Source organism: Corynebacterium riegelii (genome assembly GCF_016728505.1).
Classification (GTDB): domain Bacteria; phylum Actinomycetota; class Actinomycetes; order Mycobacteriales; family Mycobacteriaceae; genus Corynebacterium; species Corynebacterium riegelii.
The window spans coordinates 2,453,304-2,510,974 of sequence record NZ_CP068159.1; the positions used below are offsets into that span (position 1 = coordinate 2,453,304).

General features: G+C 55.4%; 48 protein-coding genes, 1 tRNA gene and 5 pseudogenes (3 of these 54 running past the window's edge). 23 read left to right on the forward strand and 31 right to left on the reverse strand.

Features of this window, described 5'->3' with window-relative positions; genetic code table 11:
* On the forward strand, window positions 1-6 hold the 3' end of the coding sequence (locus tag I6I71_RS11685; protein WP_201821258.1) for a hypothetical protein. It extends 579 nt beyond the left edge of the window; the window shows 6 of its 585 coding nt (coding positions 580-585); its start codon lies beyond the left edge, outside the window; it ends in the stop codon at window positions 4-6.
* Window positions 1-398, forward strand: the 3' portion of a protein-coding gene (locus tag I6I71_RS11690) for a helix-turn-helix domain-containing protein (RefSeq protein ID WP_201821260.1). Its footprint begins 10 nt before the window's first position; only the last 398 of its 408 coding nucleotides appear in the window; the start codon falls outside the window, past its left edge; its stop codon occupies window positions 396-398. Before I6I71_RS11685 ends, I6I71_RS11690 begins: the two co-directional genes overlap by 16 nt.
* Window positions 377-892, forward strand: a complete 516-nt coding sequence (locus tag I6I71_RS11695) for a hypothetical protein (protein ID WP_201821262.1) — start codon at window positions 377-379, stop codon at window positions 890-892. Before I6I71_RS11690 ends, I6I71_RS11695 begins: the two co-directional genes overlap by 22 nt.
* Before the next feature lie 132 nt (window positions 893-1,024).
* Here the strand turns inward: I6I71_RS11695 and I6I71_RS12280 are convergent, their stop codons facing one another.
* Both I6I71_RS12280 and I6I71_RS11705 read right to left on the reverse strand, forming a co-directional pair.
* Entirely contained in the window at window positions 1,025-1,120 is a 96-nt protein-coding gene (locus tag I6I71_RS12280; protein ID WP_101735243.1) for an excalibur calcium-binding domain-containing protein, read from the reverse strand.
* A gap of 99 nt (window positions 1,121-1,219) precedes the next feature.
* Window positions 1,220-1,585, reverse strand: a pseudogene (locus I6I71_RS11705) (ATP-binding protein); the annotation flags it as partial.
* A gap of 115 nt (window positions 1,586-1,700) precedes the next feature.
* Between I6I71_RS11705 and I6I71_RS11710 the strand changes: the two are divergent.
* A protein-coding gene (locus tag I6I71_RS11710) for an IS3 family transposase (RefSeq protein WP_101733890.1) occupies window positions 1,701-2,917 on the forward strand; the annotation gives its coding sequence in 2 pieces (ribosomal slippage) (window positions 1,701-1,962 and window positions 1,962-2,917; 1,218 coding nt in all).
* Between the two features lie 293 nt (window positions 2,918-3,210).
* On the opposite strand, the gene I6I71_RS11715 is transcribed toward I6I71_RS11710, so the two are convergent.
* Window positions 3,211-4,437 carry an IS1249 family transposase gene (locus I6I71_RS11715; RefSeq protein WP_269090332.1) on the reverse strand — a complete coding sequence of 409 codons (1,227 nt, stop codon included), beginning with the start codon at window positions 4,435-4,437 and terminating at the stop codon, window positions 3,211-3,213.
* 289 nt (window positions 4,438-4,726) lie between these two features.
* Between I6I71_RS11715 and I6I71_RS12125 the strand changes: the two genes are divergently transcribed.
* The gene (locus I6I71_RS12125) at window positions 4,727-5,227 is read left to right on the forward strand and encodes an excalibur calcium-binding domain-containing protein (protein WP_168156348.1); all 501 of its coding nucleotides are present in this window, start codon (window positions 4,727-4,729) and stop codon (window positions 5,225-5,227) included.
* An 87-nt stretch (window positions 5,228-5,314) separates the two neighbouring features.
* Here I6I71_RS12125 and I6I71_RS12130 read toward each other — a convergent pair whose 3' ends face one another.
* From I6I71_RS12130 to I6I71_RS11735, 3 genes are all read right to left on the reverse strand, one after another.
* Window positions 5,315-6,175: an excalibur calcium-binding domain-containing protein gene (locus I6I71_RS12130; protein WP_236587324.1), complete on the reverse strand. Its 861-nt coding sequence runs from the start codon at window positions 6,173-6,175 to the stop codon at window positions 5,315-5,317.
* A gap of 131 nt (window positions 6,176-6,306) precedes the next feature.
* Window positions 6,307-6,738: a hypothetical protein gene (locus I6I71_RS11730; protein ID WP_070462827.1), complete on the reverse strand. Its 432-nt coding sequence runs from the start codon at window positions 6,736-6,738 to the stop codon at window positions 6,307-6,309.
* A 223-nt stretch (window positions 6,739-6,961) separates the two neighbouring features.
* Complete coding sequence (locus I6I71_RS11735; RefSeq protein ID WP_201821264.1) at window positions 6,962-7,447, reverse strand: hypothetical protein; 486 nt, start codon at window positions 7,445-7,447, stop codon at window positions 6,962-6,964.
* 135 nt (window positions 7,448-7,582) lie between these two features.
* On the opposite strand from I6I71_RS11735, the gene I6I71_RS11740 reads away from it, so the two are divergent.
* Together I6I71_RS11740 and I6I71_RS11745 are read left to right on the forward strand one after the other, a co-directional pair.
* The gene (locus I6I71_RS11740) at window positions 7,583-9,907 is read left to right on the forward strand and encodes a DEAD/DEAH box helicase (protein ID WP_201821266.1); all 2,325 of its coding nucleotides are present in this window, start codon (window positions 7,583-7,585) and stop codon (window positions 9,905-9,907) included.
* A 276-nt stretch (window positions 9,908-10,183) separates the two neighbouring features.
* Window positions 10,184-10,315, forward strand: a pseudogene (locus I6I71_RS11745) (IS256-like element ISCau1 family transposase); the annotation flags it as partial.
* 109 nt (window positions 10,316-10,424) lie between these two features.
* Here I6I71_RS11745 and I6I71_RS11750 read toward each other — a convergent pair.
* Window positions 10,425-10,498 (reverse strand) — tRNA-Ile (locus tag I6I71_RS11750).
* 96 nt (window positions 10,499-10,594) lie between these two features.
* Here I6I71_RS11750 and I6I71_RS11755 point away from each other — a divergent pair.
* Window positions 10,595-10,834 (forward strand): hypothetical protein, encoded by a 240-nt coding sequence (locus I6I71_RS11755; protein WP_052203459.1) that lies wholly within the window; start codon window positions 10,595-10,597, stop codon window positions 10,832-10,834.
* A gap of 19 nt (window positions 10,835-10,853) precedes the next feature.
* Here the strand turns inward: I6I71_RS11755 and I6I71_RS11760 are convergent, their stop codons facing one another.
* Window positions 10,854-11,789, reverse strand: a complete 936-nt coding sequence (locus I6I71_RS11760) for a Ppx/GppA phosphatase family protein (protein ID WP_201821268.1) — start codon at window positions 11,787-11,789, stop codon at window positions 10,854-10,856.
* Complete coding sequence (locus I6I71_RS11765) at window positions 11,786-12,343, reverse strand: DUF501 domain-containing protein (protein WP_201821269.1); 558 nt, start codon at window positions 12,341-12,343, stop codon at window positions 11,786-11,788. The genes I6I71_RS11760 and I6I71_RS11765 overlap by 4 nt, the downstream gene beginning before the upstream one ends.
* A gap of 529 nt (window positions 12,344-12,872) precedes the next feature.
* On the opposite strand from I6I71_RS11765, the gene I6I71_RS11770 reads away from it, so the two are divergent.
* Window positions 12,873-15,278, forward strand: coding sequence for a DUF262 domain-containing protein (locus I6I71_RS11770; protein ID WP_201821271.1), 2,406 nt, complete (start codon window positions 12,873-12,875; stop codon window positions 15,276-15,278).
* A 75-nt stretch (window positions 15,279-15,353) separates the two neighbouring features.
* On the opposite strand, the gene I6I71_RS11775 is transcribed toward I6I71_RS11770, so the two are convergent.
* The 3 genes and pseudogenes from I6I71_RS11775 to I6I71_RS11785 form a co-directional block, all read right to left on the reverse strand.
* Window positions 15,354-15,560 carry a hypothetical protein gene (locus tag I6I71_RS11775; protein ID WP_201821273.1) on the reverse strand — a complete coding sequence of 69 codons (207 nt, stop codon included), beginning with the start codon at window positions 15,558-15,560 and terminating at the stop codon, window positions 15,354-15,356.
* A gap of 198 nt (window positions 15,561-15,758) precedes the next feature.
* A protein-coding gene (locus I6I71_RS11780; RefSeq protein ID WP_201821274.1) for an IS3 family transposase occupies window positions 15,759-16,993 on the reverse strand; the annotation gives its coding sequence in 2 pieces (ribosomal slippage) (window positions 15,759-16,705 and window positions 16,705-16,993; 1,236 coding nt in all).
* 48 nt (window positions 16,994-17,041) lie between these two features.
* A pseudogene (locus tag I6I71_RS11785) lies at window positions 17,042-18,037 on the reverse strand (IS1249 family transposase); the annotation flags it as partial.
* A gap of 208 nt (window positions 18,038-18,245) precedes the next feature.
* On the opposite strand from I6I71_RS11785, the gene istA reads away from it, so the two are divergent.
* The 3 genes from istA (at window position 18,246) to I6I71_RS11800 (ending at window position 23,396) form a co-directional block, all read left to right on the forward strand.
* Window positions 18,246-19,880: an IS21 family transposase gene (istA, locus tag I6I71_RS11790; RefSeq protein WP_201821275.1), complete on the forward strand. Its 1,635-nt coding sequence runs from the start codon at window positions 18,246-18,248 to the stop codon at window positions 19,878-19,880.
* 4 nt (window positions 19,881-19,884) lie between these two features.
* Window positions 19,885-20,652 (forward strand): ATP-binding protein, encoded by a 768-nt coding sequence (locus tag I6I71_RS11795; protein ID WP_201821276.1) that lies wholly within the window; start codon window positions 19,885-19,887, stop codon window positions 20,650-20,652.
* A 518-nt stretch (window positions 20,653-21,170) separates the two neighbouring features.
* Window positions 21,171-23,396, forward strand: a complete 2,226-nt coding sequence (locus I6I71_RS11800) for an AAA family ATPase (protein WP_201821277.1) — start codon at window positions 21,171-21,173, stop codon at window positions 23,394-23,396.
* Between the two features lie 431 nt (window positions 23,397-23,827).
* On the opposite strand, the gene I6I71_RS11805 is transcribed toward I6I71_RS11800, so the two are convergent.
* A complete protein-coding gene (locus I6I71_RS11805) occupies window positions 23,828-24,244 on the reverse strand; it encodes an ATP-binding protein (protein ID WP_201823729.1) in 417 nt (138 codons plus the stop codon).
* Between the two features lie 38 nt (window positions 24,245-24,282).
* Between I6I71_RS11805 and I6I71_RS11810 the strand changes: the two are divergent.
* The 6 genes and pseudogenes from I6I71_RS11810 to I6I71_RS11830 all read left to right on the forward strand — a co-directional run.
* Window positions 24,283-24,423, forward strand: a pseudogene (locus I6I71_RS11810) (transposase); the annotation flags it as partial.
* A 59-nt stretch (window positions 24,424-24,482) separates the two neighbouring features.
* Window positions 24,483-24,878 carry a glycerol-3-phosphate cytidylyltransferase gene (tagD, locus tag I6I71_RS11815; RefSeq protein ID WP_201821278.1) on the forward strand — a complete coding sequence of 132 codons (396 nt, stop codon included), beginning with the start codon at window positions 24,483-24,485 and terminating at the stop codon, window positions 24,876-24,878.
* A gap of 10 nt (window positions 24,879-24,888) precedes the next feature.
* The gene (locus I6I71_RS11820; protein WP_201821280.1) at window positions 24,889-28,644 is read left to right on the forward strand and encodes a glycosyltransferase; all 3,756 of its coding nucleotides are present in this window, start codon (window positions 24,889-24,891) and stop codon (window positions 28,642-28,644) included.
* Between the two features lie 204 nt (window positions 28,645-28,848).
* Window positions 28,849-29,160, forward strand: a complete 312-nt coding sequence (locus tag I6I71_RS12135; protein ID WP_236587282.1) for a transposase — start codon at window positions 28,849-28,851, stop codon at window positions 29,158-29,160.
* Window positions 29,133-30,041 (forward strand): IS3 family transposase, encoded by a 909-nt coding sequence (locus I6I71_RS11825; protein ID WP_236587445.1) that lies wholly within the window; start codon window positions 29,133-29,135, stop codon window positions 30,039-30,041. The genes I6I71_RS12135 and I6I71_RS11825 overlap by 28 nt, the downstream gene beginning before the upstream one ends.
* 100 nt (window positions 30,042-30,141) lie before the next feature.
* Entirely contained in the window at window positions 30,142-31,590 is a 1,449-nt protein-coding gene (locus I6I71_RS11830) for a glycosyltransferase (RefSeq protein ID WP_201821282.1), read from the forward strand.
* 493 nt (window positions 31,591-32,083) lie between these two features.
* On the opposite strand, the gene wecC is transcribed toward I6I71_RS11830, so the two are convergent.
* The 3 genes from wecC to I6I71_RS11845 all read right to left on the reverse strand — a co-directional run bounded on the left by wecC (window position 32,084) and on the right by I6I71_RS11845 (window position 36,018).
* Window positions 32,084-33,367 (reverse strand): UDP-N-acetyl-D-mannosamine dehydrogenase, encoded by a 1,284-nt coding sequence (gene wecC / locus I6I71_RS11835; RefSeq protein ID WP_236587325.1) that lies wholly within the window; start codon window positions 33,365-33,367, stop codon window positions 32,084-32,086.
* A gap of 92 nt (window positions 33,368-33,459) precedes the next feature.
* Window positions 33,460-34,620 carry a non-hydrolyzing UDP-N-acetylglucosamine 2-epimerase gene (gene wecB / locus I6I71_RS11840; protein ID WP_236587326.1) on the reverse strand — a complete coding sequence of 387 codons (1,161 nt, stop codon included), beginning with the start codon at window positions 34,618-34,620 and terminating at the stop codon, window positions 33,460-33,462.
* 142 nt (window positions 34,621-34,762) lie between these two features.
* Window positions 34,763-36,018 (reverse strand): IS3 family transposase gene (locus I6I71_RS11845; RefSeq protein ID WP_414017452.1). Its coding sequence is split into 2 segments (ribosomal slippage): window positions 34,763-35,733 and window positions 35,733-36,018, totalling 1,257 coding nucleotides; the frame shifts between segments, so codons are not numbered across the junction.
* Between the two features lie 368 nt (window positions 36,019-36,386).
* On the opposite strand from I6I71_RS11845, the gene I6I71_RS11850 reads away from it, so the two are divergent.
* Window positions 36,387-38,138, forward strand: coding sequence for a glycosyltransferase family protein (locus I6I71_RS11850; protein ID WP_201821286.1), 1,752 nt, complete (start codon window positions 36,387-36,389; stop codon window positions 38,136-38,138).
* A gap of 17 nt (window positions 38,139-38,155) precedes the next feature.
* Here I6I71_RS11850 and I6I71_RS11855 read toward each other — a convergent pair whose 3' ends face one another.
* The 12 genes and pseudogenes from I6I71_RS11855 to I6I71_RS11910 form a co-directional block, all read right to left on the reverse strand.
* Window positions 38,156-41,515 carry a bifunctional glycosyltransferase/CDP-glycerol:glycerophosphate glycerophosphotransferase gene (locus tag I6I71_RS11855; protein ID WP_201821288.1) on the reverse strand — a complete coding sequence of 1,120 codons (3,360 nt, stop codon included), beginning with the start codon at window positions 41,513-41,515 and terminating at the stop codon, window positions 38,156-38,158.
* Window positions 41,516-41,574: 59 nt separating this feature from the next.
* Window positions 41,575-42,315 carry an ABC transporter ATP-binding protein gene (locus I6I71_RS11860; protein WP_201821290.1) on the reverse strand — a complete coding sequence of 247 codons (741 nt, stop codon included), beginning with the start codon at window positions 42,313-42,315 and terminating at the stop codon, window positions 41,575-41,577.
* A gap of 58 nt (window positions 42,316-42,373) precedes the next feature.
* Window positions 42,374-43,297 carry an ABC transporter permease gene (locus I6I71_RS11865; RefSeq protein WP_201821291.1) on the reverse strand — a complete coding sequence of 308 codons (924 nt, stop codon included), beginning with the start codon at window positions 43,295-43,297 and terminating at the stop codon, window positions 42,374-42,376.
* A gap of 80 nt (window positions 43,298-43,377) precedes the next feature.
* Window positions 43,378-44,889: a glycosyltransferase gene (locus tag I6I71_RS11870; protein ID WP_201821293.1), complete on the reverse strand. Its 1,512-nt coding sequence runs from the start codon at window positions 44,887-44,889 to the stop codon at window positions 43,378-43,380.
* Between the two features lie 15 nt (window positions 44,890-44,904).
* The gene (locus I6I71_RS11875; RefSeq protein ID WP_201821296.1) at window positions 44,905-46,260 is read right to left on the reverse strand and encodes a glycosyltransferase family 4 protein; all 1,356 of its coding nucleotides are present in this window, start codon (window positions 46,258-46,260) and stop codon (window positions 44,905-44,907) included.
* Between the two features lie 115 nt (window positions 46,261-46,375).
* On the reverse strand, window positions 46,376-47,029 hold the full coding sequence (locus I6I71_RS11880) for a Ppx/GppA phosphatase family protein (protein WP_201821298.1): 654 nt from the start codon (window positions 47,027-47,029) through the stop codon (window positions 46,376-46,378).
* A pseudogene (locus tag I6I71_RS11885) lies at window positions 46,978-47,319 on the reverse strand (DUF501 domain-containing protein); the annotation flags it as partial. The gene I6I71_RS11880 and the pseudogene I6I71_RS11885, both read right to left, overlap by 52 nt.
* Before the next feature lie 581 nt (window positions 47,320-47,900).
* Window positions 47,901-48,548, reverse strand: coding sequence for an FtsB family cell division protein (locus I6I71_RS11890; RefSeq protein WP_201821300.1), 648 nt, complete (start codon window positions 48,546-48,548; stop codon window positions 47,901-47,903).
* 77 nt (window positions 48,549-48,625) lie between these two features.
* Window positions 48,626-49,111, reverse strand: a complete 486-nt coding sequence (locus I6I71_RS11895; RefSeq protein WP_201821302.1) for a DUF4411 family protein — start codon at window positions 49,109-49,111, stop codon at window positions 48,626-48,628.
* Between the two features lie 3 nt (window positions 49,112-49,114).
* Window positions 49,115-50,260 (reverse strand): ImmA/IrrE family metallo-endopeptidase, encoded by a 1,146-nt coding sequence (locus I6I71_RS11900; RefSeq protein ID WP_201821309.1) that lies wholly within the window; start codon window positions 50,258-50,260, stop codon window positions 49,115-49,117.
* A gap of 140 nt (window positions 50,261-50,400) precedes the next feature.
* On the reverse strand, window positions 50,401-51,675 hold the full coding sequence (gene eno, locus I6I71_RS11905) for a phosphopyruvate hydratase (protein ID WP_201821311.1): 1,275 nt from the start codon (window positions 51,673-51,675) through the stop codon (window positions 50,401-50,403).
* A gap of 105 nt (window positions 51,676-51,780) precedes the next feature.
* The gene (locus I6I71_RS11910; protein WP_201821313.1) at window positions 51,781-52,590 is read right to left on the reverse strand and encodes a lytic transglycosylase domain-containing protein; all 810 of its coding nucleotides are present in this window, start codon (window positions 52,588-52,590) and stop codon (window positions 51,781-51,783) included.
* Between the two features lie 58 nt (window positions 52,591-52,648).
* Here I6I71_RS11910 and I6I71_RS11915 point away from each other — a divergent pair, with 58 nt between their 5' ends.
* Window positions 52,649-53,047, forward strand: coding sequence for a hypothetical protein (locus I6I71_RS11915; protein ID WP_201821315.1), 399 nt, complete (start codon window positions 52,649-52,651; stop codon window positions 53,045-53,047).
* 9 nt (window positions 53,048-53,056) lie between these two features.
* Here the strand turns inward: I6I71_RS11915 and I6I71_RS11920 are convergent, their stop codons facing one another.
* Window positions 53,057-53,611 (reverse strand): MazG nucleotide pyrophosphohydrolase domain-containing protein, encoded by a 555-nt coding sequence (locus I6I71_RS11920; RefSeq protein WP_201821317.1) that lies wholly within the window; start codon window positions 53,609-53,611, stop codon window positions 53,057-53,059.
* A 19-nt stretch (window positions 53,612-53,630) separates the two neighbouring features.
* On the opposite strand from I6I71_RS11920, the gene I6I71_RS11925 reads away from it, so the two are divergent.
* A complete protein-coding gene (locus I6I71_RS11925; protein WP_236587327.1) occupies window positions 53,631-54,278 on the forward strand; it encodes an 8-oxoguanine DNA glycosylase OGG fold protein in 648 nt (215 codons plus the stop codon).
* A gap of 66 nt (window positions 54,279-54,344) precedes the next feature.
* On the opposite strand, the gene dnaG is transcribed toward I6I71_RS11925, so the two are convergent.
* Window positions 54,345-56,273, reverse strand: coding sequence for a DNA primase (dnaG, locus tag I6I71_RS11930; protein WP_201821318.1), 1,929 nt, complete (start codon window positions 56,271-56,273; stop codon window positions 54,345-54,347).
* A 34-nt stretch (window positions 56,274-56,307) separates the two neighbouring features.
* On the opposite strand from dnaG, the gene I6I71_RS11935 reads away from it, so the two are divergent.
* Together I6I71_RS11935 and I6I71_RS11940 are read left to right on the forward strand one after the other, a co-directional pair.
* Complete coding sequence (locus tag I6I71_RS11935) at window positions 56,308-56,700, forward strand: guanyl-specific ribonuclease (protein ID WP_052203423.1); 393 nt, start codon at window positions 56,308-56,310, stop codon at window positions 56,698-56,700.
* Entirely contained in the window at window positions 56,700-56,954 is a 255-nt protein-coding gene (locus I6I71_RS11940) for a barstar family protein (RefSeq protein WP_201821320.1), read from the forward strand. Before I6I71_RS11935 ends, I6I71_RS11940 begins: the two co-directional genes overlap by 1 nt.
* 316 nt (window positions 56,955-57,270) lie before the next feature.
* Here the strand turns inward: I6I71_RS11940 and I6I71_RS11945 are convergent, their stop codons facing one another.
* Window positions 57,271-57,671, reverse strand: partial view of a prevent-host-death protein gene (locus I6I71_RS11945; protein ID WP_052203411.1) — the 3' portion only. The gene runs 58 nt beyond the window's last position; 401 of the gene's 459 nt are visible here — the last part of the coding sequence; its start codon lies beyond the right edge, outside the window — the gene reads right to left on this strand; it ends in the stop codon at window positions 57,271-57,273.

Below are 57,671 nucleotides of genomic sequence, written 5' to 3' on the forward strand. Positions count from 1 at the left end.
GCGTAAGGGTTTCACCCAACAAGTCCTTTAAAGCGCACTCTGACGATCTCTACTCCAAGTTCGCGGACCTCATGGACTCGCTCCAAGAACTTGCGAGGGAGAAGGGGCTTTCGGCTTCTGACATTGCTGAGATCATGCATGCCAGCACGGCCCAGATTGAAGAATTTGAGCATTACGATTCCGACCCCACGTTGCGGATGGTGAGGCTCTACGCGCTAGCTATCGGCGCAGACATCAGTTTCACGGTTTCAGACAGGGATGCAAAAAGCGGCATCTCTCAAGACGCCAAAACGTCTTACTCAACGACAACGGTCTCCAAGAAGAAGTTTCGCAAGGACAGAGTTCTCTTGGTGGCGAAATCGGAAACTAGTAGGCAATGGCAAACGAGGACAACATGAACGCAAAATTTGCTCTTGATGATGTTCAGGTCAACGAACTCTACGCGAAGCGAAAGCCTGTCGACCAGGGAGATACCGAAGAGAGTGACCTGACAAGTGCCAGTGATAGTTCCGCAAGCCCCGTTGAGGTGACAGCGGAACAGGAAGCACAGCTTCAGACGCTTATCCCTGGCCCTCATACTGACTTGCCAGCCGACCTGGCCATGGCAGCACTAAAAATTCGCTTAGACTTCCCATTTGGCGAGCTTTTCGCAGAAGTAGAAGGAAAATATACTTTCGCCGGGGAAAGTGGAGAGCTAGTTACTGAAAAAGAGTTTTTAGAGTTCCTCAATGCAGAAGGTCTCGTAGAGCTGACCGCCTATGTGCGAGCTTCTTTTACTGATTTGGCTGCACGGGTCTTTCGTGGCGTCGTGGTGTTACCGAGTTTTAAGGAGTTGGGGCTGAGTTTCTCCCCCGACGATAAAGTCGATCACGTAGACGACGGAACCCGGTAGGAAGCAACGCTCGGACCAAGAACTCAAACTACTTCGCTCAAGCGAAAGGTCTCTAACCTTTTGCGCATCGCGAACCGCTCAGGTTCGATTCAGACTAGATAGACAGTCACCTCATTGCAGCGCGCCTGATCCCTACCGCGGGTCCTTCTCGCAACCGACCCCGTCACCATCACGGTCTAGGTGACTGTTTGGCCTAAAACATGTTTGGCCTAAAACATGGAATGTCAGACGCGGGTTTTTAGTACCGGTGTTCCGGGAACCCGGTACTGCCGTGTTCCGGGTAGTTGGTACCGGGCCGGGCCGAAGGAGTCGGCCCGGCTGTTTGCTTTATTCGTCCGGCTCCATTGAGGCGGTGGCTTTGCGCATGTCGAAGTCTCCTATGCGGATTCGATGCCCGTTGTTGAGGCGGCTCACTAGGGAGTCAGCTCCGATTCTGTCGGGAAGTGCTTCGATCCAGTAAGCGGCAGCTGATTGGGAGGAGATAAGTGTTGGGAGGCGTCCGTCGCGGTCGAATATGATCTTGCTTAGGTCTTCTTGCCCGCGCTGGTTGATGCTCATGGTCATAAAATCGTCGATGATAAGGACATCGACATTGATCAGTTTCCGCATCTTATCGAGGTAGTTTTGGTCAGTCGGTGAGAAGACGGCCAACATGTCTACGAGTTGGCCTAGCCGGTAGTAGGCCACGAAGTATCTGTTATCCTAGACGTGCAAATGGAAATCACGCGGTGAATAACCGCCTGTCCTTTGAGGTTACCCTCGTTTAGTGGACACCCGACTTGTACGGATGTTGTGTCCGTAGGAGAGGATGTTCATTGTGAGTCAACAACGCAAGAAGTACACGCCGGAGTACCGGCGTGAAGCTGCGAATCTCGTGATTGAATCGCAGCGCCCGATCGCTCATGTGGCCCGGGAGATCGGTGTCGCTCCGGGGCTTTTGGGCAGGTGGGTCAAAGATGAAAAACAGCGCCGAGGCGCCAGCGATGGGATGAGCGAGACAGATCTTCGCGCTGAGATTGCTCGTCTGCGTCGTGAGCTGGCAGAGGCCAGGCTAGACAATGAGTTCTTGTCAAAAGCGACAGCCTTCTTCGCCGCGAAGCAACGCGAACAGAAAAGTTCGAACTAATGCGGCAGGAGAAGGCGAACTACAGCATCAAACGCATGGCACGTCTGTTGAAAGTGTCCCGGTCCGGCTACTACAAATGGGCCAATAAGCAGGAACAACGGCTATCTGGAAACGATGATCGGGCAGCATTCTACGACGATGTTGACCGCAAGATCCATCAGATCTGGTCAGATTCTGATCACGTCTACGGTGCCCCACGGATCACTGCGGAACTTGCCGAGCGCTACGGCATTGCACTAAACCGCAAGACTGTGGCCAAGCGGATGCGTCTGATGGGCATTGAAGGGATTTCACCGCGGGCCTTCGTCCCGGTGACAACGATTCAATCTAAGCGTAAGTCCACGCTTCCGGACCTGGTCAAGCGTATGTTTGATGCCGGTGAGCTTAATCGGGTGTGGATGTCGGATATTACCTACCTGCGCACCGGTGAGGGCTGGTTGTACTTGTGTGTTATCCGCGACGGCCATTCCCGCCGTGTGCTGGGCTGGGCGATGGATAGCGTTCAAGATACTTCTCTGGTTGAACGGGCCTTGCGCATGGCCTATACGCTGCGTGGTGAGGTTGCTGATGGTCTGGTGTTTCACGCTGATCGTGGATCACAGTTTACAAGCGATCAGATCTGGGACGTGTGCCGTGACCTGGGTATCGCCCAGTCCGTTGGGCGTACCGGAGTGTGCTTCGATAATGCGATGGCTGAGTCGTTTTGGTCAACACTTAAAACCGAGTTCTATGACCGGCAGCGCTGGCCTACCCGTGACGCTGCACGTAGGGCTGTCGCGCGCTGGATTGAGGTGGTCTACAACCGTCGACGCCGGCACTCCGCACTCGGGATGATCAGCCCCGTCGACTTCGAGTACCACATCACCCAAGCCACCAACAAAAAAGAAACAGCTGCCTAACCATCAGGCAGCTCCACTACGTGTCCACGATTTGCGGGCAACCCCACCTTCCATTCCTTCTTCAAGAGGCGCTCCCCGACTATCGGGTTGAGCGCCTCTTCCCATTCCCAGTTGAAAGGGTTAAAGCGTTCAGGCCAGTTAGACTTTTGCCACTTAACCCTCTTATGGGTTAAACCCTCTGAAACGCGGGTTAAGCGACAAAATGTGTGCTTTTCTCGGCGTGTCGATTTAAGTGACAAAATGTGTGCTTTTCGGGGGTTGGAATGGGCCGGGCCCGGGGTGCTGTGCTGGGGTTATGAGCGTCCTGCCCAGCCGTGTCGGATGGCCCAGGAGGGGTTGAAGTCGGTGTCGATGCCGGTGTCGTAGACTTTCGGCCGGCCGTCGGGTGAGTTGGCTTGGTCGCGTTCACGCATGTGTGCCTGGCGGGCGTGTGCGTAGCCTTTGCGGCCGAAGTCTTGCTCGATTGCTAGCGCCAGCGGGTCATCGTGGTGTTGGGTGTGCAGGTAGAGCCACCAGTCCATGATGATTCGTTGATGTTCGTCAAATGCGCCGCGGTGGGCTCGGGCAAGGTGTTTCAGCTGTGCGTTCACGCCGCCTTCCAGGCTGTTTGTGGTGGTCTTCAGCTCGGTTGTGGTGCGGTGTGGTGGGTTGAGCCAGACGAAGAGGTGGCCTTGTTGGTAGAGACGCTCGAACCGGCGGTAGGCTCTGCGGGCTCTGGGGTGGGTGTACCACCATTGCTGGTTGTCGCGGATGCGTTTTGGGATCTCTTCTGGGGCGACTTGGTTGCGGTAGGTGCGGTCTTTGAGCCAGTCACCGTAGAGGTCATGGAAGCGGTTGAGGCGAAGTACCCAGGTAATTGCCTGGTCACGGGTGGTGATGTGGGTTAGCTGGTTGCCGAGGCGAAGGAGTGCTTTGTGCGCGGTGATTGTTGGTTGGCGTGTGGTGTCTTTGATGGTGTCGCGGCGTACGTGGACGAGGCAGCGTTGGATGGAGGCGTTTGGCCAGCATTGTTTGATGGCCTTGTTTGCGCCACCGGAGCCGTCTGTGGTCACGACTAGGGGTTCGGCGATCAGGTCGAAGAGTTTGGCGTAGTCGTAGGCGGTTTCTCGTGTGCACCAGTGCCAGGCAACGACGTGTTCGCTGGTTGCAGCGACAAGCAGGCATTTTTTGTGGAAGTAGGTGCCGTCAATAAACAGCTGGTCGTAGACGCGGTACGGGTCTGGTTTGCATGGGACGATGATGAACCAGAAGTAGGTGAACCAGCGGATCAATGTGCGCCTGGAGACGTTGTGTGCAGCAGCCACAGCGTCGAGGGGACGCTGGCCGGTGATCCAGTCGATGAAGATGGCAAACCGATATGCGCTGGTCTTAGCCGTGTTCGGGTTGGTGAAGGTGTGCCCGCAGTGTGTACAGCGCCATCGCTGTTTTCCGCTGGAGGTGGTGCCCATTTTCGTGGCGGTGTGCTCGCATGCCGGGCATAGGGGCCTGTTGTGTTTTCTCTTCCTGTGTTGAGTTGGCATGCAGCTGGTTTAACAGCTTGCTGTCGTAGCACATCCAACGCCTGAAGTGGTGGACCTTCCGGTCTATGGTCGGGAATCCCGATTCAACGAGCACTCTCCCGCCGTAGGCCCAGGCAGGCCCGGGAATCCATATCCAAAAAAGCACACATTTTGTCGCTTAACCCTGAAACGCTGGCTGGGAGAGCTCTCCCATGCTTGCCGTTCATCCCGGAACCATTGGGGTACTACGCCTCTCAAGACAGTTCCTAATTGGCTACTCCCGGAAGGAATCTGTGAGATAGTAATCCCCGTGAAGAAACCTGTCATTTGCATTGCCACTGCCGTAGCAGTAGCTGTCAGCCCAGTTGTCACTATTACGCCCGCTCATGCGGCCCCAGCCTCGCCAATCAACCAGCAGGATGAAGACAAGACTGAGGCCATTGTCAGTGGCGTCATCGGAACCCTCGTTCTTTTGGCCGCAGGCGCGGGTGGCGCTTGCTGGGCAATGCAGCAAGGCATCATTGCGAATCCTGCACCGCAGTTCATTCCGTGCCACCCGGCGCCAGCCCCTGCTCCGGCACCGGCACCTGCGCCAGCACCTGTTCCTGCACCACCTGCTCCACATGTCGAGGCGGCCCCGGCGCCGGCTCCTGCGCCTGCTCCCCGTCCGGCACCGCGCACCAAGATGTACCCGAACTGCCGAGCTGTCTGGAACGATCTCGGTCGCCCGATCTACCGCAATGACCCCGGCTTTGGCAGCCACCTTGATCGCGACGGCGATGGCAAGGGCTGCGAACGCCGCCCACGCTAGCGCCAGCAGCTGAAAGCAGCCGAGCTAACACACCTAGTCAAAAGAAGAATCCAGCCCGCCTCGCAAGAGTCTGGGCTGGATTTCTATCTATCGCGGGTCCTTTTCACAACCGACCCCGTCACCGTCACGGTCTAGGTGACTGTCGTATCCCGGTTGTCCCGCATGGATTGGCCCGCCGATGGCGTCCCACACCGCCCTGCAGTTCCTGTAATACGCGGAAGGTTGCTGCGGCGCCTGCGCAGGTGCGACGAACTGCTGCGGGACTGCTTCCTGTTCAGCGCGTTCCCGCTCAATCCGCTCCTGCTCCAGGCGCTGCTCCTCGGCCACACGCGCACGCTCAGCAGCTTCCCGCTCCTCCGCCAAGCGCGCCTCCTCCGCCCGGCTCGCTTCAGCTTCAGCAGCCTCCCGCTCACGCTCAGCAGCTCCCTCATCAGCTGACGTAGTCACGAACGCCGCAGACGTACTCGCGGCCGGCGAGACAGAGGAAGACACAGTCGTCGGCGGAGTACTCGACGACCCCGAATCACCGTCTTCCTCCAGCGGCGTGATCACCGTGCCAACAACGAGAGCGACGATGCTGCCAATAGTCACCACCGGCCAGTGACGGTTCACTTTCCGAGGCGGCTGCACACCACTCATCCCCTGCAGCACCACCCGGTCAGCATCAGTGAGAAACTGCGCGAGGTTCTCGTTGGTCTGCAGTGTCTCCCGATACTGGCGAAAAGCCTTTTCATCCTTCGCCGTGCAGTACATCCACCATGCACTGGGGGCAAAGAATGCAAGGCCAAACAGGATGAATCCCGCGGCCTCTGCGAAAGATCCCCCATCAACAACTCCAACAAGGATGCTAAGGAAGCCCCAGAGGAACCCGCCCCACGCCAGAATTCTCTTCCAGGTTTTCGGCTTCTCGCCGACAACCGGATCGTCCACGTTAGGCAAAGCGGTCACGCTACAGCTACCTCCTAGCGCTCATGGCGGGGGTGGTTCCGCCAGCTCTAACTAGGAATCAGTTAACCACGAATCACATCCCAAAGCACCCCACACAACACCCCAAAGCACCCCGCAAACCCCCCACACCACTAAGGCAAGATCAACCCGGAAATAATCCCCGCCGCGAACGCACCGGCGACGACAAAAATCCACCAAGGCTTAATCACACTGGGCAGTTCCACACCGCGCGTTCCTTGGGTCTCCTCGTAATCTGCAGCCGCCACCAACGGATTGTGATACCCGTTTCGGTGCAACGTCTCCAGGTATTCACGAACTGTCTTTCTGTCCTTAAACGACGCGTAATACCACCACACCCCCGGCAGAAAGAACGCCAGCCCAAACAGCAGCATGCCTACAAATACCCGCCATACAAACGCCTGTGGGGCGTAATCGGTTGCAAAGATGTCCAGCACAATGATCATGAACCCAAACAACGTCGCCGCCGTGGCCCAGAATCCTTCCCACAGGCTGATCTTGAGATACTCGTCAGCCCAATCCTCTGTATTTGCTGGTGTGCTCACGTTGGACTACCTCCTCGTGCGTCTCGGCCGAAGTGCCCCACCTGCCGTGCTTAGGGTGCAGTAAACCACGGTTCGCCCCACCAGACCCGGGTGCTCTACCAAGTCCCAGAAGCTTCACACCGCATGTACGGGAAATCTCAACCCACCCCCCACAGCCACTCACCGAGTCTCTGCACACCAGCATTTTTCACTGAGAGCCCAGCTCATTTCTTCCGTTTAGCTTTCACAAGCCAGCAAGATACGCATCAATTTCCTGAACCAACTGTGGAGACGGCAGCTCAAGACCGAGTTTGATTTTCTTTTCCTCGGACAACCACTCGTTGACGGAGTACAGGTTCCAAGGTTTCTGGGGATTCTCCCCACCACCAACACTCCACGTCAGTGAGACCTGCGCGTTCTCGCTCCATTTCTTTGCTTCTCGACGCTCCACGCCAACCAACCGCGCTATATCGGCAATATCCACCGGTAGCGGTTCAACCCGTTTGATTTCCAAAGCACATTGATCCTTCAAGCGGCGAATGACACGTATTGCTTGTTCGTATTGACGCCCGGCTGCAGCCCCCAAGTCGACCTCAGCCATAACTACACCGTTCTGAAGAACAAATGACGATTCAGGCATTCGCTCTTCGATAGCGCTAATACGCTCTTCATCGCTGAAATCTATCCCATCTACTTCCAGTCTCAGCACCGTCGCCAACTCTGATCCCATAACCACAACCTACAGCTCCACAGCCACTCACCCTCAGAGCCAGTTTGCTTATCGACGCCACCGTCCACCACCACAACTACCCACCCCAACTACACTGACCTCGTATAACCCCCACCCCGATCCCGTGGAGCGCTCATGTCAGATGTGCACGATCTTGAGGTCCGCGTGCAGCGTCTAGAGCGCGCGCTTGCGAAACTGCTCGGCACCGACGACTTCGAGGCCTTCCTCGCACCACCAGCGCCAGCAGCACCACCAACACCAACACCAGCGCCCACACCAACCAACCTCAACCCCAGCACTACCCACACCGAAACTAACAACACCGCCACAGTCTCCAACGCCTCCTCCCCAGACGCAAAGCTCCGCCTGTTCGTCGACTACTTCCGTGGCCGCGAGGACGTGTACGCAACCGCTTGGCAAAACGGCGAGAAGAAAGGCTGGTCGCCGGCCTCCTACGGCCGTTACAACCGGGACAACCCGAACCTTAAGCCGCTTACCCCGCAGGTCCTCGAGCAGCACCTTCGCCGCGATAACACCCTCCACGTCGGCCTGTACCCGCTGCGCCAGGGCGATACTTGTTTCCTCCTGGCGTGCGATTTCGACGACGCTGATTTCCGCACCGCCGCCCGCACTTACGCTGACACGTGCCGCGAGTTCGGTCTCGACCCGCTCATCGAGATCTCGCGCTCCGGCACTGGCGCCCACGTGTGGCTCTTCTTCAGCGAGCCCGTCCCGGCCTCCCTCGCCCGAACCGTAGGTATCGGCCTCCTCGCCAAGGCCAGCCCGAAGCAGTACTTCGCCAGCTTTGACCGATTCTTTCCCTCCCAGGACACCCTGCCGGGCAAGCGCCGCGGCTTCGGCAACCTCATCGCGCTCCCGCTCGCCGGTCAGCATCGCGCCGAGCAGCGCACTGTCTTCGTCAACCAGGACTTCGAGCCCGCCGAAGACCAGTTCGCCGCCCTTGCCAACACGACCAAAGCCTCCAAACGCCAGCTCAAAGAGATCGCCGCACAACTCCAACCGGATCCGGAAACCCAGCTGCCCCAACCACCAACCAAGGCAGAACTCAAAGCCCTCAAACGCTCCGGCAAGGTCCAAGTAACGCACGATTCCCGCGTCCACATCAACCTCGAAGGTGTAGATGCCACCACCGCCAACGCACTTCGCCACCTCGGTGCGATCCCCAATCCGCAGTTCTACATCCGCCAGGCCCAGCGCCTGTCCACGTACCAGACTCCCCGCCTGATCATTCGTTTCGACGAGCACGAAAACACCCTCACACTCGACCGCGGCACTCTCGACGACGCCATCAGCATCCTCAAAACTGCCGGTTACACCGTTACTCGTCGGAGCAAAACCCCAAAGCCGCGAACTATGCCAGCCAAGTTCACCGGCGAGCTCTACCCCGCACAGCAAAAGGCGGTAGACGAGATGCGCAAACACCGCACCGGCGTTCTCGTCGCCCCACCCGGCGCCGGCAAAACGGTCATGGCCTGCGCACTAATCGCACACCGCCAAGTCCCTACCGCCATCATTGTCCCCAACGTAGAGCTCGCCGCCCAGTGGCGCGACGCGCTCTCCACTTTCCTTAAAAGCCACGAAGACACGCCCGCCATCGGCCAACTCGGAGGCAAGTCAAAGAAACTCAGCGGCGACATAGACATCATCACCGCCCAATCCATCAGCCGCGCCGACTCCCGCACGCAGTTCCTTGCCGACTACGGCTACATCATCATTGATGAATGCCACCGCGTCGGCGCCGCCGGCCTTACCCGCGTACTCGCAGACCTCAACGTCCGCTTCGTCACTGGGCTCACGGCCACCCCGTTTCGCTCCGACGGTCTCGACGAACTCCTGCCACTTATCTGCGGCCCCATCCGCCACACCATGGAGATCGAGCGCCCCGGCCCGAAGCACTACGTGGTACAGACCACCGAGTTCACCTTTGATGAGCCCCACCTCTACTGGCCCGACCTCGACAACGCGCTTGCCGCCGACCAAACCCGCAACACCCTAATTGCCGAGACAATCACCCGCGCCGCCACCAGCGGCATGAACGTCCTCGTGCTGGTCAAGCGCCGCGAGCACATCACCGCACTCGAAACACTCCTCGCCCGCAACCACCCGGATCTCCCTGTCACCGTCTTCACCCTCCACGGCGCGCAGCACGCGAAAGACCGCAGCGCCACCCGCAAAAAGCTCAACACCACACCCCGTTTCGTGCTCATCGCCATGACGCAGATCGCCGGCGAGGGCGTAGATCTGCCAGCGCTCGACGCGCTCGTTCTCGCCGCCCCAGTCGCATTCAAAGGCAACGTCATCCAGCAAATCGGCCGCGTCACCCGCGGCACCGAGACCTCCGCCACAGTTTTCGACTTCAACGACCACCACGTCCCCGCGCTTACCGCCGCATTCCGCAAGCGCCGCTCCGTCATCCGCGCCCAAGGCTTCACCGAATAGCCAGAGCTTTTGCCTATCGACGCCCACCAGCTCCCCACCCACCGCCACTCTAGGTGAGGTGAGCAGTCCAAAGGTGTAACGCTTCTGGCGTGGGATGATCGGCGTACCGGCCTATCCGTGCGGATGGAAACCATTGCGATAGCGGTACGGGGGTCGATTTTGGATTACTCATTGTGGAGTGGCTAGTCTTTATCTCGAAAGCCTCGGAACGATCCCTGCACTACGAAAGTGGGAGTAAATCGCCGAGGTTATTGATTTTTCCGGACAACTAATGAAGCGTCCTGGGCGAAAGAACAACTCAAACGACGCGGCCACCCAGACGGGCGACCAGCCACATACGACACCCACATCGACAACGAATGGAACCCCAGCTTAGGCATCAGAAAAGGCTGGGCAGGACGCCCCTAAATCCACACGAAATGTCCCTTAACCCGGCTTTTGCTTATCGACGCCCACCGGACCCCCAAAACACAAAACGCCGCTGGACAGGACCCTTCCCTCATCCAGCGGCGGTGTGTGGGGCCAGCGGGGCTCGAACCCGCGACCAGCGGATTATGAGTCCGCGGCTCTAACCGACTGAGCTATAGCCCCTTGAGCACTAAATGCGCAGCGATAACTATAGCTTGCTTCATCCGCCTTTCTTTCATTGGTGGTTGAACTTTTCTCAGAGCCGGTAAGGTAAGCGCCATGTATCAATTCATCGTCGGAGCTGCAGCTGGTTACGTTTTGGGGACAAAAGCAGGGCGTAAGCGCTATCACCAGATTGTTAACGCAAGCCAGGCGGTGATGAACTCACCAATCACAAAGTCGGTGACCAACTCCGCCCGCAGGGCCATTGCGAACAAGATCGACCCGGAGCCGCGCATGAAAGAGGTTCGCGGCCGCAAGCGTGGCGGAGATCAGATCCTCGAACCGGATCACGACTAGACCCCCACCAGAACGAGGCCTACTTCGCCACAAGCTTTGCGACGATGCCGTCCAGGATGTCCTTCTCACTAATGATGAAACTAGAGGCACCAGCGGCATCCGCAAAGGCAACCATCAGCTCCTCAACAACCGTGGAGCCTGAACCAATCACATCGGCACGACCCGGGTGCATCACCGGGTCCTCAAGACGTTGAGCAGCAGTCTTCAACCGCAAGTCAGTAGTGACCTCACGCATGCGATCAAACGAGATCTCTGACATGTGGATCCGCTCAGGATCATAAGTGGGCAGGTGCTGAGCAATCGCTGCGACCGTTGTAAACGTACCCGCACACCCCACAAACGTCCGGGCCTGATCAAAAGGCACTTCAGCTGCCGCCTCAGCAATACGCTCACGAATGTACGCACGGGCGGCTGCAGTCTCTTCCTCCGTCGGAGGATCCGTACACATAAAACGCTCAGTCACGCGCACGCAACCCATACGGGTGGACACAGCGTGGCCCTCCATGACGAACTCAGTAGAGCCACCACCAAGGTCAATCACACAGAAGGGACCGCGAGCCGGATCAATATCAGCAGTCGCGCCGGCAAAGGACAGTGCAGCCTCCTCCTCGCCAGTGATCACCTCCGCCTGTGCACCAGGCTGAATACGGCCGAGCAGATCACGGGTCATCGCGAAGAAATCCTCGCGGTTAGAAGCGTCACGGGTCGCGGAGGTAGCAACCATCCGGACCCTGGATACGCCCTCACGCTCCATAGTGTCTACATACGCCGCGAGTGCCTTGGAAGTCCGCTCAAGAGCATCCGGATGAAATTGCCCCGTCTCATCCACACCCTGCCCCAAGCGAACGATGGTGTTTTCACGGGTCACTTCACCAGTAGCAGTATCATGAATCAGCAGGCGAATGGAGTTCGTACCGCAATCTACAGCAGCGACACGAGTTGCAGTGGCACTCATGCCAGCCCCTCCCCTGCTTGCTCAAGCGTGATGCCAAGGTCTGCAAGCGTGGGCCAATCCGCTGGGATAGCGCTCCCACGCAAATCACCATGCTCCGCAGCAAGAGCAACAGCCTCTGTACCGAACCGGAAATGCTCAGGGCCTTCTGCAAGCGCATATGCAATAAGCACGTGCAAGCACTTCACACGATCTGGCATACCACCACCGGAGAAGTCCGTACCCAGATCATGCAAAGCGTTGCGCTTAGCTAGGAAGTAATCGTGCGCCGCCTTGTAATCAGCGCGAAGCGCCTCACCCTCATCAGAGTCAGCGTTGAGACGAGCCTCCATCCACTTCATCACCTGAGCAACCTCCAAGCGCGACGCTTCAGCAGTCAAACGCGGATCAGTCAGGTAGTAAAGCGTGGGAAACGGTGTGCCGTCGTCAAGCTTGGGCTCCGTTTTGACCACCGCCGGCTGACCATCAGGGGTGCGGTAAGAAACCTCCAAAACGCCACGGGGTGTGCGGCCGAGCTGGGTGGTGATGGTATCGATATCTTGCTGGGTGACAGACATGCAATCGATGCTACTGGGCAGGCCCTACGGGGCGCAGTTTTGGTCTCGCGCCACCACGCCTTGAACGCTGTCCCGGTCGCGAGATCAGCGCAACTTGATCCGATTCTCCGCATTCCTAGAGCAAACGCATAGCACCAATCAACCCTTAACTGGCTCCTCATCAAGACTAAATCCCATCGTTTTCAACGGGTCCACCATCTAAGTGCTTTAACTGGGAGAGAAGACGTCAAGCTGGACTTGCTTGCAACGGGGCTGCACCCTGATGAAGTTGCGGCTACGGGGTGGATAGGGAAACGGTGGGGCTAGCCCCGTTTGGCTATGCCCGCCGTCTCCCCTCGGCGAACTCGTTCGATATCGCCAATACGTCAGGTGCTCGCTAGGCGCGGGTCCGCTTATCCAGCTGCGCCCCGGCAACGTTGCCGACTCGTTCTCGCGTTTCCAAGGTGTTTCCCGCTGAGACCGATGATGGCGCCTGGTCGCCCCAACTACACTGATGCCGACCGCACCTACAACGAACAAGGTGGTTTCCATGCAAGGCGCACGCCCGATCATCCAAGTGTTTGATGGACAGTACCGCGAGCTCATCATTCCTGTCTACCAACGAAATTATGACTGGCAGCGGAAGCAGTGCGAGCAGCTTTTCGATGATTTGGAGGCAATCATTCGCGAGGGCCGAGAGGCTCACTTCTTTGGTGCGATTGTGGGCGGAGGAACGTCCTTTGAGTGGTTAGTTATCGACGGTCAGCAGCGCCTCACCACCGTCAGCATATTGATGCTCGCGTTGGCGAAGGCGATCGAGAACGGAGACATCCAGGCTGATGACGAATCCTTGGGTGTGAAGATTGTCGATTCCTTCCTCATGATCGGTGATCAACGGCAGGAGGTCCGGTTCAAGCTCAAGCCAGTCAAGGATGACAAGAAGGCGTATGACGCACTGTTTGGGGAGCCATCGGGGTACGTGGCGGCGTCGAATATTACGGCGAACTTCAAGTACTTCCAGGACAGGTTGCGGGCGACAGCATATACGGCGGATGAAGTTTGGGGAGCTGTAGAAAAGCTGCAGGTAATGCTGCTTGAACTGGATAAGGATGATGACCCTCAGCGGATCTTTGAGTCGTTGAACTCGACGGGCTTGGATCTGACTGAGGCCGATAAGGTGCGTAACTTCATTCTGATGGGGCATGCGCCGAAGGTGCAGGAGAAGCTCTACGAGAACTTGTGGAACCCCATTGAGGCGAATGCGAAGTTCCGCACGTCGGCGTTTATTCGCAGGTACCTCACGACAAAGTACGCGCGCACGCCGCGCGAGAAGGATGTGTACGAGGAGTTCAAGAAGTATGTGAAGCGCTCCGGCGAGAGTACCGAGCAGGTGTTGGAGGAGCTCCACGAGTTTTCGCGGTACTACAACGAGATTCAGGAGCTGAACACGGGGCTTGCGAAGGCCGACCGGATTCTGCGGCGCATGCAGCCAATCCTCGGCGATGTGACACTGCCGTTTCTCATGCCCGTGCTACGCGACGTCCACGCTGGCCACATCACCGAAGACGATTTTTGCAATGTGCTCAGCATCATTGAGTCGTTCATCGCGCGTCGATTCATCATCGAGATGCCAACGAATGCGCTGAACAAGATCTTTGCAACGGTCTACTCCGAAGTTACGAAGCTGCGCAAGGACAACGACACTTTTGCTGACGTGTTCGCATGGGTCATCCGCCGCCGCACCAGCAGCGGCCGCGTCCCGTCCGACAGCGAAGTACGCGCTGCACTGGAGACGCGCAATATGTACAACATCAAGTCCTCCTGGAGGAACTACATTTACGACGTCCTCGAAAACGGCAATTCGCGTGATACCCGCGACATCGCCCAAAGCCTCGAAAGCGGCGACATTTCCATCGAGCACATCATGCCGCAAACGCTGACCGAGGAATGGAAAACGGCGCTTGGGCCCGACGCTGAACGCATACATAGCGAGTGGTTGCACCGCATCGGCAACCTAACCGTGACCGGCTACAACTCCAGCTACTCGAACAAGCCGTTCTCCGTGAAGAAGTCCACGGACAAGGGATTCGACTCGTCCCCGTACCGCCTCAACCGCAGACTCAAAGAGACCACGACCTGGGGCGAAGCCGAGATGCAGCAACGCACGGAAGATATCGTCACCGCGGCTCTGGAATACTGGCGCATGCCAACGACGACGTTCACCCCGCCTCAAACCGTGCTCCCCACCGAAGCGATGGGCGACTCAGGCGAGTTCACTGGACGGTGGATCGTTGGGGTCCAATACCACGACTTCTCCAAAACGGTATCAACCTGGGCAGACATGGTTGTTGCTCTACTGCAGCACCTCCTTCGCGACCACCGCTCTGAGCTCCTCGCCCTCTCCAACGATGCCGCGCTACTACACACCGAGTTCGATCCGGAGCATCTACCGCGCGGCCGCCGAGTTGTTGACGACGCCCTCGCCGTCGACGTCGGCAACAGCACCTCAGTAAAAATGGGGCTACTGCGCTTCATCTTCAGCCGACTCGACCTGGACGCCGACGAGCTCGAGTTCCGGTTCAGAGCTACCGACCAAGATGATGCGGACGAGCCGGAGCAGCCTGCGGCGAAATACGACGGACTGCTGAAGTTCATCGCCGAACTTGATGAAGCCGCCGAGTTGCAGTCACCGCTGGAGGACACGGACGCGCTGCGGGCCCAGTTCATGGAAGAGTTTGCGAAATATGCGCCGGAGGCACCGGACGCGAGTGTCGCGAATCTGACGCTGCTGCAGATCACCGAGCAGGTGTCGCCTGAGTCGGCCACAGAGCTGCAGGCGATTTCGGTGATTCAGAAGGTCATTCAGGCAGCCCAGCTCGTTGGCCCTAGCGTGATCCACGACGCGATTATCGACGGTACCCTCACCCAGTGGGTGCGGAGACTGGAGGCGTTCTGAGGTGGCTGCAAAACGCGGCATCGAATGCATCCTTTCAAGCCTTGCAGTTGTAGTTGGCGGTGCCCACAGCCATACCTACCCCTCCCCGGCGCTAAGCTTCGCCACCGCCAGGTCCTCCCACGGCATCCCGACGGTCTTAAACACCACCCGCCGCGCCGGATCCAGCGCCACCTCCCCACGCACAACCCCAGCCATCATCGCCTCGTCCTCCCACGCAAGCGCCTCCTTCTCCACCGCGATCGCCACATCGCCGGCCTCCCGCCGCGCAGCCCCCAACATCATCCACAATCACCTGCGCGCCTCGCAGCACATCCTCATGCAACTCCCGCGTGTCCACCGTGTGCGCGCCACAGCAAGCACGGTCGCATCAGAGCGCAATTGCTTATCGACGACCCCCGGCTCCCCCGCACTCGTCGCCACCACAACCAACCCGGCACACCCCATCACCTCATCAGCCTTGAAGTGCCCCGAGTTTTGTTCCTAGGCATTTGCCTTGATTTCTATTTTTGCTTGGGGCGGGTTCTGCTTCCAAAATTCGGTTTCCACCTCGACCGGGGTTCGGTATCCCAAGCTTTGGTGAAGCCTTGTCTCGTTCCACCATGACACCCACTCGAACGTCGCGATTTCTACCTCGACAACGTCATTCCACCTGCGGGTATGGATCAGCTCGTTCTTGTAGGATCCGTTGACGTTTTCAGCAAGAGCATTGTCGTAGGAGTCACCGACAGTTCCGGTGGAAGCTGTAATGCCGTGTTGGGTAAGTCGCTCGTTGTAGACCACGCTGACGTACTGTGAGCCGTGATCCGACTGGTGAATGAGACCTGTTGTTTCCTCAGCACACACGATCGCCTGGTTGAGAGCTTGCAACGGCAGTGCTTCGGTGCGCATGGAATCTGATAACGCCCACCCAACGATCCGTCGAGAGTAAACGTCGGTGACAAACGCGGCGTACACAAAGCCTTTCTTCGTGCACACATACGTAATGTCGGCCACCCACAGTTTATTCGGGCCCTGAGCTTTGAATTCACGCTCGACTAAGTCCGGGCGCAGATCAGCCACGTTAGCTTTTCGGGTTGTGAGAGGTGATCCGCCTTTGCCTTTGCCAGAAACACCGGCCAAGCGCATCAACCGGGCGGTTTGTTCACGACCGATATCAATTCCGTCGCGGCGGAGAGCATGCCACATTTTCCGCACGCCGTAGACGCCGTAATTATCCCGATGAACAGTTCTAATGCGGTCGACCAGCACAGCATCGCGAAGGCGACGAGCACTTAACCCACGGGCCTTGGACTGGCGATAACCACGCGAGGTGATAAACCCACCAGCCCGGTTATTCTTCAACGTCTTACAAATGAACTCGACAGAGAAACGATTCCGGTATTTATCGATGAACCGGATCATTTCCGACGTTTCGGGTCGAGTTCCGACGCGAAAAAAGCCGAGGCAGCCTTCAGCAGCTCGTTAGTGTCGCGTAGCTCTTGATTTTCACGGCGTAACCTCGCGTTTTCGGCGGCCAAGTCTTCAGGCACAGGTTCTGGAATGTTTCCCGCACGGCGGGCCTGCTGGGTCCATTGGCGAGCCGTGTGCCATGAAACCCCCAGCTTTGGGGCTACTGCCTGGCATGCGGCTTGCATCGACATATTTTCCGCCAAGATGCGATCTTCCACGAGACGGACCACGCGGTCCTTGGCATCCTGGTCAAATTTTCTTGGCATATTCCAGATTTTCCCATCTACTCAAACGGAACAAAACCTGGGACACTTCAGTTCCGGTTTCAGATACAGCCACCAATCCAGCATTTTGCGTTGGTGCTCACCTGATCTGCCGCGATGAGTTCTCGCAAGGAGCTTCAATTGGGCGTTGATGCCACCTTCAAGACTGTTAGTAGTGGATTTGATCCGATGCGGCTCGAGCACACCTTTCGGTGGCTTCAGGTAGACAAACAGCAGGTCATTGCGCCACAGGTGATTCAGGCTGTTGTAGGCCTTGCGCACGTTGACATGGGTCCACACGAGTGTGTTTTCCCTATTTTCGGGTCTTTGACCTGTGTCTTTTCGTTGAGCCAATCCTTGTAGAGCGTGTGAAACTCTTGCAGTTGCGCGCCCCATTGCGCAGCCTCGTCCAAGGTGGTGATGCGGGTGAGTTTCAGCGCGAGTCGGTAGATTATGCGGCCAGCATCAGTGCGTGGTCGTGAGGTGGTGTAGCAGCGTACTCTGCGTTGGGCGTGCACGAGGCAGCGTTGAATTTTGGTGTTTGGCCAGCATGTTTTAATTGCGCTTGTGGCTCCTCGGCCACCGTCGATCACAGCGATCAACGGTGCTTCGATGCGCTCAAGCAGACATTTGTAGTCGTGCGTGGTTTCTTGTTTGCACCAGTGCCAGGCGATGACGTGGTCTAACGTTGCCGCCACGATCAGACAGCCACCTGCGGTGTAGGTGGCTGTCGATAAAGATCTGGTCGTAGACCCTGCCTGTGTGTCCCAAGGTCGAGTCAGGCACATCAACTAGCCAAAAGGCATTGAATTTGCGCTGCAGCGTACGTGTCGAGCAGCTCATGCTGGCGGCGATCGCAGCAAGACTGATCCTGGTGGTCAGGTGCTGGATGAACGCTCGAAAGAGGGCTGCGTTGGTGATGTCGCTGCGCTGCTTGGTCAGTGAAGCGCCGCAGATTTTGCACCGCCACCGGGTAGTCCCGTTGCTGGTAGTGCCGTTTCGTTTCATATCGCCACCACAATGGCAGCGTGGTCGGTTCTTTGGCATTGGGCAACCGAACCACCGCTGCGTAGCACACCATAGCAGCCACACCGGGGATTTTCGCAAGAGAGTGTTGCGACCGGCTATTTGGTAGCAGTGTCGTGACTATCTGGTAGCACTTCAGTGAGTATCTGGTAGCAGCTCAGGGGGCTCGGGGTGATACTTCCGGTAGCCGCACCACTCGGGTGCGGCGCGTACTGGAAGGAGTCCGCTTATGACGGATTACCGTGCGGTGATGACGCTGCTGATTAGGAAGCGTTCTTACCGCCAGATTGAAGACCAGCTTGGGTGCTCGCACCGCGCAATTTCCCGAGCGAACCAAGCGCTGCGAAGCCTTGGCCTGACCACTGCCCAGCAGGTCGCGGCGTTGACCGATGACGAGTTGGCCGAGATATTCGTTGACAAACGCACCAGCGGGCAAGGCGAGTTCGTCCCGATTGACTTTGACGCGGTCGTCAAAGCACGCACAGGGCGTACGAAGCAAACACTGCAAGTATTGTGGGCTCGCTACACCACCACCCCAGCCCAGCCGGGTCAGCGTCACTACAGCTACGACCGGTTCCGCCAGCTAGTTGCCTCCCATGTCGATGCTGCCGGGCTTAGCGCGCGGATCACCCATGCACCAGGCCATACGATGCAGGTGGATTGGGCAGGTACCAAGATGCGCCTGTACGACCCTGCGGGCACGCCGGGTGCGAAAGTCAATATTTTCGTCGCTTCGCTGCCGTATTCAGGGATGTTGTTTGCGTGTGCGTGTGTTGACCAGCGTCAACAGTCCTGGCTTGATGCCCATCGTCAAGCGTTTGACTACTTCGGTGGAGTCTGTCAGGTTGTTGTCCCCGATAACGCGTCAACAGCATCAAACGCGATTAGTACTGCCGATAGGAATCGGAAGGTCAACGACACCTACCAGCAGTTCTTGGAGCACTACAACACAGCAGCACTTCCCACACGCGCGCGCCGACCGAAGGATAAAGCAAATGTGGAAGCTGCGGTAAAGATCGTCACCCACAAAGTCATCCACACCCTTGAAGGCCACCAGTGCGTTGACGTAGACGAGCTCAACGAAAAGATTGTGGACTTAGTCGACGCGATCAACACCTCCGTGCCATTTCGCAGTCAACAGTCAAGCCGCAGGGATCTCTTTGAACAACACGAGCAGCATCTCCTTGCTGATCTGCCGCAAACCCCGTGGCAGCACACCGAGTGGAAGCGTGCGAAAGTAGCCCCAGATTTCCATATCACGGTTGCAACGGTGCGCTACTCCGTCCCGCACCAGCTTGTTGGCCGCACTGTCGATGTGCGCATCACCGGGCAAGTCTTGACCGTCTTTGACCAGGGGACAACCGTAGCGACCCACCGGGTTTCGCATAAGCGTGGGGCCTATGTCACTGACTATGAGCACATTCCATCTGGCATGGACTCCACCCGTGGACTGTGGACAAGCGACTACTTTTATCGCGAAGCCAGCAAAATCGGCCCGGCAACACGCAAGGTCATCGAAGAACTCATCGCGGCGAAAGCCATCCCAGCCCAGGCGTACCAGTCCTGTAGAAACGTGCTGTCGATGGGCAAACACGGCAACAAACCAATCCTGGAAGAGGCATGCCAGCGCCTGATGGCCAACGACGGCAGCCGACGTGCAGTGTCATATACCGCAGTCAAAAACATGATGGCCGCCATACGCAAAGAACACGCCACCCGGCCCCGCGGGTTAGACCAGGCCCCGCGCAGCACCACAACCAACCAGCCCACCGCCCCTGCAGTCACCGACCGGGATACCACCGGCGCGTTTCTCGGCGGTGCAGACCAGTTCAGCATGGACAACCTCGCTCAGAAAGGACACTAAGCCCATGTCATCACCAACCCCACCAACAGATCGCTTCCTTGACGAGTCCGTCCTGCCCGACTTCACCGCGCTGCGGATGACTGCCTTTGGACAAAGCGTCATCGAGATTGCCAACGATCCCGCATTCGACACATGGACGTTTTCCCAAAAGGTGCTCTACGCACTCGATAAAGAAGTCGCAGCCAGGCGTGAACGACGCATCAACAAACTGCTGAAAGCATCCCGATCGCCAAACCTTGATGCTTGCCTTGAAAACGTGGTCTGCACGCCTGACCGCAACATCAACCCCGAGCAAGTCAGCAGACTCGCTCACGGACAATGGTGCCACCTGGGCCAAAACATTGTCATCCTGGGCAAATCCTCAGTCGGCAAAACCTACCTCGCCCAAGCCCTGATCACAGCTGCATGCCGCAACGACTACTCCGCACGGTTCTACCGCACCGACATGCTTGCCGCCGAACTGGCAGTCCTCCAACTCGATGACCCCGCACGGCTGAAGTTCATCCAACACCTCCACGACGTCGACGTCCTGGTCTTAGATGACTTCCTGACCACACCTGTAGATGCCGCAACCGCGCACCAACTTCTCAACATCCTCGCCGGACGAGAAGGCAAAGTCTCAACGATAGTGACCTCACAATTCACCCCACTGGAATGGTACAAATCCATCCCCGATGCCGTGATCTCCGAGTCAATCCTCAACCGACTCGTCTCCGGCGCCGAGATCATCACACTCGAAGGACCAAACATGCGCCTGACCACCAACACATAACCACCAACAACGCCTGAGTAAGACACCGCTACCGGATACTCACTCAGGCGCTACCAGATACTCACCACACCGCTACCATTTCAGTCTTCTGAACAAGAGAGGGCCAATATATGCATTAGGAGCATATATTTTCCGCAAACGCGGAGTTCAGAGCATGAAAATCAACGATTCCGGACACACATTTTGTCGCTTAACCCCCTATCGGCGTGTCGCGGCGTTAGATGTGGCCCTTTTGGATGCCGATTGAGTATGTGTAGTCGGTGTAAACGGACGGAAGCTCGAACCATCAAGGGTAATTGAGCTTGGCCGCCCACGGTGGAGAATTACCGCACACCCAGCAACGTCGATTCAATCCGTTCTCGCTCACTGCCGTACTCGACCGGATTGCGCGCAGTACAGCTCCTTTTTCCGGATCCAGGAAGCCCGTCGACGAGATCTCGAAAAGCGATTGACTTTTCTGACTAAACTGAACTCGCTCCGGAGCGCGATGCCTCCGAAAACACTGAAGGAAAGTTTTAATGTTTGAAGTTAAGTCAAATGCGCCATTCAGGAACGTACATGCAGACGCCCTCAAATCCTTAAAACTCTTAAAACACTCGGTATTCTTTGGCGTCAACGGCGCAGGAAAATCTACAGTTTGCCAAATTTTACAAGAGCATACTAAGTATCAGAATCCAACTGAGATCCAGCCTCTAGTTTACGCATTCGACGAAAGATGGCGGGAAACTAACGTGGGCGATTTTGTCAAGGGGGGCTCAGCCCGTGAAGTTACGACCGTTAACCTAGCCGAGAACGCCGGCGACATAGAAGATTCCATCCGGGGCAAAAAGAAGCTCCTCGATCAGGCACTTGCGGATGTCGAAGTTGAGAAGACAAAGATAGCGAACATCACAAAGGAATTATCGCGAATCAAGGACACCGTATTCAACGGTGAACGAAAAACCTTGGAATCAAAATGCGATGAGTTGACAAGTAGAAAATTTAATCGAAATCAGATTGAAAAAGTATTAGCCCGCGGGAACCTCACGCTCCTAAGCAGCACCGAACTCGAAGAACATTTAACAATAGCTGCCGCTTCAACTCCAGAGATGCCCCCGCTACTGCCGCCTGAACCTCAGCGTTGGACTTTTTCTGATGAGGTATGGGCCGAAGTAAACAATGGCCTTCCAGCGTTAGATATGGCTGTCGAGACAATTACCGCTTGGGCCCGAAAAGGCTTCGAACGACACAAAGCAGGCGATTTCTGCGAGTTTTGTGCTGGTGAAGTTACCCAAGCGCGCCTCGACGAGATAAAGAATGCTATTGATTTTGCGGAGCAGGGTATCTCCGAGCAAACTTCAGCTGCGTTAGCTGAGTGCAGCGAGTGTCTAACTTCGTTAGAACAATACAAGGCTCTCGTCGAACACCTGACTTTATCTTCAGATACTTATGATAATGACCTGTCCGATAAAAAGACTCAGTTTCTCTTGGCAATCGAGCAACTTCTAAAAAATTTGCGAACTGCTGAAACACAACTCACCATGCGGATTGACGCACCGTGGGATCAGTTTGACTTCGAGAAACCCAACACCAGTTTTTCTGAGTTCGACAAGAAGTTAAAATCACTTGAAACCGAGTTAGATCTACTGCGCGGCAAGATCAGCGACCATGCGGCGAACAAACATAACGCGATTACTAAGTTGCGGGAGCACTGCTGCGCGAAAGATGGCGCCAACTGGGAAGCCACCAATACAAGACTGTCCGAGGCCGAGAACTCGCTTAATGGAAAACGTTCGAAGGTCGCCAAACTTGAGCAAGAATTGAAGGAGCTCGAATCATCCATTTCCACCACCGCTAGAACCGCAGAGTTCCTCGACGAAAACCTGTCTCTAATTCTCGGAGATAAGGTGTTACGCGTTAAGCAAGGCAATCCCGGAGAGGGCTACGTAATTACCCGTGACGGGGACCCCGCGACCGACATGTCAGAGGGTGAGAAGAAGCTAGTTTCGCTCCTGTATTTTTGCGCTGAGTTCGAGACCGAAGAACGTAAGTCATCGATGAGTAACTCCATTATTCTTCTGGACGATCTCGGGTCGGAGTTAGACGATACCCGACTTCTCGCGACCGACCGATTCGTATCGGATCACTTCTCCAAGCTAAATCCTGCGGCCTTGGTGTACTTCACTCACAGCCATTCCCACTTGAGAATTCTTCAAAATCGTTTGGCATCCAAAGTTACCCACCCTAAACGCGCTACTGCTCAATTCTTCGAGGTCTACAAGCAGAGTTATGACAGCAGCGATCGAACCACGCGCGTAAGGAAATGGGATTCCGAAGCTGTGACTCTTATAAACGATTACTGGCTTTCGTTTTATCTAGTAACTAAGGAATTCAGCGCCTTAATCGAGGAAACCCCACCTTCACTTGCATCCGGCAACTACTGCAGGAAAGCCCTCGAGGGCTTTACGGAGTTTAAGTCTCCCGTGGATTCCAAATTTGGAGCTGCAATCAATAATCTCCTATCAAAGCACCCAGCCAAATTTTCGCCTTCACTTTCAAAGGTTGTGAACGAACTTTCACACTCTGGGGTTGCCAGAACGGGAGGTGCCCTGAGCAGGAATGAGTTAGAACAAGCAGTAGTCCAGACTCTGAGTTTTATGAGGGCGATAGACTCGGATCACTTCTCGCAACTTTTACAACGCGTTCGGGGGAAAGAGACAGCGAAAAATATCACACAAGCGTTGGACCGGATCAACAAGATGTAGCATCACACTTCAGATCAGAGCCCAGACCGCGTTGGCCGAGGCTCCGAGTTGCAGTTTTCCCCTCCTCGTACGCCAGCAGAGTGTTTTCGGCGGGAATATCACTCCTAAAATTCGCTCCATCCGCCGACCCGTCCTCGTACCGAGTAGAACGCTGCCCCCCATTGTCCGCGCTTCCTACTCCAGGGGCGGGTGAATATGTCGACAGAAAGGGGGCGGTGGCGAAGCCCTACCCCTCCCTTGCAATCATTGCCACCGCCAGGTCCTCCCTCTGCATCCTCACGGTCTTGAACACCACCCGCCGCGCCGGATCCAGCGCCACGTCATAGCCACGCAAGCGCCCTGTTAGGACCACGGATTTAGTAACGCTGTGGTGAGTATTCAGTAACGCCCGGGTGAGTATCGGGTAACACCCGGGCGTTGACTATGAGCCGCTACTGCGTATTGGCTTCGAGGCGCATGTTTGGTCCTTCGAGTGTGATGATCTCAGCGCCAACGACAAGCCGATTCAGGATCGACTCGGCGATGACAGCATCCGGGATGGACTTGTACCACTCATCAGGCGTGAACTGGGAGGTGACAATGGTTGAGCCCCGGTGTTCACGCTCAGCAAGAATGTTGAGCAGCTGGTGTGCTGTGGCAGCATCAATCGGCGTTGTTAAGAAGTCATCAAGCACGAGTACGTCTGCCAGGTGTAAGTCTTGAAGAAACTCCATGCGTGCTGTGTCATCATGGCGTAGCACCATCAGCTGGTTGGCCAGGGTGTCTGTGCGGAAGAAACGGGCAGAGTAGTCGTTTCTGCACGCAGCGGTAAGGAGGGACCTGACCCCTGTTTGGTAGACACCCCTGATTCCGACCGTGTTGGGTCGGGGAAAGGTAGCCTGCCTCCATGCCTAGGAAGGTTTATTCGGATCAGTTCAAGCGCGACGCGGTCGCGATGTACGAGAACGATCCACACATCTCGTTCAATGCCGCAGCCGCAGACTTAGGGATCAACCGCACCACGCTTCGCTCGTGGGTTGACAAGTACCCTATTTATATTGGTAGAATTATTCAGGATTAGATTGCAAGAGGGAATCTGAGGATAAAATGCGCCGGGTAATCACCTATGGAACTTTCGATTTACTTCACTATGGTCACATTGAGCTGCTGCAACGCGCGAAGGCGCTTGGGGACTATCTGGTTGTAGCGCTGTCTACCGATGAATTCAATGCCGTCAAGGGAAAGAAGTCCTATTTCTCGTACGATCGACGTCGCAGGATGCTCGAAGCCGTGCGCTACGTAGACCTAGTGGTTCCGGAAGATCATTGGGGACAAAAAGCTCACGATGTCGAAAACTTAAAAATCGATGTCTTCGTTATGGGGGACGATTGGGCTGGCAAATTTGATGATGAACTTGAAGGAAAATGTGAAGTGATATATCTGCCACGCACTCCTGATATTTCGACGACTCAAATCAAGAACGAATTGAACAAGCGGGTTTAGGGAGATTTCGGTGGGTAAGTCGAACGCAAGTAAAAAGTTCATTGAATTTGCCGGTAAGTCCATTGCGGGCAAAACCACACAAAAGAGTGGGCTAAAGCTGGTTCAATTTGCTGCGGCTCAGGCATGGGAGCGGAAGCAGTGGCAGCAAGCCTTTGAGCTTTACAGCGATATCCCTCCCGCTAACCGGTCTCTTGCTGTTTGGGATCGGCTTGGCCAATTGAGCAAGAAGATTGGTAAAGAATTCGATAGGCAAGGCTTTGTACAAACTTTACTGCGACAGCAATCGATTGAAGATTTAGTCAGCGCACTAGATGTTGCCAAAAAGCTTGGCGATGCAGAACTAAAAGGCGTCCTTACTGATGAGATTCGCCTTTATCTCGCGAAAACAGGTGGGTATTCGCCAAAGCTTTTCAAGCTTTTGCACGCTAAAGACCCCGCCTGGCGACGTCTTGAAGTGTTCTCAGGCGTTACACCTTCTGATGAAACAAAGGCCGAATGGTTGACATTGGCTACACGCGCTGCGTGGGAGCTTCGGAATTACAACCTCGTCATCCAGTATCTCGAGGATTTGAGGGAAGAGGCACCGCTTCCTCAGCGATTGCTACTTACGTTGGCAGAGTCCTACCGTCGTACTGGCGATGAACAACGTGCAAGAGAAGAGTTTAGTAACTATCAAAAGTCATTCCCGAAGAAAGACTCGTATTCGGCTGCGTTGAAGGGGGTCCGGCAGGCCCTCGACAATATTGCGGCGCATGAGATTATTTCCGAAGAGTATCTTCAACCTTCAAGTGTGGAGGAACAGCTCGCGGCCCAAGCCGAATTGGATGAGAAACTTCATTTTTACCGGGAAGCGGAAGAATCCTACTCTGAACTCGCCTTCTTGGAAGTCGGTGGGCATCGAACTAGCTACAAGATCGGGTTGAACGCCGAGAGGGCGGGAGACTTGCGCTTGGCAGAGTTGGCCTATGCTGATGCATTAGCAAAAAGCCAGCAAACCAACGGTAGCTGGTATTCTTACCGTTTAGGTAGCGTTCAGTTTGCTAGTGGTGAGTTTGAATCTGCTGCTCGTTCATTCGCTGACTATTTTGGAGAGGGGTCAGTTGTCAGCCAAAGTGCGTTGGATTTTCAACGCATCATTAGTAACAACGTTAGCCGTTCTCACAAAAGTCTTGAAAATCTAGTCCGTTATAGAGTTTCGAAGGGGCCAGACTCTGCTAGGCAACTCCTTTCAAACTTCTGCTATCTCCCGCTTGGTCGACGCTCTACACGTATCAACCTTGCTGAACGGGCACTGTTGGAAGGGGAATTTGAAGCTGCCGCCGAATTGTATCGTGGCGCCGAGGTATTTCGAAACAAAGATGGCATGCGCCCAGAGAGTTACCGCAAGTCATTAGGAGATAAACGCCATACGTACTATCTCGAATGTGTTAGCGAGTGCCCGATCAATCCAGCGCTTATTCTATGGGAGTCCAACCATGGATCTTCGGCTGGATGTCACACCCTAGCCCTATTTCGTGATTTCGTTTCGCGCCACGAAATCGGGGAATTCGTGCACGTCTGGGCAGTTAACGATCCAAATACAGTACCCTCAGATGTGAAAAAGAATCCCGATGTGGTGATTACGAAACTTCACTCCGAGGATTATCTATTCACGCTCGCTACTGCGAAATACCTAGTTAATAATGTGACGTTTGCGCCGTACTTTACACGACGAGATGGCCAGAAATACCTCAATACTTGGCATGGGACGCCCTTCAAAACTCTTGGGCGGTCGATGAAGCAAGGGATTCTGGAGCATGAGAATATTCAGCGGAACTTTATTCAAGCCACTCATCTTCTTGCACCGAATGAACTGACCCGCTGGTCCTTGATTGACGACCACGATATCGACGACGTATTTCTCGGGAAAGTGATCATGACTGGGTCACCCAGGCTTGACACTTCGTTGAACATGGAACAAACCGAGCGCGGGGCAATCAGGAAGCGCTTGGGAGCGCGTGAACGTGAGAAGATAGTTCTCTTTGCGCCAACGTGGCGCGGGGGCGTATCAGACCGTGAACTTGATGTAGAGGAACTAGTCGCGGACCTTCAGGCGTTGACCGGTGCTGAAAATACAAAGGTAGTCTTCAGGGCGCATCGCTTGAGCGAAGGCTTGCTCAAAGGCGTAGATCTTCCGGTAACTGTGGTTCCTCAGGACATTGATACTAATGAGCTACTCGCTGCTGTTGATGTTCTTGTCACTGATTACTCATCAATATTGTTTGACTACATCCCTCAACAAAAACCAGTAGTCCTCTATCTGCACGATCTCGAAGAATATCGGGATACACGAGGTCTCTACCTCGAACTGGACGAGGTGCCAGGTGCAAAGGCGTTTAATCGAGAAGAACTCTCTGATGCGATTGCTCGTGCAGTTTTAGGCGAAGGTTCTCCATCGAAGGCTCACTCCGATCGCTTTGCAAATTTTGAAGATGGTCAGGCGTCGAAGCGTGTCAACGATTGCTTTTTTGACGAGAGGGATATCGATTCAGGGAAGATACTTGACTACAACGAGCAGCGCCGGAATAAGTCGAGCAAGAGCATTGTCTGGCACGCAAGTTTGATTCCAAACGGGATTGCAAGCGCTGGTTTGTCTCTGCTCCACGAACTAGTAAAACAGAATTTCGTCATCAACTTCATTGTTGAACCGAAGACGCTTCGAGCGAATCCTGACCGGTATGAGCAGTTTCAAAAATTGCCTGAAAACGTGCGAGTTATTTGTCGTACGGTGACGCTGCCGCGGTCCTTACATATGATGCGAGATGTTGCTCTCTTTAAGTCTGTTTCTAGTTTCCCGAATAGACGGTTTGAGGATGCCTATTTTGAGGCATTCGATTTCGAACGGCGTCGCCTCTTTTCCGACTTTGTGCCTGATTATGTAGTGGAATATGACGGCTACGCAGACTTTTGGCTATCGCTTCTATCCACTTGGACCAAGCTCGGCGCGAGAACTGTGTGTTATCAGCACAATCAGATGTACGAAGAGATGGTACGCAAGGACGCTAGCCTTCGTCGTACCTTTGCCCTCTACCCACACTTTGACAAACTAGTGGCGGTTAGTCGAGCCTTGGCTCAACATAATTCGAAGATGTTGGCTAGTTACATGGGGGAAGGGGATTCGCAGCAAACGTTCGCTCGAAACCTAGTCGACAGCAACGCAATTGAAGCGCTGGCACACGAGAGTGTTGAACTTCAAGAGTTCCTCGATTTTATGGAATTCGATGGCGTAACGTTCGTTACTGTTGGACGACTTTCCCCAGAGAAGAACCAGATTGCACTAGTGCGAGCTGTCAAAAAGGCAGTAGAAGCCGAAAAAGACATTCGCCTCGTAATCGTGGGGTCGGGAATTCTTGAGGAACGGTTACGTGCGGAAATAGATGCCCTTGATCTAGGCGGTCGAGTCCTCATGGCGGGGCAGGTATCGAATCCTTACCCGTTGATTGCAAATGCCGACTGTTTTGTGCTCCCGTCGAAGCATGAAGGCCAGCCTGTAACCCTTCTTGAAGCGATGTCGCTTGGAACCCCGGTCATTACGTCGTGTCTACCAGGATGTATCGAATTAGTTGAAATGGGTTATGGCTTGCTAATTGACTTTGACGTCGATTCGATAGCTAATGCTTTAATCGGGTTTGCAGGATCAACCTCCCCGGCATCCGGTCATTTTGAAGTTGAAAAATACTCGAAAATGGCTTTTGAGGAAAATCTGTTGGCTATTACAGGAGAATAGTACCGTTGGACACATCAACGTGATGCCACTCAAGGCACGCAGGGATGTTCCGTTATCCACCTTCCAACCAATTTGTTGACACCCATGTACAAGATGAGGAATTGAGTGACTACTGCACCTTCAACTGATAGCGGGACCTGACCCCTGTTTGGTAGACACCCCTGATTCCGACCGTGTTGGGTCGGGGAAAGGTAGCCTGCCTCCATGCCTAGGAAGGTTTATTCGGATCAGTTCAAGCGCGACGCGGTCGCGATGTACGAGAACGATCCACACATCTCGTTCAATGCCGCAGCCGCAGACTTAGGGATCAACCGCACCACGCTTCGCTCGTGGGTTGACAAGTACGGCACCGGCGCAAAGACCAAGAGTTCAGCGGATGTACGTGCCAATCGCGCCAAGCAGCTCACAGATGCAGAACAGATACGCCAATTGCAGCGCGAAATCGCTCAGCTGAAAGAAGAACGCGATATCTTGCGCAAGGCGGCCAAATATTTTATGGAAGAGACAAACTGGTGATCCGCTTCCAGTTTGTTGATGACCACCGCACCGATTACTCGGTCAAGCGGATGTGTACTGTCCTTGGGCTTAATCGCAGCTCCTATTACAAATGGAGAAACAGCAAACCCCAACGGCAACGCCGACTAGTCGATGATGGCATTTTGGGTGCGAAGATCACGGCAGTCTTCGAGGAGAAAAACCAGCTCTACGGCGCGAAACGCATCGCCGCAGAACTGACCTATAACGACGCCTACAACGACAATGGCCCAGTCAACCATAAGCGCGTCGCCCGGATTATGAAAAAGCTTCGGCTACGTGGCTACACCAAAAAACGCAAGGTCACCACAACCCGACGTGGGGCCGGTCGCGTAGTGTTTGCCGACCTAGTCAAGCGGGATTTCACGGCACCAGCTGCAAATAAGGTACTGGTGGGCGATATCACCTATCTGCCGATTGCAGACGGGTCGAATATGTATTTAGCTACGGTGATTGACTGCTACTCCAGGATGCTCGTTGGCTTTGCCATCGCCGAGCACATGCGCACCGAACTCGTCGAGGAAGCGCTTGAGCATGCGCACCGAACCCGCGGTGATCTTGCTGGAGCGATCTTTCATTCGGACCACGGAAGTGTCTATACCTCGTCGCAGTTTCAGGCCACCTGCCGCAGGCTCAACCTCACCCAGTCAATGGGTGAAGTTGGCACCAGTGCCGATAATTCGCTTGCGGAGTCGTTTAACGCCACGCTGAAACGAGAGGTACTCAAAGACGAGAAAGTCTTTGCCAACCAGCTTGTCTGCCGGCGAGCAGTCTTCGCATGGTGCGTGCGCTACAACACCAGCCGAAGGCACTCCTGGTGCAAGTACCTCACCCCCACAGAGTACGAAGCCCTCGCCGCATAACCATGTGCTAAAGTAAGCCCCGTAATTTCACCATTGATGGTGTCTACTTTTCGGGGGTCGGGCCCGCGTTCCAGTCTTGGTATTGCATAACATAAATATCGTGAATGGAGGTATGACTTTTGCCGTGCTGAAACGCGCGGAGGCGCTAGCTGCGGTGTGCCCACAGGTGCTCGTTTTTACTTACGGTTTCCACCGTGACTTTGCTGGATGTGTCCAACATTGGAAAAACTCACTAGAGAATTCGGAGAATCTGCACTTTATCAACCTGTTCGAAGGGAGCGGCCTTTCTCAACGCGAACCGAATTCTATCGGACCGGATGAGCATGTAATTAAGGATCCAAAGAATCCCGGTGGACAACGCGTATTTACAAATGGCGTATACAGTAGGTACGAAAAGAGGGATGCATTAGGATGCCTTGACTTTGTCGATTATTTCCAGGCTCCATGGACGCGTGTGAAGAAAGATGTTTATTCTCGAAGTGGGCATCCGTTAGTAACACACTATATGGATAAGGCTACGAACAAGATCTCTTATAGCACGTATCAAGATCCGCAGGGTAAGCCAATCTACTCTGTCAAAGTTAATCCCGAATCTGGAAAGCCGACATCATACTTTTGTTTCCTCGATTACGCTGAAGGGCGTGAGTGTCGAAGTCTAGAGGAAGTAGTTGGAATCTGGCTCGTTCGGGAATTGCAGCATCTCGTGCGCGTGGTGTTGTTCGCGGATAAGCGCGAGTTTGCAGGAGTTTTTGCTGAAATACCCGCCGAACGACGCGTTTTCTGTTTCCATAGCACTCACCTTGAATACCCCAGTGAAGATAGAGACAGCCTTCACCCAACTTTGAACGGGCTAAAAGTAAACTTGGGGGCATTCGATCAAATTATTAGTCTGACTGAGAGTCAGAGTGAGGATTTGAGGCGTACATTCGGGCTTTCTCGACGTGAGGTTGTTACTATTCCGCACCCACAGAAGGAAATCCCCCAAGCGGAACAGCAGCCGATCGACTTTTATAATCAGAAGGTAACGTCGGTAGCACGCTACCATTCTGCAAAAAATCTTAAGGATGCGATACGTGCATTTGCCCTTGTCCTAGAAGAATTTCCGGACGCCACTTATGACATCTACGGCTATGGTCCGGAGAAACAGGCCCTTCAAGAACTGATTGACGAGCTACAGATCGGCGACGCGGTTAAACTCCGTGGGTTTGTGCAGAATACGCATGCAGTTTATCGAGATTCATGCGTGACAATTTTGTCGAGCCAGTACGAAGGGCAGCCCCTTGTACTGGGAGAGTCAATGGCAGTAGGGGTTCCGGTTGTTGCATATGACTGCAATTATGGCCCGCGCGATGTCATTCGGAACAACGTGGACGGCATTCTTGTGAGAAAACATGATGTGGCAGGACTCGCAGAAGGAATTAAGAAGATTCTCCGAGATCCGAGCTTTAGGAGAGAATTATCTACTAGGGCAAGAGAGGTTTCGACTCGCTTTAGTGAGTCCAAATACAGAGAGGAGTTAGTCACACGAGTCTTAGCGGGAAAGGATTGAGCGCAGAATGTTCGGTCCATGGCAACTTAGGATCGACGCTACCTTCTTATTAGATGACTGTGACCAATTGTAGATACTTGTATTGCCCGAGTTTGCGCAGCTCGGGTTTGGGGCTTGCGACAGGTTCATCTACAACAAAGGATATAGAGCCGTTTTGAGGTTTTGAGCTCCGGTGCAGTATAAACAGAATTTCGAGGCTGTGAATTGCCCGTTGTGGGCCGACGGTCAGTTCTAAGGGGAGCATTAAGGATTCGCCTTGGCAGCTTCACTCGGGCCCCCGACGGTCGCATCGGAAAGCCGTGCACTTTGCTTGATTGCGTGACCGGTCTTGCACCTGGATGAAGTAGCGGTTTCGGGAGGGACGTTCTTTGAAGAGTGGACGATTCAATCTCAATGGCTACCGCTACTAGCGGGGACCTGACCGTCATCTGCCATAAGAGGCTGGGTTGTGTGTTGAAAATACCTGCCAGAGAATAAGACCAGCGACCTGAGACTAGACGCTTTTACACCAGTTAGTTATTCCGCGGGTGTCGATGAGGTTAGGGTGTCTTTCAAGATCCTGGGCGTTTTCCCGGAATAGGGTGTGATCAACAAGCACGACGGCAATATCTGCCGCTTTGAGTCCAGTTTTAAAATCAGTAAAAAACGTATTATCTTTGCTCGCCAGGTTCTTAGGTAACTTGTGGAGATTCGGTTCAACCACACCGATTTTCGCATCTGGGTATTGTTCGGCAAGTCTTTCTGTAATTTGTAATGCAGGAGATTCACGCAGATCGTCGATATCTGGTTTAAATGTAATGCCGAAGATGCATATGCAAAGATTCGAGTGGGGGGTCTCTAGTTTGTCGACGTTTTCCGCGATTTTGTCTAGAACATAATAGGGTTTGTCGTCGTTTACGTGTCGTGCAGTGGTGATCAACCGTGCTGAGTCTGGTGCAGAGTGGACGATAAACCACGGATCAATGGCGATACAGTGGCCTCCTACGCCAGGACCTGGTTGTAAAATATCGACGCGGGGGTGTTTGTTTGCAAGAAAACGTAGCTCCCAGATATCGATTCCGAGCTTATCGCATACTATTGAAAGCTCGTTTGCGAAAGCGATATTCACATCACGAAATGCGTTTTCTGCCAGCTTGGCCATTTCTGCGGTGCGGGAGTCCGTGGTTAGGATTTCGCCGTCGCAGAACGTTTTGTAAAGGTCGCGGGCCATCTCGGTTGCATCTTCGGTGACACCTCCCACAATGCGAGCATTTGTTTGCATCTCTGCCATGATTTTACCCGGGAGTACGCGTTCAGGGGCGTGCGCGAAAAAGACGGAAGACGCTTTGGTTCCGTTATCAGTGAGGTCGGGCCTAGCATCAAGTATGCGCTGTGCTATCTCCTCGGTGAGGCCGGGCGGACAAGTCGATTCCAGTACTATCAATTCCCCGCCTTCGAGTAGCGGCGCAATCGTATCCGCTGCGTTGTGTACAAACGATAGGTCGGCGAGCTTATCTGGACGTATCGGGGTGGGCACCGCGATGATATACGCTTGGGCCCGATTGAGTTCGGTGCCCGCTCGTAGCCTTTTGGTGGCTACTACGTTCGATAAAAGTGCCTCGAGCCCTGGCTCGTTAAACGGTAATGTGCCGTGATTTACGTTTTCAACGAGTGACGGATTTAAATCCATGCCATACACTTCTAAACCCGCGTTGGCAAAAAAAGCCGCAGTGGGCAATCCGATGTAACCCAGACCAATGACGGCAACATCGTATTTTCTAATAGGGTCAGATGTCATGGACATTCCTCAAACGTTATGTGGTCGGGCGAGAATTTAGTCTAGCGTTTGTCTTGCTAAGTAGACTCCGAAGGATCAGGCCAAGCTCCCGGCTAGGCGAGACGCGGATCAAATTCCGCGAGTGAGCTTGTAGCTGTCAATCCTAAGAGTTCTTCGATTACCTGGATGGTTCGCGTGGATGCGCATCCATCGCCGTAGGGGTTAGTGGCATTTTTCATCGCAGTAAGCTTAGGGGGGCTATCGAGGAGCTCCGACGCAACCTTATCTATTTGACGGGGATTTGAGCCGACCAGCTTGACTGCCCCGGATTGAATTGCTTCGGGGCGCTCAGTGTTGTCTCTGATCAGCAGGGCAGGTATTCGAAGCGCGGGTGCCTCCTCTTGAATGCCGCCTGAGTCAGTAATGATCAAGTCTGACCGTTTCATGAGCTCGACAAATTGATCATATGGCAGTGGTCCGGTAGTGACGACGTTTGGAAGTGAAGTGAGGGTCGGTAGTAGCCGTTTCTGAACTTTTGGGTTCAAGTGCATTGGAACATAAAATCCAACGTCAGTGTATCGCTTTGCTAGTGTCGCAATTGCTGTGCTGATCTCCGCAAGCGTGGAAATATTCTCCCGTCGATGCGTCGTGAAAACAATATGACGGTTATAAGTTCTCAGCGCGATTTGAATCTCGGGGTTTGAAATTTCGGAACCCCTACTGGCGATCGTTTGGAGAGAATCGATGACCGTGTTGCCAGTGACCGTGATGGAATGGTTCGGAACTCCTTCTCTGAGCAGGTTTTCCTTTGCTAGTTGTGTTGGTGCAAGGTGATGCGTCGCGATTGCTGAAATGATCTTTCTGTTTGCTTCCTCCGGAAATGGCGAACTTAGGTCGTTTGATCGGAGGCCGGCTTCGAGATGGAGAATCTTTGCTCGTCGGTTGAAACCTGCGATTGCAGCCGATGCGGCAGTGGAGGTGTCTCCTTGGACCAAGACTAGATCGGGCTTATTGTCCTTTAATATATAATCTAGTCCTTTAAGCGACCGGGAAAGGATTCGATTTAGGGTCTGCCGCTTGTGCATCAATCCAAGGTCAATGTCGGGCTTGAACCCAAAAAGGGTTGTTACTTGTGAAGCCATCTCACGGTGCTGGCCAGTGGATACTACCAACGTTAAGAAACGTGAATCTTCACGAAGCAGTCGGATGACAGGCGCCAGCTTGATAGCCTCTGGTCTCGTTCCGTATGTGACCATTACCGTTTTGGTTTTCACGCGATTCCTTTTATTCGACGCTAATCATGATTAATGAGGTTTGTTGGTAGGGCTATATTAGCCAATTGTTGCTTTGCCCGGATTAGTGTTGTTGTGTGCTGCTCTACCCTCTGAATCGGCCTGACTTTTTGAGAGTGGCGTGTTACGCGGCGTGAAGGCCTGCGTGGTTTTCTCGTTGGTAGTTGGTGTAGTGCTCGATCGGCGGGATATGCCCGAGCGAGGAATGCAACCGCTCGTGATTATACCAGTGGACCCATCCGGCTGTGGCGCGTTCCACCTCACTCCAGTTCGTCCACGTCCCCGCTTCGAAATCAATGAGTTCAGACTTGTACAGCCCGATCGTTGACTCCATCAGACCGTTGTCGTAAGCGTCGCCGACGGTGCCGATGGACCCATCCATCTGGTGGACGGCCAGCAGCCGGCGGAGATCTGTGGAGGTGTACTGTGAGCCCGCATCCGAGTGATGGATCACCCCGGCCGAATCAAAGTACGGGTCCTGGCGCTGGCGTATCGCCAGTGCCTGTCGCAGCGCACGGATGACCAAAGATTTCGTGGCTCGGGTGTCCACGACATACGCCAGGATCTCACGGGTGAACACGTCGGTGACAAAAGCCACGTAGCTGAAACCGCAACTGGTGTGCACATACGTGAAATCCGCGACCCACCACTGATCGGGACGCTGAGCCTGCGACCAGGCCCGTTGAATACGATCCGGGAAACGCTCGGCGGAGGGATCAGCAACGGTGGTGCGTGTGGTCTTGCGTCGGAGTACACCCGCGATTCCAAGGATATTCATGAGGCGTTGCACCTGGTCACGGCCGATGTTCCAGCCTGCCCGGTGGGCGGCTTTCCATAGTTTTCGTCGCCCGTAGACCCGCCGATTGGCCCGCCACAGCTCAAAGAGCCGGTGCGCGGTGTAAGCCTCATCCAGCTCGGCAGGGGTGGGCCCGAAACCACGGGCCTGGAAGCGGTAGAACGTTGCTGGTGAAATAGCGTATTCATGCTCATTGAGCACGCGGCACATCCGCTCGATGGAATACAGGTGCCGGTGAGTGCGGAGGAAGTCCACAATCACTTTAGTTTGCGGTCGAGCTCCGCCTGGGCGAAAAAAGCTGAGGCCAGTTTCAGGATCTCGTTGGCTTCTTTGAGCCGGGCATTTTCCTTGCGCAGGGTGATAAGTTCCGCGTCTTTCTCGGCATCGGATTGCTCGACGGCGGCGTCTACCTTCTTCTCTTCTGCGCGTACCCAGTTGCGGATAGTCGATGTTTTGATGCCGATGACAGCTTCGACAGCGCGTAGTGCGGCTGCCTTGGATGAAGCGCCGTCAGCGAGCTCCTCGAAATACAGGCGCACCGCCCGCTGGCGGGTCTCCTGGTCGTAAGGGCTGATAGCCATGATGTTCCTCCTGTGTTACATCATGCCCTCTCACCAACCCAGGCCGGTTTAAGGTGTACCAGCGGAGTTATTTATACTACCAAGGCTGATTTCGAGCGCAATAACAGATGCATCCAACGTCCCCATCTTGAATTGCTCCGATACCCTAAACCGTGCACACATTTCTAAACACCAGCTAGACGGGATTTCACTGCATGTTGTTGGATGTAGACCGCATTAAAGACAGAGCAGGAACCGCAATCTCTCAAATCCGAAACGGGAATTTTGACTATGTGTTCGCCAAACTTGTTAATGAAGTTGGCCGGCTCACTAACACTGCTTCGCACCGGAAGCACTCCTTGCTTCGGGGAGGCTCCTTAAACCGACCCTCCGTGTCTCCACTTTCGCTAGAAAAACCACACTTCCCGGAGACTACTGCTGCAGTTATCCTGGATGATTTTTCGTATCAATGTTGGCAGGGGGAGTTCAACACCGTAAAAGTAGCACCAGGGCGTTGGACCGAACAGTTAGAAAATACATCTATCGATTTTCTACTTGTGGAATCTGCTCACGCTGGCAACGGTGGAACATGGGCTGGAAAAATCAAGACCAGCTCGTTGGATCCCGACCTTGCTCAACTCCTGGATTGGTGCAAGCAGCACCAGATCCCCACGGTATTTTGGAACAAGGAAGATCCCCCTCACTTCGACGATTTTCTTGCAACAGCGACCGCCTTTGACATCATTTTCACCACTGATGAAAACATGGTTACCCGCTATCAGGAAGCAGCCCCTGAAGCAGCGGTCAATGTCCTTCCGTTTGCAGCACAGCCCCTCATTCACAACCCGGCGCGGAACTCCCCTATCGGGCCGAAGGTCCAAGATAGGCGTTGGCAGCAGGGAGATGTCGCGTTCGCAGGAACGTTTTTTAACCACAAATACTCTGCGCGAAAAAAGCACCTAGAAGATCAACTTTTCGCAGCGGCTAATATCGCTGAAAAATACCGGTACCAATTCACCATCTATTCGCGGTTAGGAAATGTTGACAAACGCTATCGGTTTCCGAGGCGAGTACAGAAGTACATCGCGGGTAGTCTCTCCGCAGACCAAATGCTTCAGGCCAATAGGGAGCACAAGGTTTTTCTGAATGTAAATTCAGTAGATTCCAGTCCCACGATGTGTTCGCGTCGCGTATTTGAGCTGCCCGCATATGGTGCTGCGCTGCTTACATCTCCAAGTCCAGCGATTGAGAATTTCTTCTCCCCAGATCAAATTGCTGTTGCTGAGAATCAGGATCAGGCCCGAGCGCATTTGTTGACCCTGCTCAAGTCACCAGAGGTCCGTGAACGCATGGTGCACCGCGCACAGCGCACCATCTGGAACAAGCACTGCTATCACCACCGTGCAGCACAGCTACTTAACGCCGCTGGAATCAAGCATGCTGCTATCGCTACAGATCCTTTGATCTCCGTCATCGCGCCATCCAACAGGCCTGACAACATGGATCACTTGTTTAGCCAATACGGTCGGCAAATCAATGTTCGCAGAGAACTAATTCTTGTGTGCCATGGTTTTAATCTGCAGGACAGTCAGATTGATAGTTTCTGTAGCCAATACGAGATACCACACGATGAGGTACAGGTCATTGCTGCATCGGAGGAGCAATCCCTTGGCGAGTGTCTTAATGCGGCAGTCGAGCGATCCTCCGGTGATTTCATCGCCAAATTCGATGATGACGACTTGTACCTCCCCCATTACCTCGAAGATATGCGCAACGCGGCGATGTACAGCGGTGCGGATCTCGTTGGCAAACAGGCTTGCTACGCGTACATCGAAAGCAAGAACGCCATCGTGTTACGGCATCCAGAGAGGGAGCACATCTGGACGAACTTTGTTGCCGGCCCAACCCTGTTCGGCCCCCGCACAACTTTTGAGTCATTCCCTTTCGAAAATCGAACTAACGGCGAGGACACTGCGCTACTTCGTACATTGGAGCGCAAGGGGCGCTATATCTATTCCGCCGATCGCTTCAACTTCATTCAAGTCAGAGGCGGCGAGCACACGTGGCAGCTTGCTGATGCAGAGTTCATGGCACAAGGTGAAGTTAGAACTTTCGGCTTAAACGAAGCACACGTTGAAGCGTAATTTTGCCGTTGCTGTGGTTAAAGGTGCTCGATTATCCGCTCTGCGATTTGCTTGAGCGCAGAATCGACGCTGCGCTGAAACGACACTAGGTCTACCTCTTCGCTGCGCTCGGTACCGAGTGTTTTTCTGAGAACTTCCTCGAGATCATGCGGTGTAAGCGCAACTGGCCTTCCGGAATCATAGGGCCAATCAGCGTAGAAGCCCCGCTCTTGTTCTTTGTATCTCTTCAAATCAGGTGCGTACACAATGGAAGGGCGTCCGGTGAGCTTGTAGTCAAAGAAGACCGAAGAGTAGTCAGATATAAGGACGTCTGCGATAGCCATAAGGTCTTCAACTCGTGGGTACCCACTCACATTGATCACATTCTTGCCTCGACCGGTGATCGCACGCATGTGGTGACCACGGATGAGGACGACAGCATCATTACATCGAGCAATACGCGCTGCAGGGAATGCTAAATCGTCCTTGGAGTACCTCCAGGTTGGCGCCCATAGAATGACTTTCTTGCCTTTCGGGATCCCCAGAGATTCCTTAATTGAGTCAACGTTCCGCAATCCCCGCGTGAGGTAAATGTTGCGTGGATACTCCCCGACGAGAATTTCTCCGCGGTAGTGAGCTGAATTTGCGATCAACTCTCCTGCTTCAGCACTCTGCGCCAACAACAAATCCCAATCATCGGACTGCCGTTCCATCAGCCTGCGATATGTCAGGCCGACAAAAAACGGGTGTGCGTCAAACAACAATCGTTTAATCGGCCAACCATGCCACGTTTGAAGCCAATATTGCCCAGGTTGTTTCCGCATCCAGAAGGGGAAATTATCATTTCCGACAATTACTTTTGCCCGTGTGAGCTTGTCGTACCAATCATCGCTGCCGGTGATCACGGGCACGGCGCCGGCGGGTACTTCGACATTTTCATCGCGAACGGACACCCAAACGGGAATATCGGGATGATGCTCAAGCAAGTACTCGCAAATTGCACCCGGGTTATCGGCGACGTTCTTTCCTGAGAACGACTCAACAAACACTCCACGGATCAGCGGACCACCCGTAGACGGAACGCCCCGATAGGTTTCCCATGAAGTTGCCTTGGAAACTTCACTCGGAGCAAGCACTCGCAGTGCGGTCGTCCCATTACTGCGTGGCTCGATCCGGATAGAACGAACAGTCCCTTCGAGGAAGGTATTAGCGTTCAGATCCCCTGGTTCTACTGCTGCCCTGCTCAAACGGTTCTGAGGTACGAGCGACCAGCGGAGGAAGTAGGACTTCCCACGTAAGACTGCCAGTTCAAACCTAGCCGTGAATTTACAACCAACCCATATTGTTTCTGCCTTCACCGCCTGATTGGAGGAACTGAGCCAAATCGTCGGTTTTACAGCAGGTGCGCTGCATCGCCCTTTCAGGATGAGGGAGGAACCTTCATTTCTCGCAGCATCAACCTCAACCCGAACCGCTTTGCGGTCAATAACCGCAGAACCATCAGCCGCTGTGCGTACAACGGTCCCCTGTCCAGTGCCGAATTGCTTCTCTGGGGGTTGCGCGCTGTGCACCCGACGCCCCCCAATTGCTATGGCATCTTTTCTGGCCCAACTGAGGAGAGCTCGATATCCCAAGGGACGAAATCGTTGCTGGAACTGCACTGTGCTGTCTTGTAGTGAATTAGTTCGGACTTCTCCAAACACACTGGTTTTTCGCGCTTGCCACGACGTGAGAAGGAAATCGTCTGGCTTAATACTGCGCTTGGTCAAGCGCCAGTTCATGCCACCGACTCCTCGTTGCGGCTGCACCAGCCATCGGTGATCGTTTCCTAGTGAGCTAGGCAATCCTGTTGCGATATCTCCTGCGTACTTCGCGAATCCAAAAGATTTAAATTCGCCCCAAGCTGCACGGACACCGATACTCAGGTGCTCAAGTCCACGAAGATCCACTTCTACGAGGTACGAATCATTTGTATGGTCGTGCCAAGGATCTTGAAGCACCGCATTATTCGCGGAGTGTGAGGTGCGACGGGCATGCAGTAACGAGGTGGCCGTTAGGCGGTCGATTGAGTCAGTCTCGGTGAGTGCGTCATCGTGAACACCGTAAAATTGAAATTCCACATCTTGGGAATTCACGCCTTTCATGCTGGCTCGGATTTGAAGTTCAACGGTATCTTCATTAATCCACCGCACACTTTGAACTTCTGCGAGCACAGGCACATCCGCTGCTCGGGCGCGAAGGAGATCTGCGGGAAAGCCAGCGATCTTAGGTACGCAATCACCAGCAATCTTCCCACCTTCAAGAAACGCATACTGCTGGTGTAGATCGAGTCTCAGCCCAATTTCCTCGTTAACATCCGTGTCAGTCCCATGTACTAGGGCCCAGAAAAGTGAACGGCGATAAATCGGCACACGGTCGAGTACATCCGGATACTTTTGCAACCATTTGCTGATGTCCTGAGCTAGCGACCGCATCAGCTCGCGATAAGGATCACCGAAATGCTTGTGCGGAAGATGCACAGCGAATAGGTACAGATCCATCGAGATAAAACGCTCGAGCATAAACCTACGAAGCTCGTCGGGCGCGTTGCGCTCTACTGCCTCTGACCACATCATCCGCGTTATAGCAACGCGGTCACGTAGATCGTCGATATCTGCCTTTGCATTGGACCGCGACATGCCTTCGTCGGACAATCGCCACGAATACACGTCACGTTTAAGCACATCAAACGATGTTGCGGAGACGATCGCACGCAGGATCGGAGGTTGATCCTCGTAGTTCAGATGCTCAGGCATCGCCCTTACTGATGAGCGCCAAAACTCCATGCGGAAGATCTTGTTCCACAGCACAGGCTCATTCAACGCCTCTGGAAAATCTGAAGCGTTCGCCCTTAGTACATCGCGCGAATGCGTCGCTTCCACGATTTGAGGACGCGTAACCGAACTCCCTTTGTGTCGAACGTACCCTCCGAAAACGAAGTCACTTCCTGTTTGCTCGAGCGTTTGCAGCATCGCCCTATAAGCACCCGGCAGCACCAGATCATCAGCATCAGCAAACGCCAGAAACTCGCCCTGTGCCTGTTCAATCGCCATATTGCGCGCGGCACCGGGACCTCTTCCCTCTCCGTCGAGGATGCGGATTCGGCGATCAAGGAGCTGCAACGATTGCGCAATGGTTCGGGTGGCGTCTGTCGATTTATCGTCCACCACAATGATTTCCATCGAGTTAACCCCTTGAGACTGGATGGAATGGATCAACGTTGCCACCCAGCGCGCGGCGTTATGGCACGGGACGATGACACTCAACATCGGCTGTCCATCGATTCCTCCGCGATGCACCCACTGCTTCGCATTAGGAACCTGCTTGAGCCATGCACGCACATCGTGTGCGTAGCTCACAACGGGCCGAAATCTACCTAATCCCACGTGGAATCCTCCCGCGCTATTACTGTCGCCCGCTACTTGTCATCAAACACGATGGTGGGCTTGATATAGTTCGAGGTGACTTCGTCGATAAGGCCTTCCGCCGCCTCAAACTTGTTCTCGCCTTTACGTTTTACCCACTCACGGTAACGATCAGCCACATCGCCTACGTCACCGTCAGCGATGATTTCCCCCTCGTGGATCCACACCCCACGGTCACACATTTCCTCGAGTTGCTTCGCCGAATGCGACACCAATAGCACTGTGCCAGCACCAGTCAACACAGATTCCATTCGTGCCTCTGCGCGTTTAGCAAACGCCGCGTCTCCGGTGGATAAGGTCTCGTCGACAATAAGAATGTCCGGCTCTGTTGCAAGCCCGATAGAAAAACCTAAACGCGCCCTCTGACCTGATGAATACGTTTCCATCGGACGATCAATGGCATCACCAATATCTGCCAGCTCCACGATTCCGGGATAGGCACGATCAACTTCTTCCGGTGTCATACCCATCGCCAAACAACCAATCCGGACATTCTTTGCGCCGGAAAGTCTCGGCTGCAGCGCTGCACGAACTCCCATCAGCGTAGGTTGGGATTTCACTAGCACTTCTCCACTCGATGGACGTTCAGCCCCTGCGATGACTCGCATCGTTGTGGATTTACCCGACCCGTTGTGTCCGAAGAAGCCGATGGACTGCCCTTCGTATGCAACCAAACTGATGTCGTTGAGCGCACGAACCTTGTCCCAGCCAAACCGCTTTTCCGTGGACTTCACTGGGTACTCCATCACAATGTTTCGGAGAACCACAGATGGCGTAGTGGAGTGCATCTCATCATTTGACAGTGACATAACGCTCCTCCGCCTGCCAGAAGAAAACAAACCCGACAGCAAACATGCCGAACGACCAAGTAAGGATCGGTCCCCACAGTTCCATTGTGGGCAACTGGCCGTACATCACTGACTCTCGTGCCGCCATGAGGAACTTATAGCCCGGGTTCGCCAACATTATTTCTCTAAGAACTGGCTGCTCAACGAAACGGTCTACAGAGAAGAACACGCCCGAGCTGTAAAACCAGAACCGCTGCCCCACTCTAAAAAGGGTTTCCATATCCGGATAAAACGTTGTAATACGAGCGACAATAAACATGATGCCCGTGCCGAAAATATGTGCAAGAAAAAACAGTGGCACGACGAAGATGATCGTCCAATGGATTGGCTCTTTCCACTGGGTAAGCAAAGTGAAGACTATGGCCACAAGAACCGGTACCGCCGTGGAGTAGAACAGGCGCAGAGACTGCGACAACACCAGAGCCGCTCTGGGGAACATGAATGACTTGACCAGATTCTGTTGTTTTTTCACCAGGTCATTTCCATCCGCAATGTATTTCTGGAAAATTTGAAAAAACGTCACACCAAGGACGACATAGCCTGGGAAATTCTGGATGCCATTATTCGTACGGACGATAAGACCGAAGATCAGCGCGTACATCACTGAATCAATCAACGGCGAAACAATGAGCCAAACTTTGCCCATCCACAAGTCACGGGGGGTCCGAAAAGCTTTCGCCGTTGCGTCCGCTTGGAGGAAATACCTACGACGCCAGAGCTGGCGCACATACTCAGGTAGCGGTGGACGAGCGGATAGCTTCCGAAGCGACGATCGTTGCACCACGATGGTGTTTGTGGACTGCGATTCATCCTCACCGAGGTTTGCAGACGTGTTGTCGTGCTCCGGCTCAAGCCCGTCCTCGCTCATCACAAATCCTTCCTAAGTGCCTAGTCATGAAAGCTTTATCCGTTTCTTTTCCAGACACCTCCTGTCACTGCATAGTGAAATTACCATGCAGCGCCTAAATATAGTTCTCTATACTTATCCGCCAAACGGCTCCACTGCCGAGTTTTCGCCCAATCAATCGAAGGCACATCGTCGCGACCCACTGCCTGCTTGATCCCCTGCGCCAACTGCTGAGCGTTCTCCGGCTGCACATATGTCTCAGCTTCACCGGTAACCTCCCGCAACGCCGGCAAATCTGATGCGACTACCGGAATGCCAAGAGCCTGAGCATTGAGTGCTTTCAATGGAGTTACATTGCGGCACACCAGAGTGTCTTTCCTCGGCACTACAAAAACATCAAGACACTGATACCAACGGCCAATAGTCGAGGCGGGTTGCTTGCCTACAAAACTCACTCGATCTGTAACGCCTAGAGAGTCCGCGAGTATACGCAACTCTGCTAACGCCGCGCCATCGCCCACAACAACACCAACGAATTCCTCATCGAGATATTTAAACGCCTGTATCAAGTATTCGAGTCCCTCGTAATCAACAACTGAGGTGATCGCTCCGACAATTGTTTTCTCGACTGGTAGATGGAGCTGTTCCCGCAGCTGCAATTGAGAGCCACTTTCCTCAAAGGCTCGATCATCGATCCCGTTGGGAACGACCACAATCTTGTTAGGGTCAACGCCCGAATCCTCAAGCTGTCGCTTGGTTACCTCGCTGAGAACAACCACAGCAGCTGCTTGTTTACAAGCTTCCAGCTCTTGCTGTTGTGCGAGTCGGTAGTATTCCGATTGCTCAGCTTGTCGTTGTTCTTCTTCGGGACGTTTGGACAACCACGTTTGTTCTGGGGCACCACGCATCTCGTACACCCACGGAATGCCCAAAGCTTTCGCTGCCCGACTCACAATCAAGGCATTTTCAAATCCCGTCGTGGTGTGCAGCGCCTCCGCGCCAAAGTCACGTGCATAGGAAACAAGCTCTTTGACTGCTTGCTGCTGGAAGTGTTCTGACGTAATGCGAGTCCACCTAGGAAGAATCCTGCGATATGTGATGTCGTCCACTATTTCAGTGGCTCCTGCCGAAAATTTTCCAACCACATTGGGATAGCCCGCGCGGGTCACCCCCTCAACGTCAATCCCCTGCGCCGACATTCCTTGAAGCACCGCGTGGCTGCGCAGTGAATAGCCAGCAACGGAATGCGGCAGAGAGTTCGTAAGATAGTGCATGACTCGCTCTGCGCGATGAAGTGGCACAGACGGTTCGATTACCTGACGTAATTTATGAGTTTCAAACTCGTACACCGAACGCCGTTTTTTCAGCCAAGGACGTCGCGGAAGTTCGCGCAATGCCTGCGTGAACTCTCCTTGTTCGAACAAGCGTGAAGCATCCGCGTCTGCAGCGTCTTTGTTCCTACGACTAGCTAATGAAAGTATGTGTCCAAGTCTTGGAATCGACGCGAACCGGCGGCCAAAGTCTTTAGCAAATTTTTCGGGATCGACCTGTATCTGGCGTATTGAAAAGCTGGCCATAAAAAAAGCCTGTTTCACTTTGTCCACGGCAGACATTTTCCGGACCATCGCCTATTTACCGGATTCAGTTGCTTGTCGCGACAGAATCTGATCGAAAAAGTTGACGATGACTTCCGGGGCGTACTGCAACCGTTGTTCCGTTACCCACTTCGCTGCTCTGTCAGACACCTCGAGCAGGTTTTTGTTCCGTGCCAGATGAACCCACAAGTCGGCTAACTCTTTTGGGTTCTCCGGAGCAACTGTGTGTCCCGCCTCCAAATCAGAGACAAGCCGTGCAGTTTCACCATCAACTGCTGCACAAATGTGAATACCGGCTTCCATCAACTCGTATGTCTTGGACGGCACCGCTCGTCTCAGCGGTTCCCAGTCCGCGAGATGAACCAACGCAGTATCTGCCCACTGATAGTGCTCATCCAAAGCGTCCGCATCGGTGCGGGGCAAGATATCCACGTCTACATCGAGCGTCTCTGCTTGCTCTTGCAATGCCGCCTTTGTTGCACCTGCACCAACAAGCTTCAAACGCACGTTTACGCCTGACTTCTTAGCAAGCGCTGCTGCTTCCAAAGCATTACCCAACTTTTGCGCCCGCCCCAGAGTGCCGGCATAAAGTACATTCAGATGATCACCGTCAGCCCCTGCGGCATCAACAGATGCAGATGCTTTTTCGGTCTCACTCTTGAGCGGAAAGACATTTCGGACCGTACATACATTTGGCTGCTTACCGCGTGTTCTCCTAGGAATCTCCCGCTGCAGTTGCTTGCCTAAATCTTCTGAGGTGACAATGATTCCAGCGGCCCCATCCAATGCTTTGTTAAGCGCATTTGACACCACTGAAAACCCAGCACGTCGGAGTCCCTTATTAAACAGTCGTTCACGCCACGATGATTGACCAGTTCCAGAGTTCCAATCATCGGAATAGTTCAGCAGGTCTGGCCACGCATCACGCAGATCAATGACGTACGGAACACCGAGCATCTTCGCACCAAACCGGGCGACAACCGCAGTCGGCAATGCTGGAACGGTTCCAACGATGATGTCTGGCTTGTTCGACTCCAGTGCCGCCTTTTGGCGTCGGAGCGTACGCAACATCGAAAGCGATACAAACCCCTGGTTCGCTGCTTTTGCGGTGAGTCCGGAATCACCTGTGAGATAGGTCGTGCGATAAATACGCTCACCCGCCGGCCCCCACTCAACCGGATGCATCCCACGAATCCAGAGCGCCAGCCGTTTGCCAATAGAGGCAAATCGTTTAGACAGTGTCACCTCGCGGTTGTAATGCGGCGGAGGAGCAACCACACTCACCGAATGTCCGTTTTCATGAAGTACCTGTGTAAGCCATGTCCAGCGACGTTGTGGAACGCCGTTTTCAGGTGCCCAGTAATGGGATAAGACCAAGATACGGGCCAAATGCTCTCCTCCTCTCACGGCACTCCCACAGGCTCAAGACCAATATCGGTGCTGAGGCAGCGTTGCCGACAGTTTAGTTCAATTCCGAAAAATGGCATATTGAGTGTCTGGTCATTCACAGACCGGCGACAATCCAGTCCAGGATGTCTTTCTCACTGATGACAATTCGGCTTGCGCCTGATTCTCGTTCGAAGTAGTCAATCAGTTCTTCGACGACGGCCGAGCCTGCTGCAATGACATCGGCACGTTCTGGATGCACCACCGGATTGGCTCGGCGTTCGTCTGCAGTTTTGCTTCGTAGTTCCTCGGTGACCCCACGGGTGCGGTCGAAGGAAATCTCCCACATGTGGATCCGTTCCGGATCGTAAGAATTGAGATCCTGGGCAAGCGCGGAAAGCGTCGTAAACGCGCCGGCGCAGCCGACGAAAGTACGTGCCTGGTCAAACGGCACAACCTCGGCCGCTTCGGCGATCCGGTCAGCGATGTAGTCGCGAGCAGCAGCGGTTTCTTCTGCAGTGGGTGGATCTGTACGCATGAAACGCTCGGTGATGCGCACGCAACCCATCTCGGGGGACACGGCGCGGATCCCCTCGCTGGTCTCCATCACAAACTCGGTGGATCCGCCACCGAGATCAATCACACAGAACGGTCCACGTCCCGGATCGAGGTCGGCCGTGGGTCCGGCAAAGGAGAGTGCTGCCTCTTCCTCGCCGGAGATCACTTCAGTCTCACCGCCTCGTTGGATATTACTGAGGAGTTCGTGGGGCACCCCAGGCCCTCCTCTGCTTCAGCAAGCGTGATGCCGAGATCCTCAAGCGTCGGCCAACCCTCCGAAATCGCGGTGTCCCGCAGGTTCCCGCGGTTGCCAGAGCCACTGCTTCGGTGCCAAAGCGGACATGCTCCGGACCTTCAGCAAGCGCGTAGGCGATGAACCACGTAGAGGCATTTCACACGCTCCGGCATGCCGCCGCCGGAGAAGTCTGTGCCCAAATCCTCGATAGCGTTGCGCTTTGCGAGGAAGTGTTCGTAGGCGGCGAGGTAGTCGCGTCGTAGGGCCTCCCCTTCCTCGGTGTCGGCGTTGAGTGTTGCGACCGGCTATTTGGTAGCAGTGTCGTGACTATCCGGTAGCACGATAGTGAGTATCTGGTAGCGCTGCACATCTCCTCATGTTCATACTTCCGGTAGCTCCATCGGTTTCCCGCGGTTGAGTTTACCGGTGTGCGTTTCTCTTCGACATCTTGCCGCCTCCCCCCACCCCCCACCCAGCCTCTTCATTCTGGAAGCCTTTCGGGCTGCTATTCACTTATGACGGCACCCAGAAGTGTATCCACAACACCTCTGAACACTTGTCAAAATTCGAGGTCACATCGCCCGCGGTATTGGTTTCGGCAGACACTAACCGCCTGCAACAGGATGCGCTTGTTGGTTTCCCCCCCCCAACCCTGCGTTGACAAGGGGACATAGCGTAACAATTTGTGTCTAAACTCACCCTTCTACAACGTGACACCGCTGCTAAATTGGCACTATTAAATACGCTACAGTTACATTCAACGTGGTTAGCAGCCACGGGGGAGCGCCTTCAATCGAGTCGTATCGCACTCCCCAATGGTTTCACACAACCCGTGGCTGCTAACCACGTCTTACTGTTCAGCAGGTGCTTCACCGGCTGGTTGTGCCGGCTGTTCTGCGTCCGCTGGCGCCTCTGGCTGCTGGGCGTCGGGTTGCGGATCTTCTTGCTCGGGCGCTTCGGCTTCCGGCGCCTTGTCTTCAGCCCCGGATTCAGGCGCCTCAACCTCAGGGTTTTCGCGGAGGCTGTCCCAGAGGAACTGGTGCCAATCGCGGTCGTCAGGCGCTTCCTCGCTAGTAATCGTGGGGTTTTGGGTCATGCGCGGATCAATGATGCGCCAAGCAGACTCCCCTTCTGCAAGCACGCCGAGGCGTCGGCGTGCTTCCTGCTCAACGTAGACCGGGTCCTCGTGGCGGGCGATGTCCGCCTCCAGCTCGTCTTTACGCTGCTGGAGTGCCTCGATAGACGCCTGGGCACGCGCGATTTCGCTGCGGCCCTCGTAGTAATTGCGCAGCGGCACCGCAATCGCGATCAACACGGTGAGAATCACGGCGATCAGGATGCCAGTGGATGCGAGATCCTGTTGCAGAATCAAGGGTTTGGCGCGACCCCGTTTCTTGCGGGCCTCGGCCTGCTCACGCTGCGCGCGGTCCCGGGAAGCAACGGGAACCGTCTTCGGCGCGCGGCGCTTCCGGCGCGGCTTTGGTGCATCTGGGGTCATAGTGCTTGTTGAGCTTAGTCGGGGGTGGGGGCGTTTGGGGTTTTGACGTGGCGTCGATAGGCAAAAGAGCGAAGAGCCTAGACCGATATCTGCAAGGCGTGGAGAAAATCGAGTGGAGTAATCACCGGCACGTTGAAGTGTTGTGCAACGTCGGGGATTTTCACTTTCTTCACGCCGTTGGGAGCACCAACCTCAGCGGTGACGATGATTGCGCCGTGGCGGTATGCGGAGGCAACCAGCCACGAATCAGCCGCCGTAAAGAAATCGGTTACCGCGAATGGTTTATAGCTGGGCTGACGATCCTTCTGAACCCAGTTCGCTACTTCCCCATAGCGGTTAATTTCTAACTGGTCAGGGTATAAAATCTGGTTCTTCTGGACGTGGGTGTTATACCAGCCAAACCGGGGGTGAGACCACCGCTGTAATTCCTTATCTACCTCCTGGTGGAAACAGACATGGGGTGTAAAAAGCTTCTGCTCCAGTTGCAGCCAGAGTGACGGAAAGACAGTGCCTGGGTAGTAATGCTCAAGATGGCCGAGGAAGTTCGTATCAACTAGGTACACCAGCTACGCCCCTTGCGTTCCTATGGGGCGTCGCTTAGCAACCAGGTTTTGGAACTTGTCGAAGCTGCGCGCGCCTAAGTATCTTGCCGCCTCCATGTCAGATACCTGACCATCCACGGCGGCATGCGTCAGTGTGTCAAAGAATCGCTCGCCCACCCTCGCCCTTACCAGCACTGGGAACTGTGGAGCTCCGCCTCGGTTTTCAGTGCTATTGGGCTTAGCTGCCATCAACACGGGGTATGCCTCTGCGGCATCCGCCTTAGTGATCAGATTCAGCTTTTGAAGGCGCAGCAACGAAGCTTCGCGGCTAAGTCCAAAACGCCGTGACACCGCATCCACCTCATCCAGCACTTCGCCGGATTTGTAACCCTGGCGAACAGCTTCTCCAGGGGCCAAGAACTCAGCGGCGAACTCGTTGCACCACTGCTCCAGCTCTTGCCTGTCGCTGTGGTCAGACAACCCTGGCTTGCCACGGACAACATGCCCCAACTCGTGCGCAAGGCTGAAAAGCTGCGCCGTTTTCGCGTCATTCGTATTAACAAATACGAGGACGAATCCGCTGTCTTCGATGGTGAAGCCCCGGAACTCCTCAACATTAAGACTGCGCTTCGTAGAATTTCCAACGATCGAATTGCGCGAAACCAGCAGACCAGCATCCTCCATTGAGCGCGCTAGCGACAAGACTTTTTCAGATCCCTTGAGTGGGACTTCCGGTGGTAGCCCAAGCACCGCACGGGTCTCTTGTGCCGCTTCACGGGCACTGACTCCGCCAGGCACTGACGCGAAGATAGCCGGAGGCTCAACTCCGCTCGCTTCGGAGTGGTCTGCGTACCACGCAAGTCGGCTCTCCGCGGCGGTGAGTACGTCTTGAAGTTCCGGGCTGAGTTCAGCAATGGCCGCGCTTCGCACTGTCCGGAAATCCGCAACCCCGGAGTTATCGGCTACGGGAGCCTCCAACAGCAGAAACGCAAACGGGACATGCGCTTTGTCCGCTAACTTGCGTGCCTGCGCTAACGTCGGTTTCGCTTCGCGAGAAACCCACTGGTCCAGTTTTGGGAACTGCGCACTCAGGTCGTCATCACTCAGCCCTGTGCGGCGAATAGCCCATTCCAACACGGCGGGGGCGATAGTGACTTCAACTGCTGCCATATCGACCACCCTTTCCGTTGAAACACTGTTTGTCTGCTTTGGACGCTACTTTAAACGAACACGTGACGTCGATAAGCAAAAGGCGAAAGCCCCGCCCTGCATGGACTGCAAGGACGGGGCCGCCTAGGCGCTACATACGCTTACTTGAAACGCGGGAAGGCGTTGCGGCCTGCGTAGACAGCGGCCGGGCCAAGCTCCTGCTCAATGCGCAGCAGGCGGTTGTACTTCGCCACACGCTCGGAGCGCGCCGGCGCACCAGTCTTGATCTGACCGCAGCCAAGGGCCACAGCGAGGTCTGCAATCGTGGTGTCCTCAGTCTCACCGGAGCGGTGGGACATCATCGTGCGGTAGCCGTTGCGGTGGGCCAGGTCGACAGCGTCGAAGGTCTCGGTCAGGGTACCGATCTGGTTGACCTTCACCAGCAGCGCGTTGGCTGCCTTCTCGTTGATACCGCGCTGAAGGCGGGTCGGGTTGGTGACAAAGAAGTCGTCGCCAACAATCTGGACCTTGTCACCAATCTCAGCGGTGAGCTTGACGTAGCCCTCCCAGTCGTTCTCATCCAGCGGGTCCTCGATGGACACGATCGGGTACTCATTGATCAGGTCAGCGTAAACCTTCGCCATGTCCTCAGCGGAGTGCTGGCCACCCTCGAAGTTGTATACGCCGTTGTCAAAGAACTCGGAGGAGGCAACATCCAGGGCGAGCGCGACATCGTCGCCGAGCTTGTAACCAGCCTTCTCCACAGCCTCTGCAATCAGGTCAAGTGCTTCCCTGGTGGAGCCGACAGACGGGGCGAAGCCGCCCTCATCACCAAGACCAGTGGACAGGTCCTTGCTCTTAATAACAGCCTTCAGCTCGTGGTACACCTCAGTGCCAACACGCAGCGCCTCAGAGAAGGTCTCCGCGCCGATCGGGGCGATCATGAACTCCTGGACATCCACACCGGAGTCAGCGTGAGCGCCACCGTTGAGAATGTTCATCATTGGCACCGGCAGAACGTGCGCGTTCGGACCACCGATGTAGCGGTACAGCGGCAAGTTCGCAGAATCAGCCGCAGCCTTGGACGCCGCCATGGACACACCCAGGATTGCGTTTGCGCCCAGGTTCTTCTTGTTGTCCGAGCCGTCCAGCTCAATCATGATCTGGTCAATCACACGCTGATCATCAGCCTCAACGCCAACCAGCTCATCTGCAATCTTCTCGTTGACGTTGTGAACGGCCTTCTGCACGCCCTTGCCCTGGTAACGCTCGTCCTCATCACGCAGCTCGTGCGCCTCGTGCTCACCCGTGGACGCGCCAGACGGTACCGCGGCGATGCCGTGGGAACCGTCATCCAAAAAGACCTCTGCCTCAACGGTGGGGTTACCGCGGGAATCAAGAATCTCGCGAGCAAATACGTGGATGATGTCGGACATGCCGGTTCAACTCCTTGGTGGTGAAACAAGTACTAATACGTGTCCAATTGTTGCACGTTTTCACCCCGCCTGCATTGAGAACACCAATTGTGTAACGCGGCGGGGCTAGCGGTGCGCTGGCTGGTTCAACGCGTAGTTGGCGGCGGCGTCGCGTACCTTCGCCACATAGTCATTGGAGTGGTTGTAGGCGAAGATGGCCTGGCGCCAGCCGTCCTCAGTAGACAGGTCGCGGCCGTTGGCACACAAAAGGTTGGCGGCGCCGAGTGCGGCATCATCAATCTGCTGGGGATTTGGGTAGCCATCGCCGTCTGCGTCGCGGCCGTAACGCGCCCAGGACTCCGGAATGAACTGCATGGGCCCAACCGCACGATCAAACTCCGTATCCCCATCCAACACACCACCGTCGGTGTCCGCAATCAGGGCGAAGTTGCCCGTACCGTCCAGGGCAGGGCCGATGATCTGCGGCTCCGGCGTCCCCTCCGGCGTCAACCTCGCCGGGTCAAAACTGCGCCCGGTGTAGGTGCCGTGGCGGGTTTCCACCCAGCCGATACCGGCAAGCGTATTCCACTGCAAGTTGCACGCCGGCCAGGCTTCCGCGGCAATCAAGGCGGCGTTGCCGTAGGCGCGAACCGCCTGGGGGTCAATGCGGGTTTCGTCCGCAATCGGCTGCGCCCACTCCCCGAGGTGGTTGGCGGTGCGGCCGGGCGCGTGGACGTTAATAAGCGGAGGCTCTAAAGCTGCATCCGGTGGCATGTGGGTGGGGACCGGCTCGCGCTGGGTGGGTAGCACCGGGGTGTTGGTGAGTGAGGCGAGCCAGGCGACAATGGCGGCGACCAACACAATGGTCAACACCACGGCGATCAGGCCCGCGCAGCCGCAGCCCTTCGCCGCGCGGGAGGCACGCCGGGTAGTCATGGCGAAAAATTCTAGCATGAGTCACACGCGTCACTTCAGTAACAGCTATAGTGCTTTTATGCACAAAACTCGTATTGCAACATGCCTGGTAGCAGCCGCCGTCGCCTTTGCGCCCGCCGCCGCTGCCGACAACTCCCTTGTCCAACTCATCCGCGTAGTCAACGGCGAAGTTGAAACCGCAGACTGCAACACTCTCGGCGCGGCACTGCGCGTCTCCGGCCTTGTAGATGCAGACACCACCCGCTCCCAGCTGGTAACCAAGGTCAACGGCGCAATCGGCGCTGACTCCTCCCTGCGTCTGGTCACCGCGCCGACCGTGAACAAGCTGGGTGACCGCGCGCTGCAATGCGGTGTGGTCAAGCCAGACCCGGTCACCCCGCAGTCCCAGGCAATTGAGTTTGTCTCGCAGCTGTCCTCGCGCGCAGGCCTCCCGGAGCTCCGTAACCTGCTGCCGTAATTTCTGGGGTTAGCGCTCTTTCCGCTTGCCTTCTTGCCACAGGCGATCCTGTTCGGCGGTGGGGATGATGCCGGTTGATCCGTCGAAAAGATAGGGCGCGCGCTGGCGCATTTTGGTGACAAAGGCTTCGGCCACATCGTCGAAGGTGAAGGCGCCGCGCTCTGCGGCGATCTCGGCGTGGAACAGGACCTGCAACAGGACGTCTGCAAGCTCCTTGCGCAAATTCGCCTCCGAGGTGGGGTTTGTGATCTCCTCGGCCAGCTCCTGGGACTCCTCCAGCAGGTACGGAATCAGCGCCTCATGCGTCATCGCCTGCTCCCACTCCCCGCGCGTACGTGCCGCGTGCATGGTCTTCACGGCCTGGTAGACGGGGTCTTCGAGTGAGGGGACGCGGATGCCGTCACGGTCTTCTGTGGTGACAATCCACTCCGCGCCTTGACTGTGCGGCCACGCGCGGGCGTGCTCGGGGACCTCGGGGGTGTACTCAACCGGGCCCGTAATGTGCTGGGCAATTGTTAGCGGAACCATGTCAGGCCAGCGGGGGTCAAGGACAAGCGTAGGCATGCATGCGATGATAGAACCCATGACTGATCTTTCGCAGGCACTTGCAAACCACGCGCCCACCCACGGCGACGTGATGGAACACACCGTCAGCTTCTCCCCCATCCGCTGGAAAACCGGCTGGCCCCACCACTTGCGCCGCGTCCCGCCCTTTCGTGACGACGCTACAGCGACCATCACCCGCAGCGAAGTCTTCGACTTTGCGTCTGTAGTCAAAGAGTCCGGGTTTGCGCGCGAGTACATCATCGACTTCCTGGGCGCCTGCTTTGCCTACATGGCCGGCAAGTCCAACCAGGTCATGCAGCTGCAGTCCTTCCTGCGCAACAAGGGCAACGCCGCGAAGCTTCTAAACGCCGTGCGCAAGCTGCAGGACGGCATCGAGCCGGTTGCCGCGTACGAGCTACTGGTGGGCACTGGTCTGCCGCCGAAGTTCGCTTCTGGCATCGCCTACTTCCTTGCCGGTGAGCAGGAAGATGGCGAGGAAAACAAGCCGGCGATCATCTGCTCCAACCGCGCCCGCGTTGCGGGTCTAACTAAGGACGCCGACTGGAGCGCCGAAGAATACGGCCAGTACCTGGATGCCCTTCGCGCTGCACGCAGCGGCGACCAGGCGTTGGATGCGGTGGAGCTGGCTGCCCGCGAAGCCGCACTGGCCGACACGGACAAGTAGCCACTAGGATTGGTTCACGACCGAGAGGGACGCCTAGCTTCCCGTTGCGCTAAGCACTCGGTCGCTTTACATTCCGGGTGGGGTCGAGCGCAGCGCCCTGGCGTTGAGCTCCCGGCGCGCCTGCTCGAGCGCGAGCAGGTCGGAAAATAGTGCGTTGTAGGCGGTTTCGTCATCAGACGGGCGCATGCGCTGCAGCTGCGCTTTGAGCTGGGCGATCTGGTCGCCCACGCGTGTTTCCTGCAGGCGGGAAAGAACAGAGTCGATGTAGACGTCGATGTTGTCGGCGTTGATCTCCTCCACGGCAAGCTCCGCGACGAAGTTGCGGCCGTTAGCCTCGCGCATCTCCCCTGCCACCGCGGCGATCCAGTTGGAATTGCCGCCTATACCTGCGCTAGCGCTTGCTGCGCCGCCGACGGTGCCGATGGCTTCGCGCACCTCCCGGTACGCCGGGTTGGTAAACGCGTCCGGGTTGATGCCGTCGAAGTAGCTGCCGGCCTTCTCCGGGTACTGCAGCGCAGCCTTCAGTGACTCGCGCTGCGGCCACAGCATCGGGTCCGCCGGGTTGGGCGCAAGGAAGCGCGGTGCGGACGGGTCGGCAGACATGGTGGCCCCGGTGCTGCTTGCGGGGCTTTCTTGTCTGCGCCGCAACTCACGTTTCGGGGCCTTCGCCGCCTCACGCACCTTGGCCAGCACCTCATCGGGGTTTGGCCACCCCACCCAACCGGCGAGCCTGCGCGCGTATTCGGTGCGCAGAACCGGGTCCTTGATCTCCGCAACCACGCCCACGGTGCGGTTGAGTGCCTGGACGCGGCCTTCGGCGTGGTCCAGGGAGAAATCCGCAAGCATGGATTCCAGCACGAACTCGATCATGGGGATGCGTCGGGCGACGAGGTCGCGAACGGCGGAATCGCCACGCTCAAGGCGCAAATCGCACGGATCCATCCCGTCCGGCGCAACCGCCACAAATGACTGACCCACGAAATCCTGATCCACATCAAAGGCGCGCATCGCCGCCTTCTGCCCGGCCTCATCACCGTCGAAGGTGTAGATCAGCTCGCCGCGGAAGAAATTGTCATCCAACATGAGCCGGCGGATGGTCTGCAGGTGATCGCGGCCAAACGCGGTGCCACAGGCGGCCACGGCAGTCTCCACGCCGGCGGCGTGCATGGCCATCACGTCCGTATATCCCTCCACAATCACCGCTTGGTGGCCCGAGGCGATGTGCTTTTTCGCAAGATCGAGGCCAAACAAGACCTTCGACTTGTGATACAACAGCGTGTCCTGGGTGTTCATGTATTTGCCCATGGGGTCATCGCTAAAAAGCTTCCTGGCCCCAAAACCGATGACATTGCCCGCGGCATCCTTAATAGGCCACAGCAGGCGGCGACGAAATTTGTCGATAGGGCCGCGCTTGCCCTGGCTGGTCACACCGGCGGCGATGAGCTCCTGGACGTCAAAACCCTTGCGCAGCAGATGCTTGGTTAGTAGGTCCCAGCCGTCCGGGGCGTAGCCGCACTCGAACTGGTAGATGTGCTCGCGCGAAAACCCGCGATTCAGCAGGAACTCGCGGCCCACCTGCGCCTGGGGAGTCTCCAACTGCTCACGGTAAAACTCGTGCGCCGCCTTATTCACCGCCAGCAGACGCTGACGAGTACCCGGCTTCACATCACGCGCGCCCGTGGACCCGCCCTGGTAATTAATGCGATACCCAATATGATCCGCAACCGCCTCCACCGCCTCCGGGAACGTCAGCTGCTCCATCTCCATCAGGAAACTGAACACGTCCCCACCCTTGCCGGTGGAAAAACAGTGATAATAACCGCGGGCGGGGCGGACGTGGAAGGACGGCGTCTTTTCGTCCTTAAACGGGCTTAGGCCTTTGAGCGAATCGTGGCCTGCGGGTTTGAGCTGCACATACTCACCGACAATTTCTTCAATCGGCGCGCGCTCACGGATAGCCTCAATATCACTATCCGGAATTCTCCCCTTAGCCATGGGCACATGGTAGCGCGTGGCACGATAGACACCTATGAAACGCCTCATTGCACTCGCCGCCTGCTGCGTACTCAGCGCGTGCACCACACCGGGGGTAGGCACGGGTGTGGGGCCGTCGGGGCTTCCTGCTTGTGGACGCCTCCCCGCACAAGCCCGGGACACCATCTCCTTAATCAACGACGGCGGACCCTACCCCTACCCGGTTAACGACGACAAACGCTTCGGCAACTACGAAGGCCACCTACCTAGCCAGGCGCGGGATTACTACCGCGAGTACACCGTGGACACGCCTGGGGTGAACCATCGCGGTGCGCGCCGCATAGTCACCGGCGGGGGTGGCGACGGGGTTGTAGACGAATGGTTCTACACCGACGACCACTACGAAACGTTCTGTGAGATTTCGGCCAGTGAAGTGGAGGGCAAGTAATGCTGACTGTTTGGGTAACCCGCCCCGTGCGAAGCGTGGCCGACCTCGGCGCCGCCATCAACGTCGCCGCCTACGGGCCCGAAGCCGCTGCCGAACGACCCGTCGCCCGCAACCTGGACGCGCTGGCGGACGTGTTGCGCGAAATTTCGCCGCGCTACTCCAAGGTGGTGGTGGCGGATTGGGGGTTGACGGGGGCGTCGGCAAGCAAAATGCTCAATGTGTTTGAAGATGCAGGCGTGCAGCTCGTGCGGTAGCTACTTAGTCTGATTCGGATGATTCGTGTGCACCTGTTCCAAGTAAACCGTGCGACCATCTACAAAGAACCAAATCCGAGCAGAACCTTTCAACGTCGGCTTATGCTGCCAACGCTCAAAAGACTTCCCACCCCGTTGGACAGTTCCTAGCTCCCCCTTCAGCCGATAATTAGTCGGAGTAATTTGCAACGGCGTCCTTGTCAGAAAATCCCACGCGTCAGCCATGACATTTCTGGACGTAGCCACCAGGTCCCGCCACCCCTTGGCAGCATTCGATGTTGCAAAACGGATCCCCCCTTCTTAACCGCCGCCATGGTTAAGGGCGCCCCACTGGTTCTTCAGGAGTAATCCAAACAAGATCCACACAGTTCAAACCAGCGGCAATTGCAGAGGCAGTCTCCTCCCACGAAGTTAGCTCTGAAAGAGCAAGCTGATATTGCCCAGTGGCAAAGGACGCGCGCGCAGCATCCAGTAGGTCTTGTGCACAGGTCTGCCTGTCCTGCTCAGAAAGCGCAAACATCCAAGGGAACACGCGACACATACGCTCCGCCAGCGCTCCCTCTTCACTAGTAGCTGCCGTGACAATCTTCGCAGCGAGTGAAAGCAACTGAGCCCTACTCTCAGCCTCCCGCTGAGACATGAGAATCAACGCTTCCCCATCGCGGCGCGTAACAGTCACGGGATGATCTTCAGCCAACGCAAAAACCTCGGCGGAGT

Coding starts and splice junctions, on each gene's coding strand:
- I6I71_RS11925 (WP_236587327.1), top strand. CDS start 53,631: ATGACTGATCTTTCGCAGGCACTTGCAAACCACGCGCCCACCCACGGC.
- I6I71_RS11755 (WP_052203459.1), top strand. CDS start 10,595: ATGTATCAATTCATCGTCGGAGCTGCAGCTGGTTACGTTTTGGGGACA.
- I6I71_RS11870 (WP_201821293.1), bottom strand. CDS start 44,889: ATGTCTGCCGTGGACAAAGTGAAACAGGCTTTTTTTATGGCCAGCTTT.
- I6I71_RS11800 (WP_201821277.1), top strand. CDS start 21,171: ATGTTTGAAGTTAAGTCAAATGCGCCATTCAGGAACGTACATGCAGAC.
- I6I71_RS11770 (WP_201821271.1), top strand. CDS start 12,873: ATGCAAGGCGCACGCCCGATCATCCAAGTGTTTGATGGACAGTACCGC.
- I6I71_RS11775 (WP_201821273.1), bottom strand. CDS start 15,560: ATGATGTTGGGGGCTGCGCGGCGGGAGGCCGGCGATGTGGCGATCGCG.
- I6I71_RS11795 (WP_201821276.1), top strand. CDS start 19,885: ATGTCATCACCAACCCCACCAACAGATCGCTTCCTTGACGAGTCCGTC.
- I6I71_RS11900 (WP_201821309.1), bottom strand. CDS start 50,260: ATGGCAGCAGTTGAAGTCACTATCGCCCCCGCCGTGTTGGAATGGGCT.
- eno (WP_201821311.1), bottom strand. CDS start 51,675: ATGTCCGACATCATCCACGTATTTGCTCGCGAGATTCTTGATTCCCGC.
- istA (WP_201821275.1), top strand. CDS start 18,246: ATGACGGATTACCGTGCGGTGATGACGCTGCTGATTAGGAAGCGTTCT.
- I6I71_RS11765 (WP_201821269.1), bottom strand. CDS start 12,343: ATGTCTGTCACCCAGCAAGATATCGATACCATCACCACCCAGCTCGGC.
- I6I71_RS11920 (WP_201821317.1), bottom strand. CDS start 53,611: ATGCCTACGCTTGTCCTTGACCCCCGCTGGCCTGACATGGTTCCGCTA.
- tagD (WP_201821278.1), top strand. CDS start 24,483: ATGCGCCGGGTAATCACCTATGGAACTTTCGATTTACTTCACTATGGT.
- I6I71_RS11865 (WP_201821291.1), bottom strand. CDS start 43,297: ATGAGCGAGGACGGGCTTGAGCCGGAGCACGACAACACGTCTGCAAAC.
- I6I71_RS11740 (WP_201821266.1), top strand. CDS start 7,583: ATGTCAGATGTGCACGATCTTGAGGTCCGCGTGCAGCGTCTAGAGCGC.
- I6I71_RS11915 (WP_201821315.1), top strand. CDS start 52,649: ATGCACAAAACTCGTATTGCAACATGCCTGGTAGCAGCCGCCGTCGCC.
- I6I71_RS12135 (WP_236587282.1), top strand. CDS start 28,849: ATGCCTAGGAAGGTTTATTCGGATCAGTTCAAGCGCGACGCGGTCGCG.
- wecC (WP_236587325.1), bottom strand. CDS start 33,367: ATGACATCTGACCCTATTAGAAAATACGATGTTGCCGTCATTGGTCTG.
- I6I71_RS11940 (WP_201821320.1), top strand. CDS start 56,700: ATGCTGACTGTTTGGGTAACCCGCCCCGTGCGAAGCGTGGCCGACCTC.
- I6I71_RS11735 (WP_201821264.1), bottom strand. CDS start 7,447: ATGGGATCAGAGTTGGCGACGGTGCTGAGACTGGAAGTAGATGGGATA.
- dnaG (WP_201821318.1), bottom strand. CDS start 56,273: ATGGCTAAGGGGAGAATTCCGGATAGTGATATTGAGGCTATCCGTGAG.
- I6I71_RS11760 (WP_201821268.1), bottom strand. CDS start 11,789: ATGAGTGCCACTGCAACTCGTGTCGCTGCTGTAGATTGCGGTACGAAC.
- I6I71_RS11910 (WP_201821313.1), bottom strand. CDS start 52,590: ATGACTACCCGGCGTGCCTCCCGCGCGGCGAAGGGCTGCGGCTGCGCG.
- I6I71_RS11695 (WP_201821262.1), top strand. CDS start 377: ATGGCAAACGAGGACAACATGAACGCAAAATTTGCTCTTGATGATGTT.
- I6I71_RS11935 (WP_052203423.1), top strand. CDS start 56,308: ATGAAACGCCTCATTGCACTCGCCGCCTGCTGCGTACTCAGCGCGTGC.
- I6I71_RS11890 (WP_201821300.1), bottom strand. CDS start 48,548: ATGACCCCAGATGCACCAAAGCCGCGCCGGAAGCGCCGCGCGCCGAAG.
- I6I71_RS11715 (WP_269090332.1), bottom strand. CDS start 4,437: ATGCCAACTCAACACAGGAAGAGAAAACACAACAGGCCCCTATGCCCG.